Source organism: Tychonema sp. LEGE 07196 (assembly GCF_963890365.1).
Lineage (GTDB): Bacteria > Cyanobacteriota > Cyanobacteriia > Cyanobacteriales > Microcoleaceae > Microcoleus.
In genome coordinates this window covers 1-40957 of the sequence record NZ_CAWPRX010000199.1, presented here as the reverse complement: position 1 = coordinate 40957, position 40957 = coordinate 1, and the positions used below count along the sequence as shown (strand labels likewise).

Genomic DNA, 40957 nt, shown 5'->3' with positions numbered 1-40957 from the left:
TAGGATGGGAGATGTGTCTAAGAGACAGCCCCTCCCACAATCTCAATTTTTTTTTGATTTAGGGGTTGCAATTTTTCGGAAGGTATGTTTATATTAGAGAGTAGACAAAGCGACGCGGGATAGAGCAGTCTGGTAGCTCGTCGGGCTCATAACCCGAAGGTCAGTGGTTCAAATCCACTTCCCGCCACCAACTTGAAACAAACCCTGTAATTGTTTAAGTTCCAGGGTTTGATTTTTGAGAATAGAGAGTAGACAAAGCGACGCGGGATAGAGCAGTCTGGTAGCTCGTCGGGCTCATAACCCGAAGGTCAGTGGTTCAAATCCACTTCCCGCCACCAAATTTAATCAGATAAGCCCCGGCAACCAAAAAGTTGTTGGGGTTTGTTTTATCAGAAAATTCAAAAAATAGGGACGCAGCATTGCTGTGCCCCTACCGCATATTTGTGTTCCAAAGGAAAAAATTAAACAGACCCTCAACACTCAACCCCATACTTTTCTACGCCCGTTTGTGCAAGCTTTATTTCTCAAAAATCAGCAATTCAATATCCCTGTTTTTAAACTTTGCATTTTAAATTGCTAAGCCGATTGAGCTTGCAGCCAATCAAAGATCAAATCTAACTGTTTCAGCGTCACTAACCCGTACTGCCACAACACCATCGGCAGTTGGCTGGCATCTTCTTCGCCGTGTCTGAGAGCAACGGCGATCGCAGAATTCGATAGCGCCAATTCTCCCCGCAAATAATCGATCAGTTGAGCCTTTCCCATCACATTCACCGCCTGTTTTATGCGATTTTGTAAAGATATGTATCCGATTTGACTGAATTTGAAGTTTAATAGTCCTAATTTTCTGTTGATAAGGGGCGATGTGGTGTGATGGAAAGCGCACGGAACTTGTGATAAAACTAATAAAACAAGGCGATCGCAGTCACAAGATATCCCAGCCTAAAAAAATAGGATCGGGCGATCGATCGCTTGACATCAATTCACTTAAAATGGCTACAGTCCTAGCTGAAGCTGAACTCCCGCTTCTGTGCCGCTGTCGCTCGGTTTAATAGGTAAGGGATTTCCTTGGCGTCGGGCGTCGGAAGGAGTAGTAATAAATTCCAATTCTGGGCCAACTTTGAGGCGAAATGTATCAGCCAAGCTGCGCTCCCTCCTAGCAGAATTAGCCCCCGTTTTTGATTCACCAATCAAGTTTTGGTAGTCCGAGTCCACTGTTCTGTCCTCCACAGTCCTCAGAGAATCCCCCGATAAAGTCGTTTCCGAATTTTGGGGCTCTGATTGCATTCTTTGTTGGGCGAAAACCGCCGGGGTGAAACCGATCAAAATTGAACTCAGTCCGAGAACAGTACCAAAATTAGCCATAACTGCGTTCATCATCCATGCCTCCGCTAGCTGCATCCTACTATCCTAAGTGTACCCAACCGGAGTTTAGTTGCGCTCTATCAAAAGTAGCTGGTTTGCGCTCTATCAAAAGTAGCTGGTTGTGGAAATAAGCTGCCGCCATTTGGAATTGTCTGTGATTGTTGACGGAGATAGGGAGAGAAGAAGAGAGGGTGGAGAGGATTTGACAGTTTGAGGAATACAAATCGAGAAATATACAGAAACCGTTCCATGAAACCACGTTTACTAACATACTAGGTTGCAGCAACGCTCAAACACTTAGGACTTACGCACGGAGGACTAAACAAGAAACACGCTTCGATGCTGGACGCATTCATAGTGCAGAAATCTGGTTTCGATCGGGATTAAAGGTCTAGATGGAGTATAGTCGATCGTCAAACCCGGTTTTTCGCCAAAGAGCTAACAAAAGTCTGTCTCAATCTTAAATCGTCAGGGCGATCGCGCGCCGATGTCTCAAATCTAAAATCTCCCAGAGTACGATCGTCCCAGAATGTGTCGAAGACCCATCTCGATCGCCCTCCCAAAGCTCGCGATCGCGTTAAGATGGCGGTGGCAGCCGTTAAAAATTCAGTAACCAGCGGCAGATTCCGATTTCTTAACAGCACTTGGTCTGCTCAAACAATCTCAACGTTCAAAATCTGCGATCATCAGGTTGTACCTTACTTAAATGTTGTGGATTCATAATATCTCTGCTCGATCATGCCAATCAGATCTCTGACAGACCGGATTTTCAAAATGTCGGGTAAAGTGCCAATTCGCATCGTCCTTGTCGTGCCTTTTGCCCTCCAGACTTTCGCTGCGGTAGGGCTGACGGGGTGGCTGTCGTTACGCAACGGGCGCAGGGCCGTCAACGATGTTGCAGCGCAACTGCGGGCGGAAGTCACATCGCGCATCGAGCAACACATTCATAGTTATATCGAAACGCCGCACCAAATCAATCAACTCAATCTCAATGCCATCAGTCTAGGCATTTTGAACGTGCAGGATTCCGCTAGTTTACGCAATTACTTCTCCAAGCAAATCAAAATCTTTGATAAAATTAGCTACATTCAATTCGGCTCCGAACAAAAAACATTTACGGGAGTTGAACGCCTCGACAACGGCAAGTTGCAAGTTCGGATTTCTAATCAATCTACTGGCTATAACTTTTACAGCTACGTGCCGTCGGAGTTCGGGGAAGCAACCGAGGTATTAAAGACTATTCCTAACTACGACCCCCGCCTCCGACCTTGGTACACGGCTCCGGTGCGGACTGGCCAACCAACCTGGAGTAAAATTTATAGTTATTTTGATACTCCAAAACTGGCGATTACGGCTGCACAACCAGTTTATGGCAACCGAGGAGAATTGATTGGAGTCCTGGGTGCGGATTTGCTACTTTCCCAAATCAATCAATTCTTGGAAACTCTAAAAATTGGTAAGTCTGGCAAAACTTTTATTATAGAAAGGTCTGGACAATTGGTGGCAAATTCTACTCCAGAACCGCCATTTATTGTGAGCAATGGCGTTGCGAAACGGATTGCTGCAACGAGCAGCCAAAATGTTCTAATTCGATCGACAGCCCGCTATTTGACACAGCGCTTCGGGGATTTGAGTAAGATTGACGGCACTTACCAGCTAGATTTTGCGATCGGTCAAAAACGCCAATTTCTACAGGTGACACCATTCTCAGACAGCAGGGGCCTCGACTGGTTGATTGTGGTGGCGGTTCCCGAAGCCGATTTTATGGAAAAAATTAACGCCAACACTCGCTACACAGTGTGGCTGTGTCTCGGTGCTTTGGTGGTGGCGACGGTTCTAGGGTTTCTGACTTCGAGGTGGATTGCGATCCCGATTCAGCGTCTGAGCAAGGCTGCGGAGGCTCTGTCGCGGGGAGAATGGGACTCGATGGCGCTAGATCCATACTTGATGGTGTCTGTAGAGCGGGAGGATGAGGTTGGTGTCCTGGCCCGCTCTTTTAATAAGATGGCAGGTCAATTGGAAGAGTCGTTTGCTACTCTCGAAGAACGGGTGGAAACTGCGATCGCCGACAAAAATCAATTAATTATTTCCCTGAAACAATCTCAGCAAAAACTTGCTTTCCATCTTTATCAAACTCCTTTGGGGGCGATCGAATGGAATCTGAATTTTGAAGTAGCCGACTGGAATCTGTCAGCCGAAAGAATTTTTGGATACAATCGCTTGGAAGCAATGGGACAGCACGGAGTCGATCTCATAGTTCCTGAAAATGCTAAGGATTATGTCAGGCAACTATCTATTACTTTGCTCGCTAATGAAGGAGGAGTTAGTAGCATTAACCAGAACATTAGAAAGGACGGTAAAATAATTCTTTGTGAATGGTACAATACTACTTTGGTTGATGCTGACGGCTGCATAATTGGACTGGCATCGCTGGTTCAAGATGTTACGGAGTTTCACACGGCGATGGAGCAATTGCGCGCTAGTGAGGAGCGGTTTCGCCTGTTGGCAGAAAATATTCATGAAGTATTTTGGATTAGAGAACCAATTCAACAGCAAATAATTTATGTGAGTCCAGCTTGCCAGAAAATATGGCATTTGAGCTATCAGAGTTTGCTGTCAGAACCGGAGGCTTTTTTGAATGCTATTCACCCGGAGGATCGCGATCGCGTCAAGGCTGCTTTTGAGAAACACCTGCGGGGCGATTATGATGAGGAGTATCGGGTAGTGCGATCTGACGGTTCAGTTTGCTGGGTGCGCGATCGGGCTTTTCCAGTCCGCGACGAAACCGGAGAAATTTACCGCATCGTCGGCATTGCAGAAGACATTACCCAGCGCAAATTAGCAGAAGAATTCCAAAAAGTCGCTCAAACCGCTCAAGCTGCAAGCCAAGCCAAAAGCGCTTTTTTAGCCAATATGAGCCACGAATTGCGTACTCCCCTCAACGCAATTATCGGTTACAGCGATATGCTCAAAGAAGATGCTGAAGATTTAGGCCACGAAGATATTATCCCAGATTTGCAAAAAATTCAAACTGCCGGCAAACACTTGCTGTCTTTAATTAGCGATATTTTAGATATTTCTAAGATTGAAGCAGGGCGCATGGAACTTTACCTAGAAACTTTCAACCCAGTTACTTTGATTGAGGAGGTAGTTTCGACTGTGGAACCATTGATAGAGAAAAATAATAATCAGTTTAAAGTTAATTGTGCTAGCGAGTTGGGAATGATGTATGCTGACCTTACCAAAACTCGTCAAATATTGCTCAACCTACTGAGCAATGCAGCCAAATTTACGGAAGGTGGCACTATTACCCTGTCCGTTGAAAGAGTTAAACATGACAGATTAACAACTCAAGAAATAGCAGAACCTTCCGACTTGATAATTTTTCGCGTTGCTGATACCGGCATTGGGATTCCGGTCGAACAAATGCAGCATTTATTTCAAGCTTTTATGCAGGGCGACGCTTCAACTACCCGCAAGTACGGCGGCACAGGTTTGGGATTGACTATTAGCCGTCATTTCTGCTTGATGATGGGGGGGGATATGCAGGTTCAAAGCCAGTTAGATTGCGGTTCGGTTTTCATCGTATGCTTGCCTGCTCAAGTTGAATTACATAGAGATGCATAAAGTCTTCACTGCTAACTTATAGCATTTCGAGTTCTCATATTAGGTGCCGCTGGGTATATGGTATATGGCACACCTCACAACGCTTGAGAAGCGCTATAATTGCTATTGTTTTAGTTTTTTATTGCCCGTTTCTGCCGCCCCAAAAGTTGAGCGGCTAATATCCCGCCGACAAAGCCAAAGAAATGTGCTTGCCAGGAAACTCCCGGCTGCGAAGGCAAAACTCCCCAAATTAAACCGCCGTAGAAGAAACCGACAATTAAAGATATCGCAATAGAGGTAAAGCTGCGTTCAAAATATCCGCGCAGCAGCAGAAAGCCGAAGTAACCAAAGATTAATCCGCTGGCACCTATGTGGACGGAATTGGGCGCGCCTGTCAGCCAAACGCCGAATCCGCTGACTAGGATAGTGACGGCACTCACGATGAAAAAATCCCTAGTTTCTCGCAGCATGATTAACCAACCAAATGTCACAAACGGGAGGGTATTGGCTGCTAAGTGAGCAAAACTGCCGTGCAGAAAAGGCATGAATATGATGCCTTCAAGCCCTTGGATGCTGCGGGGGCGGACTCCGTAGGAATTTAGTGCGCCTCGGAATAGGAATACATCGACAATTTCGATAATCCAGAGGAGGGAGACGAAGCCGCCGAGAATGGCGGCGTGGCTTTGCAATTCGCGGGTGATGCTTTTGCTTTCTTGGTTGCTCATGGGTTGTGAGGGCGGTGAAACCGATTATTTATAATTGTAGGAGTTGTTTGCCGATCGCGCGAAGCGACACTTGGCAATAGCTTTCAGGTTTTTTGCAGTCGAGCTTATTTGAAACTATTATAACTTTGATTTGAAATTCCGCATTTTCACCTATAGAATAATTCACCTTAATGCGTCACAATGATCGAAAGAACTGCACTAGGAGAGTTAACCAAAGGTTAAAGTTAGAACGTATCAGGCAGAGTTTTTACCCCATAGGTAAATGCTTGAGCTGGCAGTGAGGACATTTTGGCGATCGCACACTGTCTCTAAAAACTCAGGAACTACTTGTCTCGGTTCTAGTCATTAATTCAAGAACTTTCATCCGGTAAAGCAAAACGAGCTGCTGTAGGTACTTATTGTAGACAAAATCCAGTACAAGCTCTACAAAGAGTTCTTGGCACCTCGTTCTAAAAGAGGAGAAGAGCAATATGAACGTATTTGAGCAAAAATTACCCCAGAGAATTCTGCCAATTTGGGTATGGCATCGCAAAGAAGAAATTACTGTTACTGTCGCTACAATTTCTCAGCCTTACAGTAAAAAGCCGCGCTTTGATTTGTTACATCCGCTGAAAGAGTGGATCGAGAACACGGAAATTAAGAGTCAAAAATTTGCTCGATTTTTGTGTAAATATATTCCGTCGCAGTGTCCGTTTGAGCGGGAAGTCAAGTTTGGCGATCGCACTTTATTTTCCATTCCCCCAATGTGCAAGTTAAATCCGCTTTACGAGCAAGTGGTTGGGATTCGCTTTCGGGCTTTGTGTTATTTGGCTGACGAGTGCGGCGTGGATGTAACTCCTTATTGTTAATTTTCCAAAAACTTTAATTTCTAACTCTTTTTTTTGCCCTCCCTTCTCTTTGTTGGGGAGGGTTTTTTATTTTCAGATTATTCGGCGGTTGAAACCGCTACTGCACGAGTTCGGCGGTTGAAACCGCTACTAAATAAACAAAGTCTGCCTTCGCAGACTAAGAGAGCGCGATCGCATTTAAAGACTAGAGAGAGCGAATTACTCGTTGTTGGAGAAAGAGTTTGCCGTTTTTATAAACACTGAGGCTGGCTCCTGTAACAATGTAATAACCTATTTTATACCAATTTTCAAAAAGAATTCAACAGTATTCTTGTTCCCCCCGCAATGCAGCGGGGGGGCTAGGGGGGGTCGAAGAGTGTTGCAAGATTTTAGAGAAATGGTATTATTAATCAATAAACTGGGATTGACACACCCTACAATCTAGGTTCAATAGGCGAATTCATTAAACAATCGATCGCACCACTCCACCTTCGACTCGCAAGGCAGCACCATTAATTGCAGAGGCTAAAGGACTAGCAACAAATGCAACTAATGCAGCAACTTCCGACGTTGAAGCAAATCGCTGAATCAGGGAAGATGGACGAGTTTTGGTAAAAAATTCTTTCTCAACTTGTTCGGCTGAAATATTTTGCTCCTTGGCAAGTCCCTCGATGAAAGTTTCCACTCCTTCGGAACGAGTTGGCCCTGGCAATACGGTATTCACCGTGACACGACTGCCTGCAGTTGTTTCAGCTAAACCACGAGCCAAGGATATTTGTGCAGTCTTGGTAACGCCATAGTGAATCATTTCGGCGGGAATATTTAAGGCAGATTCACTAGAGATGAAAATAATGCGTCCCCAATCTTTTTTTAGCATCAAAGGTAAGTAATGACGCGAGAGCCGTACACCGCTCATCACGTTTACTGCCATAAAGTTCATCCACTCTTCATCGGAGATATCTTCAAATGCTTGAGCGCCATAAATTCCCAAGTTGTTGACCAAAATGTTGACTTCTGGCACTTGTTGAAACAACAATTCAGCTCCTGCGGTTGTTCCCAAATCGGCAGCAATTCCCTGCAGTTTGGCCTTGGGGACGCTTTGCTGAATGCTTTTGAGGGCATGGTTTACCCGCTCTTGAGTTCGGCCGTTGACAATGAGGGTTGCTCCTTCCTGAGCAAGTGTCGTGGCGATCGCTAGTCCAATGCCGGCAGTGGAACCGCTGACCAATGCAATCCGATCTGATAGTTGGAGATCCATACTTTCTTAAACCAAATATTTGATAAGCTATCTAGGGTTTCAACTTGCTCAAATAATGAAGCAACTGCCGACTCACTCAGTGGAAATCTAATCCAGTTTTACCACCATTTTTCCCACATTTTTGCCTTCAAAAAGACCGATAAACGCATCCACCGCTCGCTCGATTCCTGTCACCACTGTTTCCTTATTCTTCAATTTTCCAGCTTGGAAATAGCCGCCCACTTCTTGTTCAAATTCGCTCTGGCGATCGAGCCAATCTCTAACGATTAGCCCTTTCATGGTCAAGCGTTTGCCAATCATATTAAATAGATTGGAAGGGCCCGGCTGCGGTTTTTCATCGTTATAACCGGAGATGCTGCCACAAGCGATAATCCGGCCGTGCAGCCGTAATGCCGAGAGCGCCGCTTGCAGCGTTTCGCCTCCTACATTATCGAAATAGACATCAATTCCGTCCGGTGCTGCCTGATTCAGTTGTTCGAGAATAGGGCCGGCCTTGTAATTGAAGGCGCTATCAAATCCGCATTCTTCCTGCAGAAACTTGATTTTTTCCATTGACCCAGCAGACCCGATGACATGGCATCCGCGCAATTTTGCCAGTTGTCCGGCGACATTTCCCACCGCGCCTGCAGCTCCCGAAATAAAAATAACATCGCCGGCTTTAACTTCTACCAAATTCAACCCAACCCAAGCAGTCATACCTGTCATGCCGAGGGCACCGAGGTAAACTGAGAGCGGTTGAATGTCGCGGCTAACCTGATGCAAATCTTTTGGTGCAGCGATGAAGTATTCCCGCCAGCCATAGTTGGAAGTCACAACATCACCCGGCTTTAATTCCTGGGCACGAGACTCGATTACCTCGCCGACTGCGCCGCCTTCGAGTGCTTTTCCTAGCGCGAAGGATGGAACATAGGATTTCCCCTCGTTCATGCGACCGCGCATATATGGATCGACTGACATATAGAGGTTGCGAACGAGCACTTGCCCATCTTGAAGTGGCTTTAGTTCTGTTTGCGCGATCGCAAAGTTATCTGCGGTAGGAATCCCCTTGGGGCGAGAGACTAGCCGAATCTCGCGGCTCACGATATCTGTCATAATTTTCTCCTTATCTGGTAGATTTGCCGAACTCGGTTAACTTAAATTTAAGCGTTTTTTTTAACACTTGCTAAATGCATTGATGCCAAAAATTGCATTTATTTGATTTCAGTTTCTCTGGTTCTCTTAATAAAAAAGAAAACGAAAAAGATTTAAATTGCTGCGGGTATGGCGTGTTTTGTCTGCCCGGAGATATAGCTTAAAACAGGGGGGACAAGAGCATTTAAAGTTCCCCCAATTTGACTGCTATTAAGCACACACTTTTTTGACGCTGGGCAACTGGCTAACCTTATCCCACCACGTCCGTAGTTTCGGCGTTTGAGCGGCAATCACCTCAAATTCTGGAGTTTGGGACAAGTAGACAAAGATCGGAATCAGATAGAAATCAGCAATGCTCGCTTGGCTGCCGAGCAGATAGGGGCTACCTGCAGCTAGCGACTCGATCGCCTCTAGAGCAGTTTTTGCAGGCGCGATCGCATTTTTGACTTTAGCCTCATCTGTCTTACCACCCTGGCTAGGCACAATCAATCGCTGAATCACAATGCTGCCAATGGCAGGGGCATAGAAATAGCTATCAATAATTGCCATGATTTGACGCATCCGAGCTTGAAGCATGGGATCGGAAAAGCTAAACTTGCGATCGCCTAAAGTAGCATCAAGGTATTCAGTAATAGCAGCCGTTTCATAGAGCAGTTCCCCATTTATTTCCAAGGTGGGGACTTTACCAAAAGGATTCTTAGCCAGGTACTCTGCGGACTGGCTTTCACCATTGAAGATATCAATGCTTTTGAGGGTATAGTCTGCGGCTATTTCCTCAAGTAGCAGCCGGACGGTACGGACATAGGTACTGATGGGTGTTCCCCAAACAATAAGTTTTGACATGATTTATCGCTCCTGAATCAAAAATTTAGCCGTAGTGAAGAATACTGTCTCGCGCCAATCCTAACGATTTACCGTACTCATATCGGGGTAGCGATCGCCCACCGCAATTCCTAATGGCAGCGCTTTGGCGATTTGCTCTAGTTCTGCTGGAGTCAGCGTCACATCGGCTGCTGCAATGTTTTCTTCTAAATAGGTGCGGCGTTTAGTGCCTGGAATTGGCACGATGTCTTCGCCCTGCGCCAAAACCCACGCCAGCGCCAACTGTCCGGCTTTGATGCCCGATTCGGCTGCCATCTGCTCGATTTGCTCGACGAGTTCCAGATTTTGCTGGAGATTCTCGGCTTGAAAGCGAGGATATCGTTCAGCCCGATAGTCTCCTTCAGATAATGTGTCGAGACTCTTGATTTTGCCTGTGAGAAACCCGCGCCCCAGAGGGCTATAAGGCACAAATCCAATCCCTAGTTCTCGACAGGTGGGCAAAATCTCGGTTTCTGGCTCCCGGCTCCACAGCGAATATTCTGTCTGAAGTGCGGAAATAGGATGCACTGCTTGGGCGCGGCGGATCGTGGCGCTGGCGGCTTCGGAAAGGCCGAGGTAGCGGACTTTTCCGGCTTGGACTAACTCTGCCATTGCACCTACGGTTTCTTCGATCGCAGTGTTGGGATCGACTCGGTGCTGGTAGTAAAGGTCGATCGCATCTACGCCCAGACGCTTGAGACTGGCATCACAGGCAGAGCGCACATATTCGGGTTTGCCGTTGACGCCCTTAAAGCTGCCGTCGCTACCGCGCACATTGCCAAATTTCGTGGCGATGATGACTCGATCGCGATGCCCTTTAATCGCTTTGCCGACTAACTCCTCATTGTTACCGACACCATACATATCAGCCGTATCGAGCAAAGTCACGCCTAACTCTAAGGCGCGATGAATAGTGGCGATCGATTCTGACTCATCGGTTGTCCCGTAGAATTCGGACATCCCCATGCAGCCGAGTCCTAACTCTGAGACTACTAATCCTTGATTCCCGAGTTTTCGCTCTTTCATGATGTTCTGTGACTCTAAAGTTCTTGCTTTGTCGGACGGACGATCATTTCATTCACATCAACATCAGCGGGCTGCTCGATCGCATAGGCGATCGCCCTAGCAATAGCATCTGCATCAATAGCTATTTCATAAAGTGCATTCATGTTCGCTGCTGTATCTTCATCGCTAATCGTGGTAGTCAACTCAGTCGCAACTGCCCCTGGTGAGATATTAGTCGATCGAATTTCACCGTTTGACTCTAATCGCAGCCCTTCCGAGATCGCTCGCACTGCGAACTTAGTAGCACAATAAACCGCCGATCCGGGAAACACTTTATGTCCGGCGACAGATGATAGGTTAATGATGTGACCGGACTTTTGCTGGCGCATAGTTGGTAACACGGCCGCAATCCCATAGAGAACGCCCTTGATGTTGACATCAATCATTTGATCCCACTCTTCCACCTTGATTTTGTCGAGGGGAGAGAGCGGCATCAACCCGGCATTATTGATTAGCACGTCGATCCGGCCGTAGGTGCTCAAAGTTTCCTTGGCCAAGGTTTCCACCTGTGCGCGATCGGTCACATCCGTTACTCGGTAGGTTGCAGTTCCTCCCGATCGGGCGATCGTGTCAACCAGTTCTTTGAGCCGATCTTCGCGGCGGGCAGCTAACATTAGTTTGGCTCCACTAGCAGCAAGTCGCTTCGCTGTCGCCTCACCTAATCCACTGCTGGCTCCGGTGATAATTACTACTTTGTTTTGAATTTCAGACATATTGATTTGTGCGGGTTATTCAGTGTGGGTCATCAAACATTGGATGCTGAAATCAGCTAAACTCAGCATTATTCAATCAGCTCAACTAGCTTGTAGCTGGATCAATGTTTGTGTACCAGCAGCGTCAGCGATCGACATCGCCACAATCACACCGCTTGAGTTCTGTCCCGTTAAGACTTCTGTTGGTGAATCGATGGTGTGAGCGTAAGTTACCACATCTTTACCCACTTCAATCACCAAATCATCTCCCTTGCCAGGGCGATCGTAAACCATCGCATGAAGAGGTGCATTCTTAATCAGTGCTGCATCACCGACTTCTGAACCGATGATTTCGATCGAAATATGCCGTCCGCGATTGCCATCAGTAAACTGATCGAAAAATTCACCCCAGCGATCGCTCGGCACAGATTTGTTGATGTCAATTTTATTTGTCATTTCCATTTTATTCACCATGATGATTGTTTTTGAGAAAAAAGTAGTAAAAACAAATTGGGTTGGGATCATCCCATTTTTGCTTTCAGATCGTGGACGGTTGCATCAGAATAATATATTTGGATGATATAGCGTGCAAGCGTCTCGGTCGCACTCCTAAAAAACGCTTGTCACCAAATTGGGATGCTCCCATTGGTTTTTTTGCAGTCAATTGAATGTTTGCACAAGTTGCTCCATATAATCTCTACCTTTCGAGTGAATGTTTGCACAAGTTGCCCCATATAATCTCTACCTTTCGAGTGAATTTTTGCACAAGTTGACCCATCTAATCTCTAACATTTGAATGTTTTAACGAAAAGTTAGACTCAACCAAAATAAGGTATAGCCTTTCTGCGATCGGGTATGAGGTACTATCCGGGATTGGGAATAGGGCCGAAGGGCTCTAGCGTTGCGGAGGGATGGGGCTCTAGCGTTGCGGAGGGATTGGCCCGCGCAGGGCATATCTCACTTTTGTGAGAACCGCTATAGAACCCATTTGATATCTATTCTGGGTAAATCTCAGAAACCGGGTTTCTCTCGGTATTTCTCGTCACCAAACCCAAAAACTCCAAGAATACCCGGTTTCTCGCCATGAGCGTAAATCTCAGAAACGGAATTTCTCTCGGTATTTCTCGCCACCAAACCCAAAAGCTCAAAGATGTCAAATGGGTTCTATACTATCCCAAATTAATTTCGCATTTTTAAATTCTGTATCTTTGATTGAATTTGGCACAGAAGCAAATGAGCTGTGACAATAATTTTGCTTGCGCTAATTGGTTTAAGTAAATACACTTCACTCTTTAACTTCAATTGTTATTAGGGAAAGCTTGTTAAAAAAAAAATTGAAGTGACTCATTTGGCGAGCGTTCTGCCACTGCACTGTAGTTTATTATTAGGCTATCTTTTATGATTGGCGAGGGTATCGTTCTTCAGGAATAGTTTTCATGAAAGCAGAGTTATCTTTAATTTGTGATTCTTAGCAAGTTATTGGTTTAAACCTCTTCGTGCTAAGACTTGAACCTCAGTTCGCAGTGCGTACATTTCTGCTTGTAGAGCTTGATATCAAATCCGGTAGCATCGTCCTGTATTCATATCTCTATTCTCTCTCTCTGTGTCCTCTGTGTTCTCTGCGGTTAAATCACCTGACGATGCAACGGTCAACGATATGATAGGTTCGCTATACCTCATAACGCATTTGATGCTTGTGTAAAGCATCAACTATTTAAAAGTAACTTTCGAGCCGATCGTACTAACCGCCGATCGTGGTGCGATCGCCAATGATGTTGAATCGATTTCCAAACAACCAGAGAGATTGTGTCATGAGATTGCTCCGATTGAGTCAATAGCTTGGGAAGATTCGGACTCGATCGCTTTTGCATCAACGCTTTTCATCCATTTGGTGTACAAGTTTGACTCATAATGGAGCGATCGTTCTTGAACACCTCTAAAGTCCCCTTCCCTTCACGATCTCCTTTACCACCAAGCACTTGATATTTATAGTTGCCATTCTTAAACTTATAAACTAGAGACGATCCTGTATCCTCTCTAGTTCCCTTACCCAAACTCAAATTACCTTGAGGACTGGTAGAACGGTAGAGAAGTTCGCCCGAATCATACCTTTTCCAAACATTAACATTGTATCCACCTTGGCACTTCAAACTGAGTACCAAGTCAGCAGTAGAATCAGCCGAAGCTGGTAAGACGAGATAAGTTGAAACACCAGTCATCAAACCAAGCAGTAATGCAAATCGCTTCAGTAGTGTTTTCATAGTTTGCTCTTGTAATTTTGAGTGTTCGGTTTTCTGCCCTCATCTTGACTTTGAGCATTCATTGGCGCGACAAATACCTCATAAGGTACTTGATGGATGAGACTGATACGCCCTAAGTTGTGCTCGTAATTGGGCAATTTCTTGAGCCATATCTAACACCATTGCGGCTCCGACTAAGTTCAGTCCCAAGTCTTGACGCAACCGCTGAATCTGAGCAATTCTAGCAATCTCGCGGGAATGCAGCAGGTCGCCGATTGGTTCGATTACACCTAATTCAACATAAATTTTCACTAGCGTAATTGAAGTTTCAGTTACCGATGCAGCATATTCAAAGGTGTAGAGTTGTTCGCCTTCGGGTGAAACCACAATTCTTGAAAGGCTAAAGCTCATAACTTAATTTCCTCTAACTGAGTACGCGGGTTAAAACTCGTATTTGCCTGGATTTTTTCGTAGCATTCTTGCTCGATCGCACTTAAGTCTTTCGGCGTGACAATTTGAAGTTTAGCTAATAAGTCACCTCGTCCTCCTTTTTGCAATGTCCAACCTTTGCCGCGCAGTCTTAACGATTGTCCCGATCGCACTCCTTTAGGCACTTTCATTGTAACGCTACCATCGGGAGTTGGCACTCTGATTTCTGCCCCCAAAACGGCTTCATCGGGGCGAATTGGAATGTCACAAACTATGTCATCACCCTCGAATCGAAAGAAGGAATGGGGCAAAATCTCGATCGTTAAATACAAATCGCCGCGCTGCTGAGAGAATGGACTAGGACGACCTTTACCTTTGAGTCGAATTCGACTACCGGGTTTTGCGCCTGCGGGAATGCGGACGTTGATTGTTTCATCGTCGAGTTGTAGCCGTTTCTGGACACCGTGAAATGCTTCCGAAAATGTGAGTGCGATCGCAGCTTCGGTATCCGGTGCGGGCGCTTGAGAACGAAATCCGTCCCCAAAATCATTAAAACCATTGGTCGCAGTTTGATAAGTCTGGGTTCTACGTTTCGATCCACCTTTCATTCCCCCCAGCAAATCGTTGATAAATGAATCAAAGTCGTCGTAGCGATCGAAGTCTTCCGCCGAAACATTAGTTCCTCTAGGAGTTGGCCCTTCAGTGTATCCCGGCTGATTCCAATGTTGACCAAAGCGATCGTACTTTTGCCGGTTCTCTGGATCGGAAAGTACCTCATTTGCTTCGTTCAAGTCTTTGAATTTTGCCTCTGCATCTTTATCTCCAGGATTGAGGTCTGGATGGTACTTGCGGGCCAGTTTGCGGTAAGCCCGTTTGATTTCTTCAGGAGTTGCAGTTTTGCTCACTCCCAGGATGGTGTAATAGTCTTTAAAATCCGTTGCCGTTGGCATCACTGACCTCTCAATATGTAATGCTGCTATCTGAAATACTATCTGAAATCCTAAAAATGATGATTCATCTAAACTTAATTTGAATTCAAAAAAATGACTGATAAACTAAGTGGGAGTTGTCACTGCTCCAGAATTTCTGGAGCGTGAAGTGTTGATTGTTTTATCCTAGTTTTTCCATAGTCCCTTACTTGTTTTCATTTTTGACTCCTGGGAAAATTTATTGACTGTTAGCTAGACAGAGGCGGGTCAGTTCTGTGATTTTCTTGGTCGTGCAGCCGTCCGAGAGTGCTATCGATCGATCGGGTCAATTTATCGGCAGCCCCGTCCACAGCTTGGTCTAAGGTCGCTGCCTGATGTGTTGCCGCGAGGGGTTGGTGTCCTTTGAGGCGGGCTTCGATCGTGCAGCGCATATCGTCATCGCCGCCCTTCTTGTCGCTGTTCTCATCGCTCAGGTGAACATCAACGTGAGTGATGCGATCGCCCCATCGGCTCAGGCTCTCTGCCACTAAATTACTAAACTGAGTGGCTAGTGCTTCGTGACCTTCGATGTTATGGTCGGTATGGATTTGGATTTGCACGATGTTCTCCTGTTGTAATTGTGATTGGCTTAATAGACTTCTTGCAAAAATAGTTAGGACCGGCTAGAAGCCATCCCACAAAAATCTTTTTTCTTGTGGGATGGGCACGCGAGCCCGTCCCAAAATTTGATTAAAAGGAGTTTTGCAAGAGGTCTAATATTCAGATGGAATGACTAGGATCTGGCTGACGGTCGTTTCAATCCATTGACTTATCTAGGTTTTTGGTTAAATCAGCAAGCCCTAATTACGAATTATTTAATAGCGCAGGATAGCAGCGATCGCTTTATGTTCAGGTACATCTTCCTGTTCTACGGCGTAAACCGTTCCCCCATTGGTTAGGGTATGTAGTGCCGCTAGATCGAGCAAATCCTCGTCGCCTGTTTCCTGTTCAGCATGAATCTGAATGGAATTCGCTTCTGGATTGAATACTCCCCAAACGTTTTTATTAATAGGTACAAACAAGGTTTCAACACGCTGGAAATAAGCGGCAGTTACGACTTTTTCGATAGTATTAGCCGTTTGTTCGCTACCTTGTAGTTCCTCGTAATGGGAAATTTTTGATATTTTTGCAAGATCGAAATAGGGTTGTGCAATCTGCCAAGCCTGGGTATGCAGTTCGTCCAGCGTCAAAGTTTCTGGATTACCAGGGATACCATCAGGTAGCAAATTGGCATAAGTATTTGCCTCGTGATAAATCGGGAATAGATAATCAACTCCTGCCAAAATTAGCGGTGCTTGCTGGTTTTTGAAGAAAGACTCTAAACCGTTGTTAACTTGGCGAAAGTAACGCAATAAATCATTTTTCTGATCTTCGTTTCCGGCTCCTTGTCCGTGAAAAATCGCACTATTGCCTTTTGATGAGCCTGTATGTGCTTGAAGGCTTTTTTGGGGATCGTCGTACTGCAAGGCTGCTGCGATGTTGGTGGGTACATCTGTTAACTCAACTTCTTTCAGGTGATAACGAGTTCCTTGAAATAACCGAACTTGGTTTTGGCTCAAGGCTAGAACAGAAAACGTCCCATCCCCTGACATTAGTTGCAGTAGTGGTTTGATGTGGAAGCGATCGCCAACTACGGTTAATTCAGGGAAAGCGATCGGTAAACAGTAGTAGCGGAACTGATTGGGAGATAGAAAAATTGCCAGTCCATCGCTTTGATGTTGCCAGAAGTCATAGGTATCTAGCTCATGAATGGGTTGCAGCAACTCTTTGGCATCCTGTTCGGGCAGTCCCATCGCCAGCAATTTTTCGCTCGCTTGTCGAACCAAATTCTTTAACCGAATCGGATTTTGCTGGGTTTCGATTCCTAAACGCTCCATTGGCGCATAGATCGAGATACAGGTCGAGTTTGATGCTGTGGTTAAAGTGGTCAATTCATCAACAGTGAATGAGTTCATGATGTACTTCTCAGTATTTGTTTTGTTCGAGTTTGTATCAGGCGTTGCTCAATAGGTAGAGCATCTATTCATTAATCAAAAACCTAACCTCCTAGCCTTTACTACTTGGGATCGATGTGAGAAAGCGATCGATTGTTGATTCCAGATTTACGGTTTTTTCAGACATTGTTTGCATCTTTTATTGAAAGATTGGTTCAGTTTCTACGAGAGTTGCTGCGAGGATCGGGTTTTGCCCCATGCCAACCAAAAAACAAAAACATAGTGCAAAACCCAGCAATATCGTCTGAATTGATTTCTTAAAGCTCATGGATTTCTCCTAAACTCCTAGTGAAAATTTGAGCCGATTCGATCTATTTCCTTTCAGATTTTCTGCATTCATCTCTGACTCCTAGGAAAATTTATTGACTATTAGCTAGACAGAGGTGGGTCAGTTCTCTGATTTTCTTGGTCGTGCAGCCGTCCGAGAGTGCTATCGATCAATCTGGTCAATTTATCGGCAGCCCCGTCAACGGCTTGGTCTAAAGTCGCTGCCTGATGTGTTACCGCGAGGGGTTGGTGTCCTTTGAGGCGGGCTTCGATCGTGCAGCGCATATCGTCATCGCCGCCCTTCTTGTCGCTGTTCTCATCGCTCAGGTGAACATCAACGTGAGTGATGCGACAGGCATCTATCTTGTGGAGTAGTTCTGGGGAAAGAGGGTTTGTTTTTATGGTTGATTGCCCAATGTCTAAGGCTAATACGCTAGTCTTATCAATTACTTTCACGGTTTTTCTCTCTTTATTTATCTCGATCGGGATTTGTATCTTTTATGACTACAACAGAACAATTCGCGCGATCGACCACATGATTGCTGACACTACCTACGAAAAATTCTGCGATCGCAGAGTGGTCGTGCCGACTCAGTACGATCGGATCGGCATTCCACTCTTGAGCAGCACTAGAAATCGTTGCCCCTGGCTCACCAAAATGGTGTTGATATTCAGTTGAAATATTTAGGACAGTTGCCCGATCGCAGTATTCTTGCAACCAAGTTTTTGCCTGCTCAATCTGTAGCTGAAGTGTTTCTTCGCGGAGTGATTGAGAAAGCCCAGTGTTGATTGGATAGAATCCAAATGTCCCACCTGACTGGAATCCTGGATCGATCGCAGTCAAGTCTGCGAGCCAATGAAGGAGCGTCAATTTAGCTTGCTCTTGCTGCGCTAAATTGAGTGCCCGATTAAACACAATGGATGTTAAAGGAGAATGATTAATGGCAACCATAATGCGTTTTAAGTTCATTATTTTGAGCCGTCCGGTTAATCTCAGTGTTGACTAAATCTGCTATTTGTAAAAGTTGAATTATTTCCTGGCGGCTAGGCTGATTTTTTTGCCCGAGATGAACGTAGCACAATAACCAGTAAATGCTTAAGCCTAAAGCCGCAATTCCCTCAATCACGGATAGTAAATCTATCCATGACTTGAGATTGAGGTTGAGATTTTGTGAAAGAATCGCGAACCCTAAAATCAGTCCAGAAATAATGGTTGCAGTAAACTGTATCCAGAATTTACTCTAGCCCAATGCTAGCAGTAAACTAGCAGTTTTGTGTCTCTCTAAAGGATGATATTTTGATTTTAGGTAGCTAGATATAAGGCATTGCTTTCTAAATCTTTGCTTTGAAAAATAGCAAGTGTCTCAAACGGTGTCCATTAAAGATAGCCGTGCGAGGCAAGCAGTAATAGCATCATCCCTCCATTACCCATCATTCCTCTCGGTGAGGACACACCAATGGCAGTAATATTCGTGCCGCGATCGCTGCGATTGCTGTTAAATAGAGGCGATCGCCATTGGAGTTAAAGGATACCCTCGCATCTTTGACCTTAAAACCTTGCTGTGGTACGATCTAACTCATGAATATAGCAAAATAGTAATTAGAATGCCGATCGATAACCAAACTGGGATGATTTTACTGGGTTTGAGCGATCGCCTAAAAATTACGACTCACAGGAATGGCGATCGCAATCATTACTCCTCTAAGAGCGCCGATATTGTAGGGTTTGTTAATACAATGTAACGGAACCAAACGTTAATGAATGCTAATTTTTTGTGCGTGACTCTCCGCTAGGACACTATAAAAAATTGCATTTTTCCAAATAAAACTCTATTCAGGGATGTTACCCTGTAAAAATCTTGTTATTACACTCATTGGTTGCTTTATTTCACAATTTATGAAATATTTGTCCTCTATAAGTATTTATCTTGCGATCTACAAGATAATATAAGTTCTGCCGCTTAAGTTTTGGCTGGTGGAAGTGGTTTGGAAATTCTCTGTCAGTGTCCAAAGTTAAGATGTTTTGGGGTCGTCGGTGAGAGCAAAGTTTTGAGCAGATTCTGGAGTCTAAAATGAAGTTACATTCACGAGTTAAATAAAGCTAGCTTATGCAAGACCCTAGACAGGAAATTAATGCCAGAGCTTCTATGCCTTTGGAACAGCGAAGGAATTGGTATTCTCCCGTTGCTGATATCTATTACAACGCAAGACCAAACTATCCAAAGGAATTGGTCGATCGATCCGTCGGTTTAGCTCAGCTTTCCTCAGAGGCATCCATTCTTGAGGTCGGCTGTGGTCCAGGAAATGCAACAGTGGCTTTTGCTCAATTTGGTTTTTCGATGACGTGTCTTGAGCCAAACCCAGATTTTTGTCATTTGGCAAGACGCAACTGTATGCTGTACCCGAATGTTGCAATCCACAACACCTCATTTGAGGAATGGAAACTAGAGGAAAAACAGTTCAATGCCGTTCTAGCTGCCAACGCCTTTCACTGGATATCGCCAGAGATTCGGTATGCCAAGGCCGCGTTGGCATTACACGACAACGGGTTTCTTATCCTGCTTTGGAATTTGACCCCTGAACTGAAATATGAAGTGTATCAAGAGATCGAGGAAGTGTATCAAGCTTATGCTCCCTCATTTGTCCGATATGAAGGCGCGGAAATTCAAGCGGAGACTTTGCGGGGATTTAGACAAGAAGTTTTAGACTCTGGTTATTTTAAGGAGTTGGTCTTCAAGCAAACCGCGTGTGAAGTCACCTATAGCATTAATGATTACCTTAAGCTGTTAAGTACCCATAGGGGACTAGAGCCACAAGCGGAAGCGCTACTATTTGCAGGATTGCGGGAGAAGCTAGAAAAAATTGGAGATAGTGTGCGACTCTCGTTTCTTTCGGCTGTTCATGTAGCTCGCAAAGACAAATAATTGATAAACGATCGCCCAAAAATCACGACTCACAGGAATGGCGATCGCTAATATCAACCAATTCTCATCCTTATTTCTGGCTTTCCAGAATTTTCTTCGCAGTTAAAAGTTCTTGATGTTGCTCTTTACTGAGCGTAGGATACTTGAGATTCAGTTCCTTTAACTGCGTGTAAATGATGCCCGCCACAACTAGACGAGTAAACCATTTGCGATCGGCGGGAATAACGTACCAAGGAGCATATGTTGTACTCGTGTGATTGAACATATCCTCATAGACAGCCATATAGTCATCCCAAAAAGCACGCTCTTTCGCATCATGCACAGAAAATTTCCAATTCTTTTCCGGGCGATTAATCCGTTCTAGAAAACGTTCTTTCTGCTCCTCTTTGGATACATTGAGGAAAAACTTGAGGACGATCGTCCCGTTATTGACCAGATGCTTCTCGAAGTTGTTGATTTCTTCAAAGCGGCGCTTCCAAATATCAGTATCAGTTATGCTAACAGGGAGCGGTCGCTGCTCTAGGATTTCTGGATGCACTCTTGTTACTAAAACTTCTTCGTAATAAGAGCGATTAAAAATTCCAATTTTTCCTCTTTCGGGTAAAGCCTTAGAACATCGCCACAAATAGTCATGATTTAACTCTTCCGTAGATGGAGCTTTAAAGCTATGCACTTGACATCCTTGAGGATTAATCCCAGACATAACGTGCTTGATGGTACTGTCTTTACCAGCCGCATCCATTGCCTGAAAGATGATTAGCACAGCATGGGTGTTTTGGGCGTAGAGAATATCCTGATATTCAGCTAACGCCTCAATACCTTCCTTTAATTGACCTTTAGCTTTCGACTTTTTGAGGTTATCAGCTTTGTAACCTGGGTCGTAGTCTTTGGCAAGAGAAATATTTTGTTCTGGTGGAACAATAAAAGGACGAATCAAATCGTCAAGCTTTTCGATGGGAAATGGGTTTAAGGATGAATCTGTCATACTTTTAATTCTACCCTATTAAGGTAATGTCTTGAGATAAGTTATCACGTCAGCTTGTCATGAAGGCTTTGTATAGAACCCATTTGGGATCTTAGATATTGAGGTAAGATGAATTGGCAATTGATTATTGAAGTTTTATCGAACTCTACAAAAACTTACGATCGCAGCGGTAAATTTAAATTCTATCAAACAATTCCGATATTGCAAGAGTATATTCCGATCGACCAATCTCAGGTTTATGTAGAACTGTATTGTAAGTTGGCAAACAAGCGGTGGTCGTACCGTCAATACGATGAGGAGGATGCGGCGCTAGTTTTTAATGTATTTCAAGTAGAAGTGCTGCTTGTAGATGTCAATAGAAAAGTATATTTTGCGACATAAAATGAGCTAAAAAATGAGATTGAAAAGAACAAAGAGGAATAAGGGCGATCGCTTTTTTGGGAATGTGCGTTATCATTTAATTGAGCGATCGCATTCAAAAAAGTATTTGTTCAACATCCTTGTGGGAGAATATCTTCATGACAACCACTTTGCCAACAACCGAGCAACGTTACTTCACAGAAGAGCAATATTTAGCACTGGAAGAAACAGCCGAAGATAAAAACGAATATCTCAACGGGGAAATTATTCCTATGACAGGCGGATCTACAAATCACAATCGGCTCGCAGGAAACGTTTACATTGCTTTAAATTTGGCTCTTCCAGAACAAGAGTATGATGTCTTCATCGGTGACGTGCGTCTGTGGGTTCCAAAAGTGCGACTTTACACTTATCCCGATGTAATGGTAATTTTGGGAAAACCTGAGTACCACAACAATCGCACAGACATGATTACTAATCCTCAAGTGATTGTGGAAGTTTTATCAAAGTCTACTAAAAATTACGATCGAGGTGACAAGTTTAAATTGTACAAAACTATTCCTAGTTTTCGAGAATACATTCTGATTGACCAAACACAACTTAATGTTGAGCAGTATTCTAAAACCGAGAATAAAAGATGGTTGTATTCCGAGTATGATGAGGAAGATACCGCATTAGTGTTTAATTCCTTCGAGGTTGAAGTTCCTCTATCGGCTATTTATAAGAAAGTCAATTTTGAGGAAGTTGAAAAAGAAAATAATCAGAATGAGGTGTGAGGGCGATCTCAGTTGCCTCGTGTTAAACTGAATCTAGCGGTCGTCTTAAGCAAGGAAAAAATAGCCGTGATACCTCTCCAAGAAAAAATTGTTGAAAAACTGAAAAATTTCTCTGAAATAGAACTGCAAGAAATCCTCAACTTTGCTGATTTCCTGTTATGGCAGCCCAGAAAGCAGGAAGTAGCTTCGCCGCCAGATGAAACTGGCAACACCGAACCAGCAAATACGGATCAAGAGTGCGAGGTTCATTATGTTCGTGGAGTCTTAGTCGTCAAAGCATCAGCAGTAAAAACTGAAGAAGTAATTAATTGGGATACAATTATTTACGATAGGCGCGAAGAAAGAATCGGGAAGTTTATCTAAAAGGAACGTTTTATTGGATACATCCGTTCTGATAGCAGCGTTGATAGAATATCATCCCAGTCACTCTCAAAGCTTATCAAGGATCGCGCACGATCGCCTCAATTAGTTTAAAGGCTCGGAGGGCTGTTTTTCGATGGCTATTTTCCATTCTGAATTACCCGATGGACCTCTGCTAACGGCAGTTCTAAAGATTCTGCAATTTGTTCGACACTCAAACCCAGTTTTGCCAATTTCGGAACTGCTTCTAACTTACCTTTGCGTTCGGCTTCTTCTAAAAGTTTTTGATAATTTGGATGTTTTTTGACATCATTATCACTTTTATTGTCTGATTCCGATCGTTCTGACGAAAGTGATTCAGATTCTTGTGCGGGATTGGTACAAAAATTAATATGCCCAATTTGTACAGGACTTCCCATACTTGAGAAGTTTGCTACTCCCCATCTTTCTACCGTAGCGCGAAAGTTTGATTTGTGAATGTCTGTGCCCAGCGCAGTTGAGAGTATCTGCCATAGCTCATAGCTAGCATCTCTTACATGACCCTGACTACAGTGATATTCTTCAGCAATTTCGGCATATTTCCGATTATTTAAGACTCCCTTGAGGATTGCTACTTGCAGGGTGTCGAGGTGTTTGCCAGTCTTGGCAAACACTAGCTCATCAATAGAGTTTAAGACCTCTTGGGTATCCATCAGCATATCTGAATACAACACTATTTTAGTATAACCCGTTATTTTCCGACTTTATCCGCTTTTTTCCGACTTGTCAAAGCTGCGATCAGTTGACATCATAAGTAGTATCAAGTTAGCTAAATTACTTACCGAATTATCGATGGGTGTATTTGGAGCTTCAGCCACAATACAGAATTGATATAGCAAACAGCTATTACTTCACTTTGTCAATATGAACAAGTTAATTCCATTCGTTTTCCTCTCGTCTGTTCTCCTTCTTGCTACAACTGAAAGCACTGTTTATAAAGGTGTTAACGCTCAGTCATTCCAACGCAATCGCCCAGATTTAAACGGTCTGCTAGTTAGAAATCCGGGTAATAGTATGATTTTCTGGGTTGACCGTGGTCAGCGCCGCCATATCGCAGGTCCCAGTGTATATGGAAGATTGTTTGTACCCAACCAGCGAGATTATTTAGACACCGATGCCGTTGAACCCGGACCATCTATAACAAATGATAACAGACTTGTTCGTTGTGGAGAAAACGGACATCCTTTGAAAAACCGTATATACCTTTTAGACCAGGGTACAAAAAGGTACGTCACCTCTTCAACTGTTATGGATAAGAATAACTTTAACTGGAAAGGGGTTAATACTATTGATTGTCCGGTTCTAGCTACGATAAAAGACGGAGATCCTATCCGGTAAAGTAGTCAAAAAGAAGCAAGGGTTGCAGACTTCATAACTGTCATTCTTCGCTGAACCTTTTAGCTACCACTAGAATAGCGATCGCGCATTTCTTTCAGGAAACCTCAACAGTCTTTAAACCTTCAACTTTATCGCCAACTGAATTGCGCCGCTGACCTCGACGCTCCAAAAGTGCATCTATACCAGGATTAATCACTTCCTCAACCTCTCCATTATCACCATAAATTACTACCTCAAGCCATTGCGCTTTCGCTATTCCTACTGCATATTTAAGCGCAGCTTCCTGACTGGGAAATACTCTCTCAACTGACTCAACACCTACCTCAGTTACAACCCAACCATCTTGATGAGGTGAAACGTGGAAATTATGATTTAATTCCTTCTCAACCCGTTGTCGCAAACCCATTATAGTAATGCCGACAATCGTTTCACTATCCTCATTGTAACGGGCAATTACGCTATCACTAATATCTAAAGCTACAGCATCTCGTGGTTCTCCTAATGAAAGATAGAGAACATCAGCTTCCCGATCGTAGAAACCTGTAATATTTGTGGAATCTTCCAGAATTTTTACTCTTGTGTCCATATTATTCGTTTATTTGATGATGGCTGTTTTCTAAGGTAAGCTGTTGTAATAAATCCATCAGAGTTACTTACTTCCAGATACACTACAACTACAAACTTCCTACTATCAGGAATTAGGGAATAAAATCGCAGAGCTAGCAACCCACCTGTAACGTCATCAATTTGAATTAGATCCGGGCTATCTAAAGTTTCTAAAACCCGCTCGTATTGATCTTTCATTTCTGGATGTTCTTTCAATATATGCTCCCACCTTTCTTTCGTGAGGCGGATAGGAACATTATTGAATGAATAGCCACTCCAAAGTAGATTACTATTCTGTGTCATTTTATCTTAGATTTTATAAATAAGCAAGGGCATCTTTTGTAGATGCCCTTACCCAACTAACTACGCGCCGACAGATTCCTTGGCCGCGTACAACACCTCAGCATTGATCTTCTCAATTCCTCGTTCGCGGGCGAATTTCTCAGTATTTCGCTTCACCTTACCGCGCACAAAACCAGGAATTTTATTCAACTCAGCTTGTCCATCCTTCGTCCAATTCATATCAGAATCTGCCGAAATACCCTTGGTAATCACTTCCTTAGTATCGTGGCCGCCGAAGATTTCCAGCAAGTGGTCTTCCATTCCCAAAGTAAAGGAATTGTAGACCAAATCTACGCACTGATTTGTACCTTCATAACCCAAAAATGGCTTGTAGCCGATCGGGAAATTTTGGACGTGAATCGGTGCAGCAATCACACCGCAGGGAATATCCAACCGCTTGCCTACGTGGCGTTCCATTTGCGTGCCGAAAATTGCCGAAGGTTCCGCTTTGGCGATCGCATCCCCAATTTGCCCGTGATCGTCCGTCACCAGCACTTCATCGCAATACTCGCTTACCTGTTCCCGGAACCAGTCAGCATCGTGTTTGCAGTACGTTCCAGCCCACACAACGTGGATTCCCATCTCGCGAGCCAAAATCTTCGTCATCGCCGCAGCGTGCGTATTATCGCCAAATACGACGGCTTTTTTGCCGGTTAAGTTTTGGCAGTCGATCGACCTTGAGAACCAAGCAGCCTGCGACACAAACCGCGTTTGTCGGTCAATAAAATTTTCATAATCAACATCCGCACCTTGAGCATTCAAAACTTGCTGAATCTTCCGAATACAGCGCGCCGTCTCCACCACACCCATCGGCGTAATATCCACCATCGGAGTGCCAAATTCTTTTTGCAAATACTCCCCGGCCATCATCCCTAATTCGCGATAAGGAACCAAGTTAAACCAAGCGCGCGGCAGTCTTTTTAAATTATGAACCGAAGCACCTTCGGGAATAACTTCGTTAACTTCAATTCCCAAATCTGCCATCAAACGCTTCAACTCGGTGCAGTCGTGCTGGTTGTGAAAACCCAGCGTAGACATCCCGATAATGTTGACAGATGGTTTTTCGCTTTTGGCTTCTACTAAATCGCCTTTTTTGCGAGCTTTGTTAATGTAAAATTGGACGATTTGATCCAAAGTGCGATCGGCAGCTTGCAATTCGTTGACGCGGTAATGGTTGACATCCGCCAGCAAGACATCGCCTTTGGCATCCAATTGAGCTCGCTCCACGAAGTTTTCCAAGTCTTCTTGCAGAATGCTGGAGGTGCAAGTCGGAGTCAAGACGATTAAATCGGGGTGTTCTTCTCTGTCTTTGCGGGTGATATTGTCCACCACCCGTTCCTGCGAACCCCGCGCCAGTACGTGTCTGTCAACGACGCTAGTAGTTACCGGAGTGAAATCCCGTTCCCTCTCCAGCATGGAACGCATGACGTTGAAATAGTCGTCTCCTATGGGTGCGTGCATGATCGCATGGACGTTTTTGAAGGAAGTGGCCACGCGCAAAGTGCCGATGTGGGCTGGGCCTGCGTACATCCAATAAGCCAATTTCATAGGTATTTTTCCTGGTGTTGGTTGAGATTTGCCCGATCGGGCGATTACTGCTAAATTTTAAGGTTGTTTCCGATTTTCTCACCGGATGAATCCTTTAGAAATAATAACTTTCTGAAGATTTACAGATGAGAAAAATCCTCAAACGCTTTTGCTGGCTGGGATTTCACTCGCCCTTCCCACAATTTTACCTTTGTTTTATGGCAATAATTCTTAATGTATTGTCAAGTTTCGTTAAGAACCGGACACATCTTATTAACCTAGGATACCTCAGCCGCGCCTGATACCATTTTTCTTTCATATGTGCTATAGATGAACTCTTAGCCCCCCCTTAATAAGGGGGGGTTGGGGGGGTAATATCTAGCGCTACTTTATGAAATTGGTATGACCCCTAAATTGCTACAATAATTTTCGCCAAACTTTGTTATTGACTTTTTAGGCAACATACAATACACTATTAATTAATCCACTATTTCCTCTGTCGCGAAACTTGCTTTATAAGGGGAAATATTGACCTAAAACAAATCATTGACAAATCCCATGAAACTATCCAAAATTGACTTGAGCAGCGTCTTAGCAGTCGGTCACTCTAACGGCCAGTTAGGACTGTTGATCGATCGCGGCGCAGAAATCGAATTTATCGAAATTGCCGCACCCGAAGCTGCAATGCACGGCCTGCAAATGGTTGATTTCATCGCCAATACAGATTCCACCGAACTCAATGGCGCTATTGAATCACCAGAAATTGCTCCCTGCGGCGAACCAATTGCTATGATGTCCGTAGATTCCCAAATGGCGAGAGCGATCGGATACAACCAACAAGAGCAAGTTTTGCAAATAGAATTTAGCAGCGGCTCAGTCTATCAATACAGCGACGTAGAACCGGAAATTTGGGAATCTCTGCAAGATACTGATTCTACAGGCAGATTTTTTAACTCCGAGATTAAAGGTTATTATTCGAGCCAGCGCGTAGATGAACCAGCGTAGTTAGAAGTTGCACCTAAAAGCGGTTTGAGCGAGGTGTAATAACTTGCCTATTTTCACTACAAACAAGCTAAATTCAAGCAATCTCCTAAAAGCTGAGATTGTTTTTTTAGGATCGTCTCCTTTTGGCAAAAAGCGTTTTTTTGCAGTGTCAGCTTCAGATATCGCGAGTCTCGCAAGCGATCGCACTATAAAAGCAAAGGTGAGATTGTTTTTTTGTCAACCGTGCGATCGATCCTTACACCAAATCCTTGCACAAATTCTCTATTTGTGCTTTTGTTTACCTAACTGCTGAGGTGACGAAAGCCCCAGGGCGCTTGAGAAAGCAGCAGCTCTTTCCTGTCAAGGCGTATCTTCCCACACACCCCAAAAGATAGCTCTTAAGCGATAATGAAGAATAACATAGGATTTACGAAAAAACCCTGGTTTATAGGAAAAAATCTGGGGTTTGTCAACGACTAGCAACGAAAAAATCGGGTTTCTAGCCCGCCGCGCGTAAGTCCTGTAATATTGACCAAGCACACCTAATTTGAGAGAACCCAACTATGATGGCAATTCCCGGCGTTGCAGTTCTCGCTCTCATTTATGAAAGCAGCACTTCCCTGGTTTACCGCGGCCGCAACGAGCAAGACAACCAACCCGTTATTATCAAACTGATCAAAGAAGACTATCCGACTCCCGAAGAACTCAATAGATACAAGCGCGAATATGAAATTACCGCCAATTTAAACCTCCTGGAAGGAGTTGTTAAAGTATACAAATTGCAGCAGGTTAGAAATAGTCTGGCAATGATTTTAGAAGATTTTGGCGGCGAATCTTTGAGAATTTTCATGGCTTCCCAAAAATTTACAATTTTAGGATTTTTGACTGCCGCTATCAAAGTTGCTGAAACCTTGGGAGAAATTCACGCTCGCAATGTAATTCATAAAGATATTAACCCCTCTAATATAGTTTTTAATCCAGCTACCGGACAAGTTAAACTTATAGATTTTAGTATCTCAACTTCATCCAATTTAGAAGAATTTCCCAATAAAGATCCTAATTTTTTAGAAGGCACTTTAGCTTATATGTCGCCAGAACAAACTGGCAGAATGAACCGGGTAATTGATTACCGTACAGACTTTTATTCCCTAGGCGTTACCTTCTATGAAATCCTATCAGGACAGCTCCCTTTTCCCACAACCGATCCGATGGAGTTAGTTCACTGTCACATCGCCAAACAGCCAGTACCCATCGCTGAAATTGCACTAGAAATTCCTAAAGCTATTTCAGATATTCTTATGAAATTGTTAGCGAAAACCGCTGAGGATCGCTATCAAAGTGCTTGGGGACTCAAAGCAGATTTGGAAGCTTGTTTGTTTCAGTTGCAAACATCTGGAATTATTACCGAGTTTGCTCTCGGACAGCAAGATATTTCAGACAAATTTAAAATTCCTCAAAAACTTTACGGCAGACAGCGAGAAGTTGAAACTCTTTTAGCAGCATTTGAACGGGTAGCCGCCACAAATAACCGAGCCTACCGCCTCGAACAATCGCAAATTTCTGTCATCAAGAAAGAACTCAAATCTAAAAAAGAAAGCGCCCTGTCAGTGCTGGCGAGAGGACAGCATAAATCCCGCAGCGAGATGATGCTGATTGCTGGTTATTCCGGCATTGGCAAATCTGCAATGGTGAAGATTTTAGACAAATCCATTACCCGCAGGCGCGGTTATTTTATTTGGGGAAAGTTTGACCAGTACAAACGGACTATTCCTTACTCTGCAGTTGTCAGCGCTTTTTCGGAATTAGTGCGGCAACTATTAACTGAAAGCGAAGCTCAATTGGCAGTTTGGCGCGAAAAACTCCGCACTTCTTTCGGTCAAAACGGGCAAATTATTATTGATATACTTCCCGAAATTGAACTAATTGTCGGAGCTCAATCTCCGGTCGCTGAATTGGGGTCTACAGAATCTCTTAACCGCTTTAATTTAGTATTTCAAAATTTCATTCGCGTATTTTGTCAGCCCGAACATCCGCTGGTGATTTTTCTCGACGATTTGCAGTGGGCAGATTCTGCGACTCTCAAGCTGATAGAATTGATGATGACAGATGAAGGGACACAATATCTGTTTTTAATCGGCGCTTATCGGGATAATGAAGTCAGTCCCACTCATCCTTTAATGATGACTGTGGAGACGCTGCGAAATCAGGAAGCCATCATTAATGAGATTGCTTTGTCGCCGCTGGGGGTCGAAAATATCACTGATTTGATTGCCGAAACTTTGCACAGCGATCGCGAATCTGTCAAACCTTTAGCTGAACTGGTTGTCAACAAGACAGACGGCAATCCTTTTTTTGTTAATCAATTTCTGCAAACATTGTATCAAGAAAACCTGCTAGTTTTTCATCCGCCTCAATCGGGGAGCAAGGGCGGCTGGCATTGGAATATGACTCAAATTGAGCAGTGCGCTATCACTGACAATGTTGTAGATTTGATGGTGCAAAAGTTGAGAAAACTGCCGTTGGAAACGCAGCAAGTTTTGCGTTTAGTGGCTTGTTTGGGCAACGAATTTGATTTAAATACTCTTTCTTTAATTAATGAAAAAGAAGCGTCTGAAACTTTTTCGCACTTACTGCCAGCGATTAAGTCGGGACTGATTTTGCCAACTTCGGAATTGGAAAGCAAGTCCTTAGATTATGTGATGTTTCCGCTGTTGATTCTGAATTATAAGTTTTTGCACGATCGCGTACAACAAGCAGCTTACGCTCTGATCGACGACTCGGAAAAAAAGGCAGTTCACCTGAAAATAGGCAGGCAAATCCTCGAAAACACTCCGGCTGAGTATCGCGCTGACAGAATTTTTGAATTAGTCGATCACTTGAATGTAGCTCGATCGCTAATTAGAGACGAGCGAGAATTAATTGAACTAGCAACCCTGAATTTAGACGCCGCCCGCCGAGCTAAAGATGCCACGGCTTATGTTGCGGCTTTGGAGTATTTGACTGCTGGTATGGACGGTTTGACGGCCGATATTTGGGATTTTTACTACGACTTAGCCTTTGCTCTGCACATGGAGCGGGCAAATGTTGAGTATCTAAACGGCTATTTCGAGCATTCAGAAGAATTTATTAACATAACTTTGCAAAAAGCGCGATCGCCCTTAGAAAAAGTAGAAATTTACAACCTGCTGATCGTACAGTACACCCTCCGCGCCAAGTACGAAGAAGCCGTTAAAGCCGGAATCCAAGCTTTGAACTTGCTGGGAATTGACTTACCGCTAGACGGGCTGCAAAAAGTCATCTCCGAAGAATCAGCAACAGCCAAAAAACTTTTAGCAGGTAAAGACATCTCTTCCTTAATTGACGCACCAGAAATGACCGTACCAGACAAAAAAGTTGCCGTCAAATTAATCACAAACTTATTAACATCAGCTTACCTCAAAAATCCCGACTTGTGGAAAGTCAGCGTCTTAAAAGGAGTCAATCTCTCTCTCACCTACGGTTTAGTTCCCGAAGCATCTCTCTGCTACGCGGGCTACGGTATGTTCTTAAACGCTGTTTATGGAGATTACAAAGCAGCTTATCAATTTGCCATGTTGTCCCTAAATTTGAGCGAAAAATCTGGAAATATCGGCTTGAAATGCAGAGCTTGTTCCTCCTTAGTCAGTATTTTTTATTACTGGTTCAACCATATCAAAGATTGCCACGCCATCAGCAATGAAGGATATCAAGCTGCCTTAGAATCAGGAGATTTAGAATACGCGGGTTATATTCTCTCCAACCGCATAGCAAACTACTTTTTTCAAGGGAAAGAAATATCCCTCATGCTGGCAGACACCAGCAGGTATTTGCTATTTAGCCAAAAAACCAAAAATCAACTTGTTACCGATATATTATTAGGAGCAGAGTTGATTCTCCGCAACTTGAGCCAACTCACTTCTGACAAGTTTGTATTTGAGAGCGAAGATATCAGCGAAGCTGAATACGTACAAAACTGTCTAGCTCATCAAAATTTGTACTCGCTGTGCCTTTATCAGATTCGCAAATGCCAGGTAATGTACTGGTACGGCAACTACAACGAAGCGCTGCAACTAGCTTTGGAAGTAGAAAAGCAGCTATCTTTTATTACCGCAGCAATACCCGCTACCGAATGGAACTTTTTCTTTTCTCTAGTTTTAGCAGCAGTTTTTCCCACTGTTGCAAAAGACAAGCAAAAACAATACCTGAAAAAGTTAGAAGCCAATCAAAAAGAGATGAAGATTTGGGCGGACAACTGCCGCGAAAACTTTCTGCACAAGTACCTTTTAGTACAAGCAGAAATAGCTAGAATTACCAAAAAAGACTCAGAAGCTGTAGAGCTTTACGATTTCGCGATAAATTTAGCTCAAGACAACGAATTTATCCAAAATGAAGCCCTCGCTAACGAACTAGCCGCCAAATTTTGGTTGAGTAAAGGTAAATATCAATATGCCAAAATCCACTTGCGCGAAGCTCACTCGTGCTACTTGCGCTGGGGCGCTGTCCGCAAAGTTGAAGATTTAGAACAAAAGTATCCGCAGTTGCGAGAAATGACCCCGCTTCACGGAAGTTTTAACAACAATCCAACTACAACAACTATTCATACTTCTACTGGCAGCGATGCGAGAGTGCTAGATTTAGCAAGTGTAATGAAAGCATCTCTAGCAATTTCCAGCGAAATTGTTTTAGACAAATTGCTGGCTTCTTTGATGAGGATATCGCTGGAAAACGCGGGCGCACAATCCGGTTCTTTGATTTTGGTGAGAGATGAAAAATTGTTAATTTCAGCTCAAGCGTCAGTAATTGCTGAAGATGTAGCGGTGCTGCAATTTACGCCTGTTGAAGAATGTCAGGATTTACCTGTGACGGTGATTAATTTTGTGGAAAGAACTCGCTCGGACGTGGTGTTGAGCAATGCGACGGCTGAGGGGCGATTTACGGCAGATCCTTATGTGGTAAAACACCAGCTCAAATCTCTTTTGTGTACGCCGATAGTCAATCAACGCAAATTAATCGGCATTCTTTATTTAGAAAACAACTTAACAATCGGAGCATTTAATGCTCACAGATTAGAAGTTTTAAGGCTGCTTTCTTCCCAAGTTGCAATTTCTTTAGACAATGCTCTGCTTTACAATTCGGTAGAGCAGAAAGTGCAAGAGCGGACGCAGGAGTTAAATGAAAAAAACGAGCGTTTAGAACAAACTTTGCGCGAGCTAAAACTCACTCAAGCTCAATTAATCCAAACCGAAAAGATGTCTAGCTTGGGGCAAATGGTGGCTGGTGTTGCCCACGAAATTAATAATCCTGTAAGTTTTATTTACGGCAATCTCAATCCTGCTAGCGAATATGTAAAAGATTTACTGAAATTGATCGAGCTTTATCAGCAAAACTATCCCGAACCTGTGGATGAAATTCTAGAGGAAATAGAAACAATTGAACTGGAATTTTTGAGCGAAGATTTGCAAAAACTGCTGGATTCGATGAAAGTTGGAGCGGAAAGAATCCGAGATATTGTGCTGAGCTTGCGGAATTTTTCGCGCCTCGACGAAGCGCAAATGAAGTCGGTTGATATCCATGAAGGTATTGACAGTACGGTGATGCTGCTGCAACCGCGCTTGAGGAAAGAGGGCGGACGTTTGGGAATTGAGGTGATTAAAAATTATAGCCAACTGCCCTTAATTACTTGTTATGCGTCGCAGTTGAATCAGGTATTTATGAATCTTTTGACAAATGCAATTGATGCGCTGCTTTTGGCAAGAGATTACCCGGAAAGCTCTCAAAAACAGCCGGCTATTACAATTTCTACGGAGTTGACAGACAGGAATTCGGCGATAATTAGAATTGCTGACAGCGGGCCGGGGATGAGTGCTGAGGTGCTACACAAGATATTCGATCCGTTCTTTACAACTAAACCGGTGGGTTCTGGGACTGGTTTGGGGTTGTCGATTTCTCACTCGATTGTTGTTAGTTCGCACGGGGGAAATTTGACTTGCATTTCTGCACCGGGAGAGGGTAGCGAGTTTGTGATTGAGATTCCGATCGCCCCGCGATAATCTTTGTAAGAAATAGCGAATATTGGGCGAATATTGGGTGAATTATCCGGCCAATATTGGGTGAATACTGGGTGAATATTAGGTGAATTTCCGTTGGATACCGGGCGAATGGAATTCGCGGCTACACAAACAATGTCCGCCTCCGCGGACTAAGAAAGAAAGAAAGAAAGAAAGGACGAAGGGAATTTGCTTCTCTACAAACAATGTCTGCCTCTGCGGACTAAGAAAATTGTACTTGGCGGTATAAATCTGCGATCGCAATTTCCACACCCACCGATTCAAGTAGCAAAGAATCGCCCAAACCATACTCCGAGAGCACCCACTGACTCTGTTGATTGCGTCGAAACAGTTCTACTCCTGGCTCTTGAACTTGCACTAAAACATACTCTTGCAGGGTTTAAAATTGGCGGTATTTAGCAAATTTGGTGCCGCGATCCGCTGCTTCTGTGGAAGGTGATAAAACTTCGACAATCAAGGAAGGAAATTGCACTAATTGCGGATCGTTATCGCGCTCGTCGCAAGTTACCATAACATCAGGATAAAAATATTTTTGCCCTCGTTCTACTTGCGCTTTTACATCCGTCATGTACATCTCGCAAGGGCGATCGACAAGGGCATCATCCAGGAGTTTCGAGAAGTTGAAGGTAATTCGATTGCGATCGCGGGTGCCGCCGGTCATGGCGACTACTTCGCCATCCCAATACTCGTAGCGTTCTTCTTGGGTGGGTTCCCAAGTCAGGTATTCTTCTGCGCTCATCAATGGGCGATCGGGTAAAGCAACCATAATTGCGATCGAGTAATGAAGTCTGTTTCTAGGATAACAGGAAGATTGGCTTCCCTGCGCGAGGATTGATGAAGGGCGATCGCTCTAAACTATCAACTTTGTTAAACCCTCATAGGAAGTGATATAATTGGTAAAAAATACCTTCAGGAGAAACAGATGAAAGCTGTTGAAGTAACGGGAACCCTGGATGAAAAAGGTCAATTATTTCTCGATCGCGCGATCGAAGACTTCCCTCCCAGCCGCGTGCGAGTTATCGTACTTTTTCCCGAAGTAACAGAGGAAACCGAAATCGATCCTGATGATACTCCCATTGCCGAAGTGAAAGCAAGTCTCAGGAGAGCATTACAGCAAGCAAAAGCCGGACAGCGCATCCCCCTTTCGGAAATGTGGGAGGGAATAGATGTCGAATGAAATGCGTTTCGTACAGATTGATTTAACGCCTGAGTACAAACGGAATTTGCGTGAATTATCAAAAAAATATCGCAATATCAGGTTAGATACTCAGCCAATTATTGAACAATTCCAAGGGGGTAATTTTACTGGCGATCGCATCCCCGGAATGGGTGAAAATTATGTCATCTTGAAGGTAAGAGTCAGAAATAGCAATATCCAAAAAGGAAAAAGCGCTGGTTATCGACTGATCTATCAAGTTGAATCACCGACTAGCGTACTGCTATTAACCATTTATTCTAAATCAGACCGAGAAGATATTAGTCCTAATGAGATTCGTAACATCTTAGCTGAGTTCGATCGGGATGAATAAATGATTAATGTCGGTAATCACGAGGTTAAAATTAACCAAGTTAAAAAGCTTGCCGCTGAGCCTCCAACAATTCTTGAATCCCAGTTTCTGCCACATCCAAAATTTGATTTAACTGACTGCGACTAAAACTTCCCTCCTCCGCAGTTCCCTGAATTTCGATGATATTCAAATCCCCATTCATCACCACATTACAATCAATTTCTGCCGCCACGTCTTCAAGATAATTCAAATCTAAAAATAGCTCATTTTCCAAAAGTCCCACAGACACGGCCGCCACTTGGCGAATTAAGGGCGACTGCCCCAAATCACCTTTTTGCACCAACTTATTCAAAGCATCAGCCACAGCCACAAACCCGCCATTAATTGAAGTCGTGCGAGTCCCCGCATCAGCTTGCAAAACATCCGCATCGACAAGTATCGTGCGTTCGCCCAAAAGCTGCATATCCAAGCACGATCGCAAACTGCGGCCAATCAACCGCTGAATCTCTTGAGTGCGTCCCGATAACTTCATAAATTCCCGTTCTTGCCGCTGCGGCGTAGAACCCGGTAACATCCGGTACTCCGCAGTCAGCCAGCCTTTTCCGGTATTCTCCAGAAACCTAGGCACTCCCGGCTTGATTGTAACGCTGCACAGTACCTGAGTATCGCCGCTTTTTGCGAGCACCGAGGCGCTGGCAAATTTCGTAAATTCGCGATCGAAACTAATCGGACGAAGTTGATTTGGCTGTCTGCCATCTGCACGTTTTATTGACATAAGTTATTTGTTATTTGTTATTCGTTATTTGTTACTTGTTACTTGTTATTTGTTACTTGTTATTCGTTATTGGTAACAATCAATAAATAACAGCTACTGCCTACTGACTACTGACTACTGACTACTGACTACTGACTACTTTAAGAATATCTTGCTGCACTTGTTCGGGGGATTGGTCGCCGTTGACAGTTAACAGTTTGTGGCGGTATTCGTAATACTCTAAAATAGGAATAGTGCGCTCCTCGAACAAATCTAGCCTGCGGTGTAAAATTTCTGGCTCGTCGTCCGATCGATCGCGTTCGATCGATCGGCTCAACAAAACTTCATTGGGAACCTTCAGCCAAATTGCCCAATCTAGCTCCTGCGACAAACCCTCTAATAAAAAATCTAATTCTTCAGCTTGAAAAGCCGTTCGCGGATATCCCTCCAACAGCCAGCCATTAAAGACATCCCACAGCAAAAGCCGGCGGCCGATAAACTTAATCAAAATTTCATCAGGAACTAGATCCCCGGATTCCACATAAGGCACCGCCAACTTGCCCAAGTTTGTTTTAGCTGCGATTTCCGCCCGCAGAATGTCCCCTAACGCCAGCAAAGGGATGTTCAAATTGCTGCACAGTAGTTCAGCCTGAGTTCCCTTTCCCGCTCCTGGCCCTCCCAGAATCACCAATCTCAAAGTGCTTGCTCCTAGTGCCGCGACATTAAAATTCTACGCGATGTTTACCTTTTCTTGACAATCCCCGACTTCCCAAGACTCTTCCGGCCTTGCTCATTCATCCTGTAACTGTCTATTTTTGGCGATCCCCGCCATATTTGGGTAAAAAACCCGGTTTCTGCGCCGCCGCGCTCGTCTAGTTCAAAAAATCCCCCAAACGACTGTGACTGCGACTGCGACTAGCTTTTGACTAATTGTACATCTAGCGTTCAATCTGATGTGCGATCGGCCAAGTAAACTATAATATTGTTCAGCAGGCTCGATCGAACCCAAGATCGGAGCCGCCGTCAAAACTTAGTTACTATTAAACAATATTGCATAACTCCTCCATTAATACATAAACCGCAGATGTTAGGCAGATACAACACAGATATACGCAGATAATTTCAGATAATTTGTGAATAAGTACAAGAGGTATATTATTGCTGAATTCCTGCCTTTAGCCCCTGCTTCCGACTTTCTTATTCCTTCTTCCTACAAATCTCGGCGCGACAGCAGAAACCAGATCCCGCCCAAACCCAAAACACCGCACAAAACCCCACCTTCCCACCCAAAAACAGTCCCTCCCGGCAAATGTCCAGGCATTGCCTTAGAAGTAAAATTCAATTCAGTATAATATACCCACTCACCGTTAACCCGCCACCCCACCCGATCGCCAAATTTCTCCCAAACAGTAGCATCATAAACACCAGGCTTTCCCCCCAACTTTACCCACAAATTTTTTTGCACAGAAAAGCCGAACCTGCGGTGACTGTACCTAACCCAAAGTTGGTCAATCGTCTCTAAATCCTTAACGGGAAACTTCCTAATATCTTCCTCGCTCAAATAACCAGTAGAAACTTGCTCCATAGCCTCCAGCATTTTCACAGAAGTTTCTTCATCAGCACCCCGCCAATTTTTAGCAGCAAGCAGCCTTTCCAAGTGAGAATAATCAATGCCTTTTTCTGACTCTAAATTAACAGAAACTGGCGGAGTACCAGTCACGGGCTGAGTCGGTAATGAAGGACTGAGAACTGTTGCTTGCTGCAAATTTACCAGTCCAGGCACCACAACAATAGGAGGTTTGATAACTTTCAAAACTTCTGGAGCAGACTTATAGCGGTCTTTGACATATTCCTGAATCAATTTATCCAAAATCTGACTTAAATCCTGGCTGATTTTTGTTCCTTTCGGCAAAGCCTCCCTCCAAAGCCAGCGACCTTCGAGCGGATCGTAAAGGTCATCGTGAATGTCGCCGTAGATATCCAAATAAGGCATAACAGAAGTCAGCAAACGAATGCAAGTCACTCCTAAACTGTAAAGGTCACTAGCAGGAACAGCCCTACCGTGACGCTGTTCTAGAGCCGCGTAACCTGGAGTTCCTAACTTGGTTCCTGCCTTGGTAGGAGCCTCAGCTACTACCTGTTTGGAAACCCCAAAATCTATCAGCACGAATTTGCGATCGCGATTTCGCCGGATCACGTTCTCAGGCTTAATATCCCGGTGAATTACATTGCGCTCGTGAACAAAATTCAGCACAGGTAACAAATCTAACAGCAGTTCCCTTATCTTAGTTTCGCTATAAGCACCATATTTTTCTAACTCATCCTTTAAATTATTACCATCAATAAACTCTTGCACCAAATACAAGCGCCCATCTTCCTCAAAATAAGAAATTAACTGAGGAATTTGCGGGTGTTTCAGTTCGTAAAGTCGCCTTGCTTCTTGTTCAAACAGTCGGACATACTTTTTGAAATGAGTAGGTTTTCGCTGAAACTCTAGAGGGGGCGACAACTGTTTTATAACGCATAATTCCTCAAATTTTCCATGATTTACCGCTCTAAAAGTTCTACCAAATCCCCCATCGCGTAGCGGCTCAGTAGCTGCATAAAGGTCTTTTAGCAGCAGCTTTGAACCACAATTAAGACAATACTTTGTGCCTGGTGGGTTCTGACGCTTGTCTCTTGGGCAATCGAGATTAAGGCAGTATGTCATATATTAAAAAAATGTGAAAAATTATACTCGGGGTGTCATTTTATTCAAGAGTCCGATCGCGAGTTGGTGTTTGTGGAGGCGAGACTGGGCACCTTAGCATAGCAGCCGCCGCCGTCGCCCTCGGGATCGCTCTCGCCAGACTGCCCCTAAGCAAGTATAACTCTCTTGATGGTTTGACCTCAAACTCGAAGTCCAAGTCTAATCCTAAACTTCGATCGGCTCAATACATTTGATTTAGCGGTCAAATAGCCAGCAGATTTAACAAAAATAGTAATTTATTACCCAGCCAGTTAGTTTTGCAATGCCGAAAACAAAACTTAGGATTCTGCCTGAGATATAATTTTATTGCCAGAGAGAAGCAGACTAACCGGAGGTGTCGCTGTCCTCAAGTTCGTTAGCGAAGCCCTCGAAGAGGATCGACCTCAACCTCTGTCAAGTATAAAATTTTACCAAAACCCAGCCCAATCAACCATCCCAAACTCCCTAACTCTCCCTACATTAAAATAAATATTAGCTGGCTCGATCGCACTCGGATTGCGCGATCGACAATTACCCAGTTTAAGCTGCTGTTTTTTTTCAGCTATTACCACCTAAATTTATTGCGTTCGGTCTACTTAATTAGGAACTGACAGTGACACCCAAACTACCGCCATCTAAAACTCCCGCCAACAGCAAAAAATTAGCAAAAATTCCCTGGTTCGAGCGGTTCATGGCACTCGTCGCCATCGGAAATTTCAGTCTAGTATTATTTGACATAACTTACATACCGTGGCGTGATTTTTACTTCCGGCAACTACCAGTTATTACCAAAATTTATGACCCATTTAAAGGAATTAAACCGCACCGAGACACCAAGAAATATCTAGAAACTTTAGAAGAATTAAAAATTCTAGTAGTGCAAACAGGCTTGCAATCTCCCCAAGTAGCAGCCAAATTGCAGGAAATCAACAATCTGACCGCAAAAATGATCGACGAAGATCCCTTTCAAGTAGCATCAAAAAGCGGTGCACTAGAAAAAATAAAAGACCGGATGCGCGATCGCGTCCCGAATCCGCAAGACTCCGCCAAACAATCATTCACAACATTCTGGAGTCAAAACTATTTAAACAAAAAAGGCTGGCAACAAGAAATCACTTGGTTTGATGCCAAAATCAAGCCGTTAATCGCCACCAACTATTACCGGACGATGGGAGAAAACGGCGAATTTACTGACAAATTCTGGCAAATCGACCTGCCATTTATGGCTTTATTCGCGATCGAATTTCTCGCCCGCACCTACTTCATCAGCCGCCGACACCGCAGCGTCACTTGGCGATCGGCCCTGCTGTGGCGGTGGTACGACATCTTTCTGTTCCTCCCATTCTGGCGTCTGTTGCGAGTATTGCCCGTCATAATTCGCATTCACCAAGCCAAAATGCCAGACCTCCAACCCATACGCACCCAAATCAGCCGAGGTTTCGTCGCCAACTTCGCCCAAGAATTGACCGAAGTAGTAGTAATTCGCTTGATCAACCAGATGCAAGAATCAATTACCACAGGCGAACTAGCCCGTCAACTATTTCAATCTCCCAAACACGCCTATCTAGACATCAACAATATCAACGAAATAGAAGCGATCGCCACCCATCTAGTCCAAATCACCGTCTACAAAGTCCTGCCACAACTCCAGCCCGACCTAGAAGCCCTCCTCCGCTACAATATAGAATTATTTCTCAAACAATCCCCCCTCTATCAAGGATGGAAGCAAGTACCCGGACTGGGAAACCTTCCCGCACAGCTAGCAGAGCAATTAGTTGCAGAGCTATCCAAATTAGTCACCCTCGGCCCCCAAGATGCCTACGAAGCCTTTAAAACCGCCAGCGAAGACCCCGTAGGCACTAAACTCTCAAGCCAGCTAGTCCAGCATTTCGGGCAAGCTTTAGGAGCCGAACTGCAACAGCAGCAAACCTGGCAAGAAATACAACTGCTGCTGTCCGACTTCCTAGAAGAGTTCAAAATCAACTACATCCAGCGGTTGAGCGATGAAGACTTTGAGCAAATTTTAGAGCAAGCCAAGGAACTGCAACGGATAGCCCCCCGTTAAACTAACGGATGTTGGGGGAAGAAGGAAGAAGGAAGAAGGAAGAAGTCCGAGGGAAGAAGGAAGTTCGGCAACGGATTATTTAACGGATTTAACGGATTTAGATGTAAAGGATGGATGTTGAGGTTCGATTTTTTCCCTCTCTCCAGC

The 40957-nt window shown here is 44.1% G+C and carries 42 protein-coding genes and 2 tRNA genes; 15 read left to right on the top strand and 29 right to left on the bottom strand.

Annotated features, from left to right (window positions below):
* Nucleotides 1-113: 113 nt before the first annotated feature.
* Nucleotides 114-190 (top strand) — tRNA-Met (locus tag AACV78_RS23975).
* 71 nt (nucleotides 191-261) lie between these two features.
* Nucleotides 262-338 (top strand) — tRNA-Met (locus tag AACV78_RS23970).
* A gap of 238 nt (nucleotides 339-576) precedes the next feature.
* Here AACV78_RS23970 and AACV78_RS23965 read toward each other — a convergent pair.
* From AACV78_RS23965 to AACV78_RS23955, 3 genes are all read right to left on the bottom strand, one after another.
* The gene (locus AACV78_RS23965; protein WP_194011192.1) at nucleotides 577-765 is read right to left on the bottom strand and encodes a DUF2949 domain-containing protein; all 189 of its coding nucleotides are present in this window, start codon (nucleotides 763-765) and stop codon (nucleotides 577-579) included.
* A 231-nt stretch (nucleotides 766-996) separates the two neighbouring features.
* Nucleotides 997-1380: a hypothetical protein gene (locus AACV78_RS23960; RefSeq protein ID WP_228042435.1), complete on the bottom strand. Its 384-nt coding sequence runs from the start codon at nucleotides 1378-1380 to the stop codon at nucleotides 997-999.
* A 398-nt stretch (nucleotides 1381-1778) separates the two neighbouring features.
* Nucleotides 1779-2009, bottom strand: a complete 231-nt coding sequence (locus AACV78_RS23955) for a hypothetical protein (RefSeq protein ID WP_194011193.1) — start codon at nucleotides 2007-2009, stop codon at nucleotides 1779-1781.
* A 94-nt stretch (nucleotides 2010-2103) separates the two neighbouring features.
* On the opposite strand from AACV78_RS23955, the gene AACV78_RS23950 reads away from it, so the two are divergent.
* Nucleotides 2104-4992, top strand: coding sequence for a PAS domain S-box protein (locus AACV78_RS23950; protein WP_194011194.1), 2889 nt, complete (start codon nucleotides 2104-2106; stop codon nucleotides 4990-4992).
* A 110-nt stretch (nucleotides 4993-5102) separates the two neighbouring features.
* Here AACV78_RS23950 and AACV78_RS23945 read toward each other — a convergent pair whose 3' ends face one another.
* Nucleotides 5103-5696, bottom strand: a complete 594-nt coding sequence (locus tag AACV78_RS23945) for a rhomboid family intramembrane serine protease (RefSeq protein WP_194011195.1) — start codon at nucleotides 5694-5696, stop codon at nucleotides 5103-5105.
* A 470-nt stretch (nucleotides 5697-6166) separates the two neighbouring features.
* Between AACV78_RS23945 and AACV78_RS23940 the strand changes: the two genes are divergently transcribed.
* Complete coding sequence (locus AACV78_RS23940; RefSeq protein WP_194011196.1) at nucleotides 6167-6544, top strand: Mo-dependent nitrogenase C-terminal domain-containing protein; 378 nt, start codon at nucleotides 6167-6169, stop codon at nucleotides 6542-6544.
* A gap of 442 nt (nucleotides 6545-6986) precedes the next feature.
* Here AACV78_RS23940 and AACV78_RS23935 read toward each other — a convergent pair whose 3' ends face one another.
* The 14 genes from AACV78_RS23935 to AACV78_RS28805 all read right to left on the bottom strand — a co-directional run bounded on the left by AACV78_RS23935 (nucleotide 6987) and on the right by AACV78_RS28805 (nucleotide 18657).
* On the bottom strand, nucleotides 6987-7781 hold the full coding sequence (locus AACV78_RS23935) for an SDR family NAD(P)-dependent oxidoreductase (RefSeq protein WP_194011197.1): 795 nt from the start codon (nucleotides 7779-7781) through the stop codon (nucleotides 6987-6989).
* An 87-nt stretch (nucleotides 7782-7868) separates the two neighbouring features.
* Nucleotides 7869-8873, bottom strand: coding sequence for an NADP-dependent oxidoreductase (locus AACV78_RS23930; protein WP_194011198.1), 1005 nt, complete (start codon nucleotides 8871-8873; stop codon nucleotides 7869-7871).
* Nucleotides 8874-9122: 249 nt separating this feature from the next.
* Nucleotides 9123-9755 (bottom strand): glutathione S-transferase family protein, encoded by a 633-nt coding sequence (locus tag AACV78_RS23925; protein ID WP_194011199.1) that lies wholly within the window; start codon nucleotides 9753-9755, stop codon nucleotides 9123-9125.
* Nucleotides 9756-9815: 60 nt separating this feature from the next.
* Nucleotides 9816-10799, bottom strand: a complete 984-nt coding sequence (locus AACV78_RS23920) for an aldo/keto reductase (protein ID WP_194011200.1) — start codon at nucleotides 10797-10799, stop codon at nucleotides 9816-9818.
* 14 nt (nucleotides 10800-10813) lie between these two features.
* Nucleotides 10814-11551 (bottom strand): SDR family oxidoreductase, encoded by a 738-nt coding sequence (locus AACV78_RS23915; protein ID WP_194011201.1) that lies wholly within the window; start codon nucleotides 11549-11551, stop codon nucleotides 10814-10816.
* Nucleotides 11552-11632: 81 nt separating this feature from the next.
* On the bottom strand, nucleotides 11633-11986 hold the full coding sequence (locus tag AACV78_RS23910; RefSeq protein ID WP_194011202.1) for a DUF5335 family protein: 354 nt from the start codon (nucleotides 11984-11986) through the stop codon (nucleotides 11633-11635).
* A gap of 1424 nt (nucleotides 11987-13410) precedes the next feature.
* Nucleotides 13411-13791, bottom strand: coding sequence for a hypothetical protein (locus AACV78_RS23905; RefSeq protein WP_194011203.1), 381 nt, complete (start codon nucleotides 13789-13791; stop codon nucleotides 13411-13413).
* Between the two features lie 78 nt (nucleotides 13792-13869).
* Nucleotides 13870-14181, bottom strand: coding sequence for a chaperone modulator CbpM (locus AACV78_RS23900; RefSeq protein ID WP_194011204.1), 312 nt, complete (start codon nucleotides 14179-14181; stop codon nucleotides 13870-13872).
* Nucleotides 14178-15149, bottom strand: coding sequence for a DnaJ C-terminal domain-containing protein (locus AACV78_RS23895; protein ID WP_194011219.1), 972 nt, complete (start codon nucleotides 15147-15149; stop codon nucleotides 14178-14180). Before AACV78_RS23895 ends, AACV78_RS23900 begins: the two co-directional genes overlap by 4 nt.
* A 227-nt stretch (nucleotides 15150-15376) precedes the next feature.
* Nucleotides 15377-15727 carry an HPF/RaiA family ribosome-associated protein gene (locus AACV78_RS23890; protein WP_194011205.1) on the bottom strand — a complete coding sequence of 117 codons (351 nt, stop codon included), beginning with the start codon at nucleotides 15725-15727 and terminating at the stop codon, nucleotides 15377-15379.
* Between the two features lie 255 nt (nucleotides 15728-15982).
* Nucleotides 15983-17122 carry a baeRF7 domain-containing protein gene (locus AACV78_RS23885; protein WP_194011206.1) on the bottom strand — a complete coding sequence of 380 codons (1140 nt, stop codon included), beginning with the start codon at nucleotides 17120-17122 and terminating at the stop codon, nucleotides 15983-15985.
* A gap of 408 nt (nucleotides 17123-17530) precedes the next feature.
* Complete coding sequence (locus tag AACV78_RS23880) at nucleotides 17531-17884, bottom strand: HPF/RaiA family ribosome-associated protein (RefSeq protein WP_339383790.1); 354 nt, start codon at nucleotides 17882-17884, stop codon at nucleotides 17531-17533.
* Nucleotides 17885-17897: 13 nt separating this feature from the next.
* Nucleotides 17898-18398 (bottom strand): universal stress protein, encoded by a 501-nt coding sequence (locus AACV78_RS23875; RefSeq protein WP_194011207.1) that lies wholly within the window; start codon nucleotides 18396-18398, stop codon nucleotides 17898-17900.
* Complete coding sequence (locus tag AACV78_RS28805) at nucleotides 18367-18657, bottom strand: DUF3611 family protein (RefSeq protein WP_194011221.1); 291 nt, start codon at nucleotides 18655-18657, stop codon at nucleotides 18367-18369. Before AACV78_RS28805 ends, AACV78_RS23875 begins: the two co-directional genes overlap by 32 nt.
* 376 nt (nucleotides 18658-19033) lie before the next feature.
* Between AACV78_RS28805 and AACV78_RS23870 the strand changes: the two genes are divergently transcribed.
* Together AACV78_RS23870 and AACV78_RS23865 are read left to right on the top strand one after the other, a co-directional pair.
* Entirely contained in the window at nucleotides 19034-19171 is a 138-nt protein-coding gene (locus AACV78_RS23870; protein ID WP_194011208.1) for a hypothetical protein, read from the top strand.
* Between the two features lie 365 nt (nucleotides 19172-19536).
* Nucleotides 19537-20352 (top strand): class I SAM-dependent methyltransferase, encoded by an 816-nt coding sequence (locus AACV78_RS23865; protein WP_194011209.1) that lies wholly within the window; start codon nucleotides 19537-19539, stop codon nucleotides 20350-20352.
* 70 nt (nucleotides 20353-20422) lie between these two features.
* Here AACV78_RS23865 and AACV78_RS23860 read toward each other — a convergent pair whose 3' ends face one another.
* The gene (locus AACV78_RS23860; protein ID WP_194011210.1) at nucleotides 20423-21337 is read right to left on the bottom strand and encodes a polyphosphate kinase 2 family protein; all 915 of its coding nucleotides are present in this window, start codon (nucleotides 21335-21337) and stop codon (nucleotides 20423-20425) included.
* A gap of 108 nt (nucleotides 21338-21445) precedes the next feature.
* Here AACV78_RS23860 and AACV78_RS23855 point away from each other — a divergent pair, with 108 nt between their 5' ends.
* From AACV78_RS23855 to AACV78_RS23845, 3 genes are all read left to right on the top strand, one after another.
* Nucleotides 21446-21718 carry a Uma2 family endonuclease gene (locus AACV78_RS23855; protein ID WP_228042434.1) on the top strand — a complete coding sequence of 91 codons (273 nt, stop codon included), beginning with the start codon at nucleotides 21446-21448 and terminating at the stop codon, nucleotides 21716-21718.
* 137 nt (nucleotides 21719-21855) lie between these two features.
* The gene (locus AACV78_RS23850) at nucleotides 21856-22473 is read left to right on the top strand and encodes a Uma2 family endonuclease (RefSeq protein ID WP_194011211.1); all 618 of its coding nucleotides are present in this window, start codon (nucleotides 21856-21858) and stop codon (nucleotides 22471-22473) included.
* Between the two features lie 66 nt (nucleotides 22474-22539).
* Nucleotides 22540-22836 carry a hypothetical protein gene (locus AACV78_RS23845; RefSeq protein WP_194011212.1) on the top strand — a complete coding sequence of 99 codons (297 nt, stop codon included), beginning with the start codon at nucleotides 22540-22542 and terminating at the stop codon, nucleotides 22834-22836.
* A 137-nt stretch (nucleotides 22837-22973) separates the two neighbouring features.
* Here the strand turns inward: AACV78_RS23845 and AACV78_RS23840 are convergent, their stop codons facing one another.
* Nucleotides 22974-23525, bottom strand: coding sequence for a helix-turn-helix domain-containing protein (locus tag AACV78_RS23840; protein ID WP_194011213.1), 552 nt, complete (start codon nucleotides 23523-23525; stop codon nucleotides 22974-22976).
* Nucleotides 23526-23736: 211 nt separating this feature from the next.
* On the opposite strand from AACV78_RS23840, the gene AACV78_RS23835 reads away from it, so the two are divergent.
* A complete protein-coding gene (locus AACV78_RS23835; protein WP_194011214.1) occupies nucleotides 23737-24210 on the top strand; it encodes a hypothetical protein in 474 nt (157 codons plus the stop codon).
* A 94-nt stretch (nucleotides 24211-24304) separates the two neighbouring features.
* Here the strand turns inward: AACV78_RS23835 and AACV78_RS23830 are convergent, their stop codons facing one another.
* The 3 genes from AACV78_RS23830 to bchB all read right to left on the bottom strand — a co-directional run bounded on the left by AACV78_RS23830 (nucleotide 24305) and on the right by bchB (nucleotide 26706).
* Nucleotides 24305-24796, bottom strand: a complete 492-nt coding sequence (locus AACV78_RS23830; RefSeq protein ID WP_194011215.1) for a DUF2188 domain-containing protein — start codon at nucleotides 24794-24796, stop codon at nucleotides 24305-24307.
* Nucleotides 24781-25032 carry a hypothetical protein gene (locus tag AACV78_RS23825; RefSeq protein WP_194011216.1) on the bottom strand — a complete coding sequence of 84 codons (252 nt, stop codon included), beginning with the start codon at nucleotides 25030-25032 and terminating at the stop codon, nucleotides 24781-24783. Before AACV78_RS23825 ends, AACV78_RS23830 begins: the two co-directional genes overlap by 16 nt.
* A gap of 147 nt (nucleotides 25033-25179) precedes the next feature.
* Nucleotides 25180-26706: a ferredoxin:protochlorophyllide reductase (ATP-dependent) subunit B gene (gene bchB, locus AACV78_RS23820; RefSeq protein ID WP_194011217.1), complete on the bottom strand. Its 1527-nt coding sequence runs from the start codon at nucleotides 26704-26706 to the stop codon at nucleotides 25180-25182.
* Between the two features lie 537 nt (nucleotides 26707-27243).
* On the opposite strand from bchB, the gene AACV78_RS23815 reads away from it, so the two are divergent.
* Both AACV78_RS23815 and AACV78_RS23810 read left to right on the top strand, forming a co-directional pair.
* Complete coding sequence (locus AACV78_RS23815; RefSeq protein ID WP_194012646.1) at nucleotides 27244-27690, top strand: KTSC domain-containing protein; 447 nt, start codon at nucleotides 27244-27246, stop codon at nucleotides 27688-27690.
* A gap of 542 nt (nucleotides 27691-28232) precedes the next feature.
* Nucleotides 28233-33737, top strand: a complete 5505-nt coding sequence (locus tag AACV78_RS23810; RefSeq protein WP_194012645.1) for a trifunctional serine/threonine-protein kinase/ATP-binding protein/sensor histidine kinase — start codon at nucleotides 28233-28235, stop codon at nucleotides 33735-33737.
* 220 nt (nucleotides 33738-33957) lie between these two features.
* On the opposite strand, the gene AACV78_RS23805 is transcribed toward AACV78_RS23810, so the two are convergent.
* Nucleotides 33958-34113 carry a hypothetical protein gene (locus AACV78_RS23805; protein WP_339383789.1) on the bottom strand — a complete coding sequence of 52 codons (156 nt, stop codon included), beginning with the start codon at nucleotides 34111-34113 and terminating at the stop codon, nucleotides 33958-33960.
* A 21-nt stretch (nucleotides 34114-34134) separates the two neighbouring features.
* Nucleotides 34135-34521 carry a Uma2 family endonuclease gene (locus tag AACV78_RS23800; protein WP_339383788.1) on the bottom strand — a complete coding sequence of 129 codons (387 nt, stop codon included), beginning with the start codon at nucleotides 34519-34521 and terminating at the stop codon, nucleotides 34135-34137.
* 156 nt (nucleotides 34522-34677) lie between these two features.
* Here AACV78_RS23800 and AACV78_RS23795 point away from each other — a divergent pair, with 156 nt between their 5' ends.
* The gene (locus AACV78_RS23795) at nucleotides 34678-34932 is read left to right on the top strand and encodes a type II toxin-antitoxin system RelN family antitoxin (protein ID WP_194012644.1); all 255 of its coding nucleotides are present in this window, start codon (nucleotides 34678-34680) and stop codon (nucleotides 34930-34932) included.
* Nucleotides 34922-35284, top strand: a complete 363-nt coding sequence (locus tag AACV78_RS23790; RefSeq protein WP_194012643.1) for a type II toxin-antitoxin system RelE/ParE family toxin — start codon at nucleotides 34922-34924, stop codon at nucleotides 35282-35284. Before AACV78_RS23795 ends, AACV78_RS23790 begins: the two co-directional genes overlap by 11 nt.
* Before the next feature lie 40 nt (nucleotides 35285-35324).
* Here AACV78_RS23790 and rph read toward each other — a convergent pair whose 3' ends face one another.
* The 4 genes from rph to AACV78_RS23770 all read right to left on the bottom strand — a co-directional run bounded on the left by rph (nucleotide 35325) and on the right by AACV78_RS23770 (nucleotide 39317).
* Complete coding sequence (rph, locus tag AACV78_RS23785) at nucleotides 35325-36038, bottom strand: ribonuclease PH (RefSeq protein WP_194012642.1); 714 nt, start codon at nucleotides 36036-36038, stop codon at nucleotides 35325-35327.
* Nucleotides 36039-36159: 121 nt separating this feature from the next.
* Nucleotides 36160-36714 (bottom strand): adenylate kinase family protein, encoded by a 555-nt coding sequence (locus AACV78_RS23780; RefSeq protein WP_194012641.1) that lies wholly within the window; start codon nucleotides 36712-36714, stop codon nucleotides 36160-36162.
* Nucleotides 36715-37227: 513 nt separating this feature from the next.
* Nucleotides 37228-38727: a GUN4 domain-containing protein gene (locus tag AACV78_RS23775; protein WP_194074341.1), complete on the bottom strand. Its 1500-nt coding sequence runs from the start codon at nucleotides 38725-38727 to the stop codon at nucleotides 37228-37230.
* A gap of 446 nt (nucleotides 38728-39173) precedes the next feature.
* Complete coding sequence (locus AACV78_RS23770; protein WP_194013086.1) at nucleotides 39174-39317, bottom strand: hypothetical protein; 144 nt, start codon at nucleotides 39315-39317, stop codon at nucleotides 39174-39176.
* Nucleotides 39318-39358: 41 nt separating this feature from the next.
* On the opposite strand from AACV78_RS23770, the gene AACV78_RS23765 reads away from it, so the two are divergent.
* Nucleotides 39359-40810: a hypothetical protein gene (locus AACV78_RS23765; RefSeq protein ID WP_339383787.1), complete on the top strand. Its 1452-nt coding sequence runs from the start codon at nucleotides 39359-39361 to the stop codon at nucleotides 40808-40810.
* Nucleotides 40811-40957: the final 147 nt, after the last annotated feature.

Bases quoted from the DNA above. Each gene is read 5' to 3' on its own strand.
- AACV78_RS23930 (WP_194011198.1), bottom strand. From the start codon at position 8,873: ATGACAGATATCGTGAGCCGCGAGATTCGGCTAGTCTCTCGCCCCAAG.
- AACV78_RS23960 (WP_228042435.1), bottom strand. From the start codon at position 1,380: ATGATGAACGCAGTTATGGCTAATTTTGGTACTGTTCTCGGACTGAGT.
- AACV78_RS23865 (WP_194011209.1), top strand. From the start codon at position 19,537: ATGCAAGACCCTAGACAGGAAATTAATGCCAGAGCTTCTATGCCTTTG.
- AACV78_RS23900 (WP_194011204.1), bottom strand. From the start codon at position 14,181: ATGAGCTTTAGCCTTTCAAGAATTGTGGTTTCACCCGAAGGCGAACAA.
- rph (WP_194012642.1), bottom strand. From the start codon at position 36,038: ATGTCAATAAAACGTGCAGATGGCAGACAGCCAAATCAACTTCGTCCG.
- AACV78_RS23885 (WP_194011206.1), bottom strand. From the start codon at position 17,122: ATGAACTCATTCACTGTTGATGAATTGACCACTTTAACCACAGCATCA.
- AACV78_RS23905 (WP_194011203.1), bottom strand. From the start codon at position 13,791: ATGAAAACACTACTGAAGCGATTTGCATTACTGCTTGGTTTGATGACT.
- AACV78_RS23810 (WP_194012645.1), top strand. From the start codon at position 28,233: ATGATGGCAATTCCCGGCGTTGCAGTTCTCGCTCTCATTTATGAAAGC.
- AACV78_RS23950 (WP_194011194.1), top strand. From the start codon at position 2,104: ATGCCAATCAGATCTCTGACAGACCGGATTTTCAAAATGTCGGGTAAA.
- AACV78_RS23910 (WP_194011202.1), bottom strand. From the start codon at position 11,986: ATGACAAATAAAATTGACATCAACAAATCTGTGCCGAGCGATCGCTGG.
- AACV78_RS23940 (WP_194011196.1), top strand. From the start codon at position 6,167: ATGAACGTATTTGAGCAAAAATTACCCCAGAGAATTCTGCCAATTTGG.
- AACV78_RS23815 (WP_194012646.1), top strand. From the start codon at position 27,244: ATGAAACTATCCAAAATTGACTTGAGCAGCGTCTTAGCAGTCGGTCAC.
- AACV78_RS23790 (WP_194012643.1), top strand. From the start codon at position 34,922: ATGTCGAATGAAATGCGTTTCGTACAGATTGATTTAACGCCTGAGTAC.
- AACV78_RS23775 (WP_194074341.1), bottom strand. From the start codon at position 38,727: ATGACATACTGCCTTAATCTCGATTGCCCAAGAGACAAGCGTCAGAAC.
- bchB (WP_194011217.1), bottom strand. From the start codon at position 26,706: ATGAAATTGGCTTATTGGATGTACGCAGGCCCAGCCCACATCGGCACT.
- AACV78_RS23840 (WP_194011213.1), bottom strand. From the start codon at position 23,525: ATGGATACCCAAGAGGTCTTAAACTCTATTGATGAGCTAGTGTTTGCC.
- AACV78_RS23830 (WP_194011215.1), bottom strand. From the start codon at position 24,796: ATGGACACAAGAGTAAAAATTCTGGAAGATTCCACAAATATTACAGGT.
- AACV78_RS23800 (WP_339383788.1), bottom strand. From the start codon at position 34,521: ATGGTTGCTTTACCCGATCGCCCATTGATGAGCGCAGAAGAATACCTG.
- AACV78_RS23895 (WP_194011219.1), bottom strand. From the start codon at position 15,149: ATGCCAACGGCAACGGATTTTAAAGACTATTACACCATCCTGGGAGTG.
- AACV78_RS23835 (WP_194011214.1), top strand. From the start codon at position 23,737: ATGAACAAGTTAATTCCATTCGTTTTCCTCTCGTCTGTTCTCCTTCTT.
- AACV78_RS23965 (WP_194011192.1), bottom strand. From the start codon at position 765: ATGGGAAAGGCTCAACTGATCGATTATTTGCGGGGAGAATTGGCGCTA.
- AACV78_RS23875 (WP_194011207.1), bottom strand. From the start codon at position 18,398: ATGAACTTAAAACGCATTATGGTTGCCATTAATCATTCTCCTTTAACA.
- AACV78_RS23925 (WP_194011199.1), bottom strand. From the start codon at position 9,755: ATGTCAAAACTTATTGTTTGGGGAACACCCATCAGTACCTATGTCCGT.
- AACV78_RS23920 (WP_194011200.1), bottom strand. From the start codon at position 10,799: ATGAAAGAGCGAAAACTCGGGAATCAAGGATTAGTAGTCTCAGAGTTA.
- AACV78_RS23915 (WP_194011201.1), bottom strand. From the start codon at position 11,551: ATGTCTGAAATTCAAAACAAAGTAGTAATTATCACCGGAGCCAGCAGT.
- AACV78_RS23850 (WP_194011211.1), top strand. From the start codon at position 21,856: ATGACAACCACTTTGCCAACAACCGAGCAACGTTACTTCACAGAAGAG.
- AACV78_RS23855 (WP_228042434.1), top strand. From the start codon at position 21,446: ATGAATTGGCAATTGATTATTGAAGTTTTATCGAACTCTACAAAAACT.
- AACV78_RS23945 (WP_194011195.1), bottom strand. From the start codon at position 5,696: ATGAGCAACCAAGAAAGCAAAAGCATCACCCGCGAATTGCAAAGCCAC.
- AACV78_RS23935 (WP_194011197.1), bottom strand. From the start codon at position 7,781: ATGGATCTCCAACTATCAGATCGGATTGCATTGGTCAGCGGTTCCACT.
- AACV78_RS23860 (WP_194011210.1), bottom strand. From the start codon at position 21,337: ATGACAGATTCATCCTTAAACCCATTTCCCATCGAAAAGCTTGACGAT.
- AACV78_RS23795 (WP_194012644.1), top strand. From the start codon at position 34,678: ATGAAAGCTGTTGAAGTAACGGGAACCCTGGATGAAAAAGGTCAATTA.
- AACV78_RS23870 (WP_194011208.1), top strand. From the start codon at position 19,034: ATGCCGATCGATAACCAAACTGGGATGATTTTACTGGGTTTGAGCGAT.